The organism is Vibrio sp. 1-Bac 57, assembly GCF_037546855.1.
In the GTDB taxonomy this organism is placed as follows: Bacteria; Pseudomonadota; Gammaproteobacteria; order Enterobacterales; family Psychromonadaceae; genus Psychromonas.
In genome coordinates this window covers 1-51,145 of record NZ_JALAAC010000031.1, presented here as the reverse complement: position 1 = coordinate 51,145, position 51,145 = coordinate 1, and the positions used below count along the sequence as shown (strand labels likewise).

Genomic DNA, 51,145 nt, shown 5'->3' with positions numbered 1-51,145 from the left:
TTAATTAATAATTTTTGATCAACAGACTTTAATGCTGATAGGTCTATATTGCCGCGATTGAATCCTGTTTGCTGTGCGGTGTCGGCGATAATTGTGCCATCTAATGCTAATAATGTAATACGTGAAAAGTAAGGCGGACGTTTATCCTGATTTGGTTCTATACGCTCTGCAAGTAATTGTTGAACATTAAATAAACTGGCTCTTAAACCATAAGTCATTGACATTCCTGAGTTTTTGTTCGCATAAAAGGTGCTGATTGTTTTGTTTCTTGCAATAAAACTGAGACTACGGTTTGAAAGTTCAAAATAGTTGCTTAATAAATTGGCATAATGTTGTATTTTTAAATGCAGTTCATTATGTTGCGATTCTTGTAATTTTTTTTGTCCAACGTTAGTTACAGTTAAAATTAATAACAAGTAACCTGCTAACATAACACTACCAAATAATAGGCTATTTTTACTGGTTAACCATTTGCGAAGAATCATACTCATTGATGTTTTATCTTGAAAAAGTCAGGGTAAAAATTAAAGACGGAAGGGTAATATTTCTTAACTAATTGGTTATATTCACCATTTTTTTTCATTTCCTGTAGGTATTGATTAAAGGCGTCACGTAATTGTGGAGAGTCTTTGCGAAAAGCGACAGCCATTCTTTGGTCGTCTGAAACCGGGCCAATTACTTTTATTTCACCGGGCCATTTTTGTAGTGCTATTAACGTATCTGGTACATCAAGTAATGTACTTTCTGCATCATTGTTGAGAATAGCGGGTACCATTTCATTCAGTTTTAACTCTGTAATAGGCAATATAATATTTGCCTCAGTGTCGTATAAATTATATAAATCAGGATCGAGGCAAGTTTGTTTCATTGCTAAAACATCATGATTCTTTATCAGTTTTTTAACGGCAAGAATATCTTGTTGAATTATACCTGTAGGGGTGATGGGAATTAAGTCTGATTCAGCTTTAGCCACTAACCATACCGCTGATGGGAAATAATCGATAGAAAAATCAACAACCTCAGATCTCCATGGTAAAATGGTTGCCCCATTAGCAATAACGTCACCCTCTATTCCATGGTCAATTTGACCTCTTTGTAATTGATTATTAATGTAACTTGCACTTTTTCCTGTGAGTAAGGTAAATGCATTCGACCAACTTGCTTCAAGAAATTCATATTCAAGACCTAAGTGTTGAGCAAAACCTTGCATTAATTCGGCATCTAGCCCGCCTACAACAGTTTCATCACCCTCAATATATAGTGTAATAAAATTCGCATAGGGTACGCCGATATGTCTTAACACTCCCTCAGCTTTAATCTGCTCAAGATCTCTAGCGGTACTGACGCTGCTATAAAAGTAAATTAGAAGAAACGCTATTAAACTACAAAGATATTTATGTTTTGTTAGGGTCATTAAATAGGCCTTATCGTGTAAAATTTTTTTATATCTAATATTAATGTTGAAAACTTACAGATTAAGCGCACTGGTTAAAATAAAAGGCTCGGAGCTAATGTTTTTAAAAACAGCACAACGGGTTATAACAATTTGTTTTGTCATTATTTATTTTTTCAGTGCCGTATGTGCTCGGTTAAGTTTTAAATGATGTATAACCAGTATAGACAGAAGTATTCAAACTTAAAGGTGAGATGTTGGAAGTATTAATTAATAATCATGCTCTCAAGCTGAGAAATACTGCATGTCTTTTTAGTTAAAAGCACTAAATCAACTAAAACAGTACTAGCTTGTGGTAGATCCGAAGGATATGTTCGCTGATAATTTATACTCGATGTTGATTGATAACGAAAATATGTAGTATAACCAAACCTCGCTACACCTCTCCAATTCACCAGGTATAAAAATCAGCAATCATTAACTTACTAGGAATATTAACTCATGCTGTATAGCACATGCTGCATCGCATTAATTAATCCATCTACGTCATTATGGTCATGGAATAGGTGAGTTGAAATTCTTAATGCATGGGTATCGACCGTATCACTTTGTTGTATTTTAAAATCAGTGGTACGAATAATGAACCCAGTTTGTTCGCGTAACCTATCTCTAAACTCAGTTAACGTTACTAAGTCGTTAACATCCTCAAAAGGATTAAAGCTGGTGATTGCACTAGCAAGTTGATCAATATCTGGTGAGTAGATAGCGGCACTTGGAAACGCTGTTTTTAATTGTTGTTTACAATATTTACTCAAAGATAATACGCGTGTTTCAATTGTATCTCGGCCAATTTCATCCCACATTTTACATGCATCGGTTAACGCTTGTTTGGCTGGATAGTTGTCATTGCCTATGTATTGTAGTTGTAGCTGTGTGCCTAAGTAATCTGCATGGCCTAATGATGAATTGATAAACCATAACGGGTTTTCGCAATCAGACCAGTACTGATCTAATCGTGTTGCACCATCTCGTACAAATAAGATACCCGTTGCACCTGGACCACATTGCCACTTATGCCCAGAGCCTGCATAAAAATCACAATCAATGTCATGAAAATCTAGATCCAGCATACCGATGCTATGTGCACCATCAATAAGTGTTGGAATTTGATTTGGAATGGCTACTTCTTGGCAGATTCGTTTTGCGGGTAAACGGGTACCAGTTTTGTAAGTGATATGCGAAAAAGTGATTAATCGTACTCTGCCTGCATATTGATTGGCTGCCAGTGCAAATAAATCAACAAACTGTTGCTCTGTAATACTATTATCACCAGTATCAACAGGAATATCTAAATAAATAACTTCCACACCATAACGTGCAGCAAGTACATGTAGTGGCGAATGTGCAGCAACATGCTCATGATGTGTAGTTAAGATCACGTCACCAGCTTCAAAATGTAAACCATTAAGAATGCTGCACATACCGTCAGTGGTATTTCGACTAAGTATAATTTCATTGGCATTTGCACCAAAGCCTGGTGCAATACTTGTTGTCATTTCTGTCACGTAGGGCCATGCACCAAATTTATTTTGCATATCCCACGGGTTTTTCGCCACGCTCAAATTATTTTCTTGGTAATTTTCTAATACACTTTTAGGCATAGAGCCGGTTGTGCCGATATTCATATAAGTTGTTTTTTTATCTAAAACAAATTCTTTTTGTACTTTTTTCCAACGCTTTTTATGATGATGATTGGGCTCAAATTTAAATCCTTTTGCACTTGCTTGAGTAGGCAATAAGCTGGCTGTGATACCGGCAGCGGCTATGCCTGTTGTGACTTTTAAAAAATGTCTTCTAGCGGGAGAAATCTTTTTAGTTTCAATCATTTTATGTCCTTTTTAAATGAAAGAATAAGAATAGTAGAGATTTTCAAAAAGTGATTAAATTTTAAAGAACATTTTTTATGCTTTAATTTTAAAGCTGAACGATTCATCGAAGGAGAGGTAAATTGAAGTGTGGGATAAGTCGAGGAATGTTGAGCGTAAACATTTAAAAGTATGTTGAGTTGGATAATTAGTCTAGCTTTACGCTATATCAGAGATCATCACTTTAACCATATATCTTAAAAATAAAAAGTAAGATCTCCTTTTACAACTTAAGCGCGAATATCTTAATTCAACATTTTCTCATCATGCATTAAAAGGTTAAATGATCTGTAATATTTCATAATGTTGTTTTTTATCTGCAATGGTGATGGCAACTTCATCGTCTAACTGTTGATTAAATAATGCTCGGCCCATTGGAGATTGAGGAGTAATAACCAACACGGTATGTTGATCCCATTTTAATTTCATACCGCCTGCAACGGGGCATATCAATAAATATTTAGTTTGTTTTTGCTCATCGACCAGCACTATTAAAGCGCCTATTTCACCAATGGTTGACTTACTGGTGGGTAAATTAATGCAGGCATCGAGATCCGCCTGGCATTGTATAACTCGTTGTGATTGCCCCTGTGCTAAATAGGCAGCTTCTATCGCTAATGTATCATATCTACTCTCGGCAATATTTTCTTCACTGGTGGCGGCTTCATGTGCTTGCTTTGCTGCTAACTTGGCATTATTTAAAAGCTGTTGTAGATGCTTCATTAACTGTTGGTGTAATTGTACTTTATTCATATTATTTTGCTGCCAGACTGACTGTAGGTTTGCTGATAGGGCGCATTATTAGTAACTACTTGTATAGGATCAAGTTGCAATTGAAATAACTGCTTAATGACTTTGCGCAGCCCCGTATAATGTTTGATATAAACCTTCTTCAACTAATAAATCTTGATGTGTCCCAGATTGGCTGACTTGTCCTTCTTCTAATACAAAAATAGTATCGGCTTGCTTGACGGCGGATAATCTGTGCGCAACGATCAAGGTTGTTCGGTTCACCAGAAAATCACTTAAAGCACAGTGTAATGCTGCTTCTGTTTGTGTATCTAATGCCGAGGTTGCTTCATCTAAAATCACTAATTGAGGATCTGTTAATACCATTCTTGCAATAGCAACACGTTGCCGTTGTCCCCCTGATAAACGTAATCCTTGTCGTCCTAGTGGGGTATCGAGACCCTTTGTAAGCTGAGTTTTAAGGTCACTTAGTTGTGCGATATCTAAAGCCTGCCATAGTTGTTGATCACTATAAGTTAGACCTAATGATAAATTGTGACGCAGCGTATCGTTAAATAATACAGGTTGTTGTAATACCACTGATATATTATCGCGAATGATATCGAAACCAATGTCACTGCTATCTTCTCCATTGAATAGAATGTGGCCGTTATTAGGTTGATAAACACCAATTAATAGCTGAATAAGTGTAGATTTTCCGCTTCCGCTTGCACCCACTAAGGCAATTTTTTTACCTGCAGGAATAGTTAAACTTAGGTTATTTAATATTTGTTGTTCGTTGTCATATGCAAAGTCAACATTTTCAATGATCACTTCTGTTGCCTGTTTTTTAAGGAAAGGGTTTACTTTGCTGACCGGTCGTTGATCCTCTTCAATGAGCATTAAAGTATTGATTCGTTTCAAAGCTGCTGCGGCGCTGAACCAAGAAAACTGTATATTGAGCAACTCTTGAACGGGGGAGAGCATAAACCAGAGATAGCCAAATACCGCGAACATTTGTCCAATGGTTAAATCACTAAACAATACCATTAACATCGCGACAGCCCGAAATAACTCGAAACCTAATAAAAACAGTAAAAATGAGAAACGACTTGCCGCTTCACTTTGCCATGCATATTTATCTGCACTATAGCGAATATTGTTCGCTTGCTGTTTTAGTTGATGTAAAAAATCTTTTTCACGATTAGAGGCTCGTAATTGATAAATGCCATCAAGCGTTTCAATTAAACGGTTTTGAAATGCTTCAAAAGTTTGATTTTCAAGTTTTTTCAAATGTTTAACTTGTGCGCCTAATTTTCGAGAGCAATAAACTACCAGTGGATTTATCAATAAGATAAAAAGCCCTAAACGCCAATCAATCCATAATAAAATAATTGCAGTGCCAATAACGGTTAATAAGCTGACAATAAAGCGACTTAATGTGCTGCCTAGAAATTTATCAATGGTTTCAATATCTGTGATTAAATGTGAGTTAATGCCGCCACTACCACGTGTTTCATATTGGCGAATGCTAATTCTTCCTATCTTATCTAATAATTGCTGTCGAATTTCACAAGTAATAGTTTTAGAGACGAGTGTAAATTGGCGGCTTTGCAAAATATTCAATAACTGGCTAATGGTGCGCATTACAATAACTGCAAAAAAAATAGCCATGATATAGCTTGCAGGTTGTTGCCAATTTGTAGGTAAAAATTGGTTCATTAAGGCAACACCAGAGGCGGGTTGTTTTAATAATATTTCATCTACCATTAGCGGCATTAATAGGGGGATAGGCACACTAATTAAGGTCGCTAAAATAGCAATTATGTTTGCGATAATAAGACGTTTTTTATGTTGTTTAGCTTGTTTTATTAACCAAGGCCAATCTATTGTAGATGTTATATTCACATTGATAACCCTACTAGTTTATGAGCAGAAATGTTCGTTGCATTGATCGCTATATTAACCGCTTTATTCATCAATATACTGCTCAATATTCACTGTATCAATCTGTTTTGTATCTAAAAATTTATTCGCATATTGCAAATAAATACCGCTGCTTAAAAATAGTTTAAAAATATCCATATCAACATCTTGTTGCAATGCCATGTTATATAAAATATCAATGGCAACACTGAGGGGTTTGGCTTTTTTATAAGGTCTGTCGGTTGTTGTTAACGCTTCAAAAATATCGGCAATCACTAAAATACGTTCAGGAATTGATAAATCCTTGGCGCTTAGCTGACGAGGATAACCAGTTCCTTTTAGATTTTCTGAGTGTGTGGAGGCGTAACGAGGTACATTAGCAAGCTCAGGCGGAAAATGAAGGCTGTCTAATATTTTAATTGTGCTGGCTACGTTTTGATTGATTTTAAATCTATCTTCCACGGTCAACGTACCGCAGCTAATGGATAAATTATATAACTCACCTAAATTATAAAGGTGCTCAGGAACTTGCATTTTTATTGCAAACTTGGGGTCAAATTCAAGTTGATTATCTCGCTTGATAATATGTTCGCTTTTATCGCTTAATAATTTTTCTGTCACTGGTAATTTTTGTTTTTTACCGGTTAAGTTAAGCTCTTCAATCAAGGATAAACCTAATCTATCATCAAAATAGCGTAACCAGGTTTGCTTCGCAATTTTTTGTAAGCGTAAAGTATCTTGCGGCACCATAAAGGTATCGCCAATATTTGCTTTAGCGATAAACTCAAAATCTCGCATTAATTGCAGTTGCTGTTTTATTAATGCTTCTTTGAGTGGCTTATTTTGTTCAGGGTGCGCTCTGCTTTGTTGATAATAAGTGATCTCTGCATCGCGCCATAACACTTCAAAGCGCATCCGTATTTCATGAATTCGATTATAATTTGCTTCTAATTTAGTGCCTTTATTAATGATATGTTCAGGTGTGGTTATCTTACCTAAGTCATGTAACCAAGCCGCTAGATTGAATTCTTGCTGTTGATCTTCATTTTCAAATTTAAAGTCTGTAAAGGGTGCTAAGTTAGAGGCTTGTGCCGCTTTTGCGAGCATTAAACCAAGCTCAGGTACTCGATTGCAATGCCCCGCTGTATAAGGTGATTTTTCATCAATGGCTTGTGCAATGAGCTTAATAAAAGACTCCATCAATTGCTTCTGCTCAGTTTGATAAGTTTCAATAGAGAGGCTCATCTCAAGCAGTGACCGATCTAAATTTTGTATTTCACTGATGTTGCTGGTACTTGCTGTTAATTGTTTAAAGCGACGCATTTTCACTTTTTCAATATTTTGCTGTAACGCATTCAATGAATTAATAATTGATGAAGAAAATAGCCATAGAAAGGGTAACAATAATAGTAAGCACAGTAGGCTTAGCAACAGAATCATTATTAGTTGCTGTGTGTTCTCAGCCATTAATTGCTGTTTAGGGATAACTAATGCTAAATATTTATTCAGACCATTTATGCTGTTGATAGGAGTTATATAAACATAATAGGGTTGTTGATTCAAAGTGATCAGTATAAGTTGATTAAACTGCTGTTTTTGTTGTATTAACGGTATTAATGCAGGGTAGGGAGCTGTAGGTAATTGATGGCCATTACTAAATGCTTTATTAGCCTGATTTGATGCTATTAATTGACCCGATTGGGTAACAATATAAGTTTCATGGAATAAGCTATTGAGCTTGTTTTTACTACTTTTTTGATCTTTTTGTAAAGTTTCAGACAAGGTATTTAAAGTGATGTTTATACCTAATACTATATTAGTTTCAGGCACCTTTATCGAGTAGGTTTGGCCAAAAGTATTAGCGTATGGGAAGAAGTAAGGTTTTGATTTTTTTACCGAGTTCATGATTGCATCCTGAAACCAAGGCTGCAGTGTTAAATCATAAGTAGTTTCTTCCTGATATTGCTTACGTAAATTAAAGGAATGATCAAAGTAATAAAATGTTCGAATACGTTGCTCTTGCTGTCCATTAATTGAAATTAAAAGCCACCTGTCTGACGCCACACTTTGTGATGCAGGATCGTTGTATGTCGTATTTAAATCAACGAGCTGCTGCATATTGCCATTATCAAAACCAAAAGAGATACTATGGTAACCAGAGTTGTTGTGCATTAACTTGGTCAGTATCTGTAGTGCTTGTGGTGTGATTTTTTTATTCTCAGTTAAGTGAGTGAAATTGGCTAATAGCAAACTGTCGCTGATTGCCTTTGCATTCTGTTGTTCAATGTATTTGCTGATCCTATTCGCTTCTGTTCGATATAACAGTTCGGTCGATTTTTGTAGGGTCGATTGGCTAAAGTAATATTGCAAAGCAAGTGTAATAGAGATCGCCAGTACAAATATAAAGATGGATACTTTAATGACGAGGGTACGGATAGAGCGCATCGGTTTTTGCGAAGCTTTAGACATAATTCATCCTGATTGTTAATACATAAGTCCATATTGTTAGACTGTTGGTTTATTTTATATTTTTGCTCTGATGTGTATTAATATCTATTAGAAGTTATTTAGTCGCTTGTAATATCAAGATGTTAATTGATATTTTGAGGATTTTTAAGACGTTTTAATGTTGCAGAGATCGGTAAAATAATGACTTGAACCATTGCAATCGGATTAACTAACCTATTTTAATGGTTAGCAGTCAAATACAGTTTGTTAACAAGACTAACAGGCTTATTTTTATTTGCCCGCTAGTCTTGTTTTATAGTCACTTTATTTCATTGTGATTAACTATCGTTGATGCGTATTTTGCCATTCTTTTGCTTTGTTAATTAATGGCACAATACTCGAGCCTTGTACAAGAATTGAAAATAATACAACACCGTATGTGATCACCAAAATAATCTCACGCACATCAATTTGTTTCTCTGGTAAAACCCAAACGCCAGCTGGAATAGCCATCGCCATAGCTAATGCTAATCCGCCCCGTAAACCACCCCAGGTTAAAATAATCACTGAATATGGGTTGTAACTACGAAATTGATTAAAACCTACATAACATAAACGAACGCTTAAATAACGCGCTAATAATACTAACGGGATAGTAATAAGCATGATGATCCAATCTTCACCATGGAAGCTAAATTCCAACATGCTTAAGCCAATTAACAAGAATAATATGCCGTTTAAAAATTCATCGACGAGTTCCCAAAAGTGATCGAGTTGTGCTTTACTCTCTTTAGAGAAACCATTTTTTCTAGTCCAATTGCCAATCATGATGCCAGCGACAACCATGGCGAGTGGACCCGATACTCCGATCATTTGGCCAAATACATATCCAGCAGTAGGGACACCAATTGTTAACAATAATTCCATAGCATGGTCATTAGTGGCACTAATTAAATAATGAAATAGTAAGCCAAGCGCAAAACCATACACAATACCGCCAATCGCCTCATGTAAAAACATCATTGAAACACTTTCTATGGATATTGGCTGACCAGAAAATGCAATACTAAATAAAGTAACAAAAATAACTAAACCAAAGCCGTCATTAAATAAAGACTCACCTTCAATTTGAGTCGATATACGTTGCGGTGCATCGAGTTTCTTTACAATAGCTAATACGGCAATCGGGTCCGTAGGTGAAATCAGCGAACCAAACAGTAGACAGTAAATAAGGTCAAAAGGAATACCGATTAATTGGCAAATAAAGTACAGAGTAAAGCCAATAAAGAAAGTTGAAAACAACGTTGCCCCTAAAGCTAAAGCAGTAATCTCCCATTTCTGGTCTTTTAAGCTTTCCAATTTAATACCCAAGCCGCCCGCAAATAGTAAAAAACCTAATAACCCATTTAATAGAAAGTGCTCAAAATCTAATTTTGCAAGTTGTGTAATGGCGGTATCTTGTAATTGTGTAAACCCATTTTTACCTGCGACTACGATTAGTAAAGAAAAAAGTAATGAACCCGCAGTAATTGCAATGGTAGTTTGCCATTTTCCTAATTTACTATTGATAAATGCAATTAACATTGCTACGGCAGCGAGGAAGCATAAGGTGGCGTAAACAGACATAAAAATAACCTAGGGTAGAAATAAAGGCATAAATATAATGCGAATCAGTAGCAAATACTATGCTTAGTTTGTTATTTTATATTTTCAATAAATATCAGCATTAGAACTACCTATTGCTTGGTGTTTTTCATGATAGAGAGCGATTAGATTTTACCTTAAAATTTGCTATTTTTTGGTCTTCCAATAACGACTTTCTCTCTGATGAATTGATCTTTTTAACTAAAATTTAATCTGAAAAATCAATGCTTGCTAGAAAGCTAGCGCGCTAATGGAAGCGAATTTAATCTCGCTGTGAGTATGAATGTGACCGCTATCAAGATTATTGTCCCCTAGGTTTAAGGGTGATGATGCGGTTAATTTAGTTTTGTGCGAGATCGACCATTGTAGTCGTAATAGATCCTCACTTTGATTTGCTTATTTAATACATTTTCAAAATGCGTTTTCAAGTTAAGAGACTGATCTATATGTATATAATTATTTTTTATGTATATGTTTGATTAACTGTTGATGTTTAAGTTCTTTTTATCACTACGATGCGCAGTATTATCTATTCCGCAAACAAGGACGTAGATAGTTTACAGGATGTAGACTCGATACGGATAGCAGGATACAACAGGATGTTGTAACACGGTGAATAAGGATTATTTATCGTATCAGGATGATGAAAGGAAACTTCAAGGATTGGAGTGAGATAAAACGGATGTTTATCGTTATGGAAAAGCAAGGACGACATTACAGGATGTAATAGGGACACCTTCCAGGGAAAGGGAGCTGTTAATAAACAGGATGTTTATTAAATAAGGATGTATCAAGGATGAAACCAGTAGGATACTGGATTGATAAACCGGATGTTTATCGTATATGGATATAAGCAAGGAAGAAACCAAAGGATTTGGGAAGTGGACGCCTAGTATGGCAGTAGTCAAAGGGATGTATTGCATGGAGCAATTTCTATCACGGATTTGATAGTGTGACTAAAATTAGGGCAGCTTAGGCTGCCCTTTCCTGTTTTTAGATCCTGTCAAATAAACCCTGTTAATCTTTATATATCAGTAATTTACAAGCGCTAAAAAGCCTCTTTTTCTTCTTGTTAACTTTAACCTTTCATCGTGATTAACTTTATACTCATTCCTATTTTTAGATGATCCATGCATTGTTTGCCGCCTCTATTAGCTATTTCCTGAATCATTTTTTCCATTGATTAATAGCCATTCTAAACGTACTCTAAGTCATTTTTGAGAGATCTTAATATGAGCACTTTTGCCGCGGTAGAAATTCCTTTTAATTTTCGAAATACTTGTTGGTTTTGCGGCGAGCCAAGTGATAAAAAAATTAAGTTTCCTAAGCATGATTATGAAATTAATATTTTAGACCATCAGCCTCTCAGTCTGCCAAGTTGTAAAGAGTGTGCAAACATTGTTAAACGTTCGGCTTTCCCTTCCATTTACAGCTATCGCGATGCAATAAAACAAGCGCTTACTAGCAAACACCAAAAAGTATTAAGTATTGGGTCGAATTGGACAAAAAAAGAGCTTGAAGAGTCTGAATTAGAGGGAAGTGCGTTCGAAGGCTTTAAACGCAGTGCATGGCCAATGTTTGAAATGATGCAAGCTCGTATTAATTACCAAGGTTGGCCGCTGATCATTAATAACACGCCATTAGAAGTGAATAGTGATAACGATAGTTTTGAGTTTGACGGAGTTATTTATGTTTCATTAGATGATGCAGTAAATCATGCCGTTAAAACATTCTTTCTAGATGAAACATTATTCACACGAGTACTTAGTGTGTTAGGAAAAAATAAATTCAGCCAAGCCATTCGCTTGTGTCGGCTGTACCCCAACTTAACCGCTAAAACGCGAGAAGATGTATTTTTGGAAATATTAGATAGTATCGGCATTTGAATATCTTATTGTTCATTCAACTTAAAAGGTAATGCGCACATGAGTGATAAAAAGAAACCTACTGAAGAAGAGCTACAACAATGGTTAGAGGCTGTGCATTTGAGTAGTTGTTGCAGTGACCCATTAACTAACGATGATATCGATGAAAAAGACAAAACTGAATCGAAAGCCTGTTCATTAGATAAAAAGAAAAATGACTGCCCGTGATGGTAAGCAAGTAGAAGAAATATTGTTAAGTGATTGCTTAATAAGTAATGACTTAGCAAGCAATTATTCATTAATTGATTATTTTAATAAAATAGATCTTTATTTAACTCAGTTTATGCAATATTGGCAATACAATTTTGTTTGTTTTGAGTGAATACCTCACCTTCAATGGCACTACAGAGCTCACTGAGTTGTTACAAAGTCTTGATGACGGCCAATTAGCTGCTTACCAAAAATAACTACTCTACTGTACTCGCACTCCTGAGTTATTGAATTTAGAAGCTAGTTTGTTTGAATTAAACAAGCTAAGCGATCATTTTGATGACGATATTCCATGTTGGTTTAAGCAAGGCATTAAAGGTAAAAATTGGACGCAGGTAGATTGCTTTCCTAACATTATAAAATGCTCATTACCGATTTTGGAGAGGTGTGCGGGAAAAGGTCATTTAGGGCTACTAATTCACCATAAAACAGGAGCAAAAGTAAGTTTTGTGACACCAAAATTACGCCACGTAATTTACTGATCCAAGCATCACGTAAATAACCCAATGCCGTTCAATAGCTGATCATGCTCGTCTAATTTTATTCATTAATAATACTAACATTCCACCCAATAGCCCCCAAATAACCGAACTTAAACCCCACAATGAAATAGGGGATGCGGTGATTAATAACGTAAAAGTGGCGGCTTCATTAATGTATTTGTGCTCGCTATTGATACTTTGTTGCAAGCTATGTGTGATGGTGCCAAATAAAGCGATGCCAGCTAAAGCAAGGATCAGTGAGTTCGGCAATAATGCAAACCACGCCATAATATAAGCTGCAAATAAGCCTAACACTATATAAAAAATACCAGCCCAGAAGCTTGCCCAATAGCGTTTTTGTGGATCTTGATTAACTTCTTCAACCATACATAGTGAAGCACTAATTGCTGCTAAGTTAAGCGCATAGCCACCAAAAGGAGCGGCAATGATATTAATTAATCCGCTAATAGACAAAATAGATTTGAGCGGAGGTCGATATCCAAAACTATGTAACATTGCAATGCCTGGTAAATTTTGAGCCGCCGTTGTAACAATAAATAATGGCAAACTAATAGCAACCACTACTGACCATGAAAAATCAGGTTGAATAAATTGCCATTCACTCCACTGCCATTCAATGGTTTTATTTTCAATAAGCTGCAATTGCCAGGCGAGAATAATGGCAACCAAGGTGACGATTAGCAGTGTCCACTGAGGTACAAAGCGCTTAGCTAATAGATAACTAAACAACATGGCAATAATCAAGTTCGGCTGTAAGTTGATTTGCTCAAAAACTGCAAAACCAAAAGACAGTAAAATACCGGCCAACATAGCGGAAGCTAGTTGTGAGGGTAACCATTTAAACAATTTATCTAAAGGAACCAATAACGGGAAAAGACAGAGCAAAACAGCACTAACGATAAAGCCTGCAATAGCTTGATTAAGTGTAAACCCTTGTACATTAGCAATTAACAAGGCCGCTCCAGGTGTCGACCAAGCAATTAAAATAGGAGCTCGGTAATGCCATGATAGGAGCATACTCAAGCTCCCCATACTGACACCAAGTGCTAAAAACCAGCTCGCGACTAAGTTAGCATCTCCCCCTAAATTAATCACCGATTGATATATCAATGCCACTGAGCTAGAAAACCCAACAATCACGGCCATTAAACCTGCACTCATCGCTGCAATTATTGTATTGATGGGTTGCCAAACTATTTTCATAATATACCCTGTGCGTTATAACGTATTAATCTTCAAGTTAACATTGACCGTTATAACGCACAAGGAAAATATGTCGAACATAATTAATAAAACAGTAGCTGCACAATTAAAAAAAATTCGTGCAGAAAAAGCGTGGAGCTTAGAAAAAACAAGCCAAGTCTGCGGAGTCTCTAAAGCGATGTTAGGACAAATTGAGCGAGGAGAATCTAGCCCAACAGTGGCTAAACTATGGAAGATCGCAACAGGGTTTTCTTTGCCATTATCTTACTTCTTGCAACAGGAAAGCTTAGTCGCTGTTAACCATGATATTGATGCACAAGACAGTTATGAGTATATCGGAAATGCTAAGCAATTAAATAAGCCTATTAATACATTGGTTGAAAACTTTACCCAAGATAAAAGTATTAGTATTAATACTGTATTTACTTATGATATGGATACTGGAATAGAAGTTTTTGAATTAACTTTTGCTGTCGGTCACCAACAACAATCTGCCCCACATCAGCTAGGTGTTATCGAACACATTATTGTGACAACCGGTACCATGCAGTATTTTGTGGATCAGAAATGGACAACATTGAAAGTCGGTGATAAAGCGAAGTTTTGTGCGGATAAAGTACATATATATCGTAATATTGGTGATATTCCGCTGCGTTTTCTTAATATTATTCATTATCCTAAGTGACTTAGTGTTAAATTTATAATCGGTGTTGACAGGTTTTTCAATATCAAAAATGGGTTGTCTATTTTGTAAAAAATCAGGAATTAATTGGCAATGAATATAGTAAAACAATTATTGATTATTTGTATCGGGCTAAGTATGTGCATCGTTGTGCAGGCTGACCAAGCGCAACGCGTGAGCCAAAAAGAAGCAACGCTAGCGTTACAGTTTTTAAAAGACGAGAATATTCATCTTATTAAAAAGTTCTGTAAACCCTGTGGTGACCAATTACCGCAGAACGTGTTGATCGACACAGTAGCAATACAGGATGCGCATTATAAAGGTTTATGGGAATTAGTGGTTAATGGCCAAGCCATTGATCTTGCTTATTATTATTTGCCAACACAAGACCGTTGGAAAAATTTTGCAAGGGTTGTCGATATTTATGTCGATGATATGCCAAAATATTTAGAAAGCAGTGAACAGCAGCTAAAAACTGAGGGTGCTGAAGGTTGGTACATTGATAAAGAGAGAAAGATAATCAGTAATAAAGAGCTAACAGTCGGTTCGCTTATGGCGTTGTTAGGTCGAGGGCAGCATAAGAAGCTCAGTGTCTTTTTTCAAGCTACGGATAAGCTAGCTTGCGAAGATGAATCGTTAAAAGATAATAAAAGTTTTCCGATGTACCTTAATGGGACCTTGGTAAAGTTCAAACAACAGTGTAACGGTGATGTATTAACTTTTTTTGCAGAGACTGAAGCGGGTAACGATTTTGTGCTAGAACAGTTTATCCAAGAGTCTGAAATAAAGTTAAGCCCTTATGCTACACAGGATGCTTTTGTTTTTACTAATAAAGGTTTCGAAAAGTTATATAAACGCGCGCTTTTAATCGCACGATAAAGATCAACAGACCCTAATACTCTATGAATTTGCAGAAGGTACAGAATGACAAAGGTTAGTATTTATTATTTAGAAATGAAGCAGGCGAAGCAGCTTAAACCCAAACAGCCAATTCCTGGACTAACCATTACCGAAGCAGAAATTAAGAATTATCGTGTTAACCGGTTTTTATATTCATTCGTGGGTGAGCAATGGCAATGGTTCGATAAGCTTAATGATACAGAACAAACTTGGAAAGCTTATGCTGAACGTGAGGAATTACGTACTTGGGTCGCTTATTATCAAGGTAGTATTGTTGGATATTTTGAGCTTGAAATAGGCGAACAGCAAGCAGTAGAGATTAAATATTTTGGGTTGGCACCTGAATTTATCGGCCAAGGTTTTGGTGGATATTTATTAACTTATGCTATTCAGCAGGCTTGGACAGTATGCCATGCAAAGCGTGTTTGGGTTCATACCTGTAGTTTAGATCATCCAAGTGCACTGGCTAATTATAAGGCAAGAGGATTAGCTTTATATCAACAAAAACAGGAGTAGGTGCCGTGATAGAAAGTCATTAATAGACTTTAATTTTTGATCGCTTCATTATGCCTATAAAAATTACTATAGTAGCTGAAATACACTGGTGGTAGGATGCCTACTTTTTAGAGGCGAACTATGCCAGCGGGTTTATGCTTTTTAATCGCTACCTTTTTATGGGGTAGCTCATTTGTAGCTTTGAAAGCGGCAATTGATATTTATCCACCTTCCTTTGTTATATTTTTGCGGATGTTAATTACTCTCCTCATTTGCTTTTGTTTAAAGCCTTGGATTAAACGCTTTAAGTATCAACAAGGTGACTGGAAGTGGTTATTAATGATGTCTTTAGCAGAACCTTGCTTATATTTTTTATTTGAAGGTTATGCCATGCAATATACCTCTGCCTCGCAAGCCGGTATTATCGTTTCATGCTTACCTTTAATGGTCGCTTTTTTTGCTTTTTTTCTGATCCAAGAAAAGCTCAGTAAGCAAATTATCATCGGATTTGGGTTGTGTATTACGGGCAGTATTTTATTGAGCCTCGTTTCGCCTAATACAGATCATGCCCCTAATCCTTTATTAGGTAATACCTTAGAATTTATTGCGATGGTGTGTGCTGCATTTTATGTTGTTAGCATGAAACACTTATTGAATCGATATTCAGCGTTGTCTTTAATCGCTTTACAAGGTTTATCTGGTACGCTGTTCTTCGCTCCGTTTTTATTATTCATAGAGTTGCCGGTAAAACATGATGTTAATGCGTTATTAAATATTCTTTATTTAGGCTCTGCAGTGACTTTAGGCGCCTATGGCATGTATAACTATGCATTGGCACGATCTTCGGTATTAACCGCTGCTGCTTATTCTAATTTAGTTCCTATTTTTGCATTGTTATTGTCTGCACTATTATTGAATGAAATATTAACTGTTTGGCAGTGGGCGAGTATTGCTGTTGTCTTTATTGGCATTCTAATCAGCAAACGCCATGCTTACGTATAACATGTTAACCTAACGTTATATGCTAGTGAGTAAATATTCTGTTCGCATGTAAATGGTAGTTGGTGTTTACATCTTTTTAAGGGATAGATTTCTATGAATTATCTGGCTCATCTGCATATCGCAGAGGTTACGAATACCAGTTTTAGTGGTAATTTCCTAGGAGATTTTGTCAAAGGAAATCCTGAAGGCTTGTTCCCTAAAGAGATTGTTGAGGGGATTAGATTGCATCGTTATGTTGATAGTTTTACAGACAAACATACCCAAGTACTTGCTGCCAAATTGTTATTTCCTCAATCATTGCGTCGATATGCCCCCATTGCATTAGATATGTTTTGGGACCATTTCCTGGCTCGATATTGGTCGACTTTCCATGCTTTATCTTTAGCTGAATTTTGCCAATTGGCAGAGCAAAATATTATTAAAGAAACAAATATTAAAGACGTATCGCTACCGGAACGGTTTTGCCGTGTTAATAATTGGGTTTGGCAAGATAAATGGCTTGAGTCGTATCAAAAAATTTCTAATATTGACTATGCCTTACAACGTATGGCAACACGCAGTGAACGAATGGCTCCTTTAGCTGAGACGGGAAAAATTTTAAATGAACATTACAACCAACTCAGTGATATTTTCTTTGAGTTATATGCACATGTTTTGCAAGCGAGTGATGAGTTTGTGGCTGATTATCGAAATTAACAGCGTTGAGGATCTTACAATAGAGCTTGGAATAAACACAAAAGGAGACTAAATAGTCTCCTTTTGTTCATTTATTAACTAATAAAGTTATTTTATTTTTCAGTAAATAAATGCTTAATATTTTGGAAGTCGCCTTTACCTTCAGTGATCTCTTCAATTGATAAACCCGATACTTCATGTGGAAAAACTAACCATTCTTCAGACTCATGAATATAATAATCCGGCACCATGTCAACGGCTTTATTTTTAGGCTTGTAATAAGGTGTTGCAATACGTACATCACGTGGCATGTTTAAACGCATCACCTCATTTAATTTTTCTGTCAATGCAACAACACTGCGGCCAGAGTCAAAAACATCATCAACGATTAATAAACCATCGTCAGCATTGGCATTTTCAATGATGTAATGTAAACCATGTACTTTAATGGTTTTGCTTTGCTTACCAATACCATAATAAGAAGAAGTACGTACTGCGATATGATCTGTTTCTACTTTTTTGTAGTCAAAGAATTCTTGAACTGCAATACCAATTGGGGCACCACCACGCCAAATACCAACAATAAACTGCGGGCGAAAGCCGCTATCGTATACTTGTGCAGCAAGACGAAATGAGTCTTCAAGTAATTGTTGTGCAGTGATAAAGACTTTGTCAGACATATCATTTTCCTCTGGAATTAATTTAGTCGCGCAGTTTAAACTAAAAAAGGCTTCCGTGCACAATTTGCTCAATAAAAATAATGATCGAAAGTAACTTTAAAGTAGATTCTAGGATTTAACGCGATACTTACAATAAATTATGCCATTTGGTGGAAGGTTGTTTATTGATCTTAGCTCAAGTAATGCCGATTGTACTGATATTTGATGCTCTACTAAGTCCGCTAAATAGCCGGTCCATCTTATTGGTTAAAATCTATCACTTGTACATGAAACTGATTTATTTTTCCTGTCCCATATTTGATTTCATCTTTAATGGAATTACTCTTAATCAGTAAAAAGTGCAGATAAATGAACGAGATTGAATAATTAACTATTTTCAGCGTAGCGTTTATCTGCAGTTGTATTTTTTATTCGTTAACTTGGTTAACACTGGTAATATCAGAAGCAAGATCTCTTAAATTATCGAGCGTGGTTTGAGCGATACTAGTGAGTGCTTCTTTTGTTAAAAATGCTTGGTGTCCGGTAAAAATAACATTATGGCAAGCAGACAGACGTCGGAATATATCATCGGTAATGATTTCACTAGAATGATCATTAAAGAATAAATGTTCTTCTTCTTCATATACATCTAAGCCTAAACCACCAATACGACCTGATTTTAAAGCTTCAATAGCATCATGGGCATTTAACAATCCACCGCGACTGGTATTGATAATCGTCACCCCATCTTTCATCAACGCAAAAGTATCTTTATTTAATAAATGTTTATTGTCACTGGTTAATGGGCAATGCAAGCTGATCACATCGCTATTTGAAAATAGAGTCTTTAGGTCAACGTACTCTGCACCTAATGCTGTTGCATGTTCTGATGGGTAAGGGTCTGAAGCTAATATACGACAACCAAAACCTTTAAAGATCGCCATGGTCGCGACCCCTATTTTACCCGTGCCGATAATACCGATTGTTTTACCATGTAAATTAAAGCCTACTAGCCCCTCTAAAGAGAAATTAGCATCACGCGTACGTTGGTAAGCTTTGTGTGTTCGGCGGTTAAGTGTCATTAATAAAGCGATAGCATGTTCTGCAACAGCTTCTGGAGAATATGCTGGAACACGTACAATCGTGAATCCTAGGGATTTAGCACAAAATAAATCGATGTTATTAAAACCTGCGCAGCGCATGGCAATATATTTAATACCTAATGCATGCAATTGCTTTAAAACCGGCTCACTCAAATCATCATTTACAAAAGCACAAATAGCATCAAATCCAGAAGCCAACGCGACGGTTTGCAAGTTGAGCTGAGTATCGAAAAAGTTGATGCTAATCGGAGCTGAAATTAATGGCTTAAAGTGTTGAATATCATAACTGCGAGAACTGAACATGGCGACTTTCATAAAGGTGGCTCCCTATTAAATACTATTGCTGGAATGGCGTTGTTGTTTTCTGCAACCAAGATAGCAATACATAATGTTTTATTGGTGAACTGAGTTCACAAAGAAATATTTGATCATCATCTCATTTTATCACTAAGCTTAAGTAATACCAATCGACCTAACAGCCTGATCATATAAAGAAAGGCTGTATCGATATTAATTAATGATGTTGCCGAGCTTATTAATTTCAATGAATTTAATTATTTGCTAATAAGTGCAATAAATTTAGCGTTATTATGGTCAACTAGGAGCATGGTAGTGAACCTTTTATGCTTAAGTCAGCCATAAACCAATATGTAATTTTGCTCGAAATTTTAACTTAATGAATCATTAGGTTGTGTTGTGTATTTTCTCGGAGTATTCATGCCCACTGTTAAACGTTATTTTTTGTTATTATTCTCTCTTTGTATTTTTTCCATTAATGCATTAGCACTGGCACCTGAAACAGGATGGATAAGTAATCTTAATCATCTTCCTGTCAAAGTTAATTTACAGCTCACTGGTCAAGCTCAACAAAATACAGCCAATGCATTGTTAAATGTAAATCTCGATGCAGATTGGAAAACCTATTGGCGATCACCTGGTGAAGGTGGCGTTGCACCTACTTTTGAGTGGGAAGCTGAATCGACTAATATAAAAGCATTCGACTGGTCTTGGCCTACTCCAAAACGCTATCCTGTACTAGGTGTTGAGACTGTGGGGTATAAAGATAAAATTCACTTTCCTCTGCATATTACTGTTAACGATCCCGAACAACCTAGTCGTTTAAAGGGGACGCTGACATTAGCTTCATGTACCACAATTTGTGTATTAACAGATTATAATATAGATCTGCGTTTTGATTTGGCTCAATTGAGCATCAATGAAGACATTGCTTTTGCTTATGCTCAGGCTGTAAGTAGTGTGCCTATCCTCGTAGACCAAAGTGCCATTGATACACAAAAAAATAATGCGAATATTACGCATATCACTAGTTCTTGGGATCAGTTCAATCAACAAGTGGTCGTACAGCTATCTCATCAAATAGGTTGGCAGCAACCCGATCTTTTCATTGATAGTAGCGACGCTGAACTAGACAATGTGTTTTTTTCTAAGCCTACTATCTCAGTGTCTGAGAAACAGGTTACTGCGACCTTTGCCGTAAGCAGTTGGGGAGGAGAAGTTGATTTAAGTAATGCCAATGTGAATATCACGGTGGTAGACGATAGTGTTGCTGTTGAAGTTGCTACCACATTAGGGAAGCAAATTATTTCAACTAATGAAGAGTCCATTGCATCGATTTTCTTGATTGCATTATTGGGTGGGTTAATTCTCAATATCATGCCCTGCGTATTACCGGTATTAGGTATGAAGTTAAGCTCCGTGCTAGGCGTCGAAGCCAGTCAACGAGGAAAAGTGCGTAAACAATTTTTAGCCTCTAGTGCGGGTATTATTAGCTCTTTTTGGCTGCTAGCTGCTTTCTTACTCGTTCTTAAGTTGTCAGGTGAAGCATTAGGTTGGGGTATTCAATTCCAAAGTCCTTACTTTATTATTTTTATGATTATCGTGACGGCCTTGTTTACTGCCAATATGCTAGGTTTATTTGAAATCCAACTACCTTCTTCGATGCAGACTTGGTTAGCGAAAAAAGGTGGAAACTCTTATCTTGGACACTATCTACAAGGTATGTTTGCTACCTTATTAGCGACTCCTTGTTCGGCCCCTTTCTTAGGGACTGCGGTAGCGTTTGCCTTAGGCGCGAGTGCTTGGCAGCTATTTGCAGTCTTTACCGCCTTAGGGATGGGGATGGCATTACCTTGGTTATTAATTGCTTTATTTCCTAGCATCGCATTATTAATGCCTAAACCAGGTAAATGGATGGGAACAGTTAAAAATGTGTTTGGTGTGTTAATTTTAGCCACTTGTTTATGGTTAGTGAGCCTACTAAGTAGCTTTATTAGCGTGTTTTATACTGTTTTAGTTGCATTGTTAGTATTGCTTTTATTGGCTGTCTTGATTATTAAAAAGCATGGTAAACGTATCTTTTTTATTATCTTCAGCATTTTTATGATGGTCGTTTCTGTTGTATTAATTGTTGGGAGCTTAACTGCTAAACATTGGGCCAATCCTTTACAGGATGAAATTAGTTGGGTGCCATTAGATGCACAAGTTATTCAACAGCAGGTTGATCAAGGTAACGTTATTTTTGTGGATGTCACCGCAAAATGGTGTGTCACTTGTAAAGCTAATAAAGTAGGGGTTTTATTACAAGATCCTGTGTATAGCGCATTACAAGAAAGGGGAGTGATCGCAATGAGTGGAGATTGGACTGTGCGATCGGACTCTGTCACTGCGTATTTACAATCATTTGGGCGCTATGGTGTACCTTTTAATATTGTTTATGGACCTGCCGCACCAAACGGTATTGAGTTATCGACCATTTTAAATAGCGAAGATGTCATTAATGCAATGCAACAAGCAAAAGGGCAGTAGGGTGACAGAGAAGAAGCTCAAAAGGACATGGTTGTCACGACTTAAAACCGTGACAATGTATGGGCTTTTTATACTCGCTGTGGGTTGGGGAGCTGACTTCTGGCGAGCTCAGTCAATTGTTTCAGGAAAAGCACCTGAGTTAGTTGCAATGAGTATCCAAGGAAAACAAGTCGACTTAATAGCGATGAGTCAAGACAAGCCAGTATTGGTTTATTTCTGGGCAACTTGGTGTAGTGTTTGTAGCACTGTTTCACCTTCAGTTGATTTTGTGAGTGGCAATATGCAAGTTGTTACCGTTGCATTAAACTCAGGCGACGATATGCGTATTCAGCAATACATGAGTGCAAAAGATTATGACTTTACTGTGCTTAATGACGCTACAGGATTAATTGGACGCGCATGGGGGATTAGTTTGACGCCAACCTTGATGGTGATAGATAAGGGGCAAATTACTTCTGTGACAACCGGGTTTACTAGCCCCTTTGGCATGTGGGCGAGAATGTTATTAAGTTAAGCCTTTCAAATTCAGCCTTTCTTAGATTCAAATAATAAAAAACTAACATTAATCAGTTATTAATTAATGTTAGTTTTAAGTTTTAAGTTTTAAGTTTTAAGTTTTAAGTTTTAATTTAACCGTTACTTCTTAATTTAACAGTTATTTATCAAGCGTAGGGCCGGCAGATAATAATACCTTACCTTCTTCCTTGTCCGTATAACGTGCAAAGTTATCAATGAATAGATGTGCTAGTTTTTCAGCTTTCTCATTCCATTCCGATGCATCGCTATAAGTATCTCTAGGGTCTAAAATATTGCTGTCTACATTAGGTAATGCAGTCGGTACTTCTAAGTTAAATAGTGGAATCGTTTTAGTTTCAGCATGTTCAATTGATCCATCTAGAATCGCATCAATAATCCCGCGTGTATCTTTAATTGAAATACGTTTACCAGAACCATTCCAACCCGTATTTACTAAGTACGCTTCTGCACCACATGCTTCCATTCGTTTTACTAATTGTTGTGCGTATTGAGTTGGATGTAAGCTCAAGAATGCTGCGCCAAAACAAGCAGAAAATGTAGGAGTCGGCTCTGTGATACCACGTTCAGTACCAGCTAACTTGGCAGTGAAACCAGATAAGAAGTGATATTGAGTTTGTGCTTTAGTCAATTTAGAAACCGGTGGTAAAACCCCAAATGCATCTGCTGATAAAAAGATTACTTTTTGCGCGTGTCCACCTTTAGAAATTGGTTTTACTATGTTTACGATATGATCTATCGGATATGAAACACGTCCATTTTCAGTTTTACTTGCATCGTCATAATCAACTTCACCTTGCTCATTAATCATCACATTTTCTAGTAAAGCATTACGTCGAATTGCACCATAAATATCAGGTTCAGCTTCGGCACTTAATCGAATAGTTTTCGCGTAACAACCACCTTCAAAATTAAATACACCATCATCATCCCAGCCATGCTCATCATCACCGATTAATGCACGTTTAGGATCTGTTGAAAGTGTTGTTTTCCCTGTTCCTGACAAACCAAAGAAAATTGCCGTATCGCCAGCTTTGCCTATATTTGCAGAGCAATGCATTGACGCCATACCATTCAGCGGTAATAAATAGTTCATCACAGAGAACAAACCTTTTTTCATCTCTCCGCCATACCAAGTGCCACCAATTACTTGTATTTTTTCTGTTAGATTAAAGGCAACAAAGTTTTCTGAGTTGAGGCCATTTTTTTCCCAATCGGGATTAGTTGTTTTAGAGCCGTTCATTACAACAAAATCGGGTTCAAAATCAATTAGTTCTTCAGCAGTTGGGCGAATAAACATGTTCGTTACAAAGTGTGCCTGCCATGCAACTTCCATTATAAAACGTACTTTTAAACGAGAGTTGGCATTAGCACCACAATAGGCATCAACAACGAACAAGCGCTTACTAGAGAGTTGTTTTGATACAAGGCCTTTTAGGTGTGCCCAAGTATCTTGATCAATTGCTTTGTTGTCATTTTTACCCTGATCACTCCACCAAACGGTATCGCGAGTTGTATCATCTTTTACTATATATTTATCTTTCGGTGAACGACCAGTAAAGATGCCTGTATCAACTGCAACAGTGCCATTATTAGTAATCGTACCTTTTTCATAACCACTTAATGAGTCTGCAGTTTCTTCTGTAAACAAGGTTTCATAACTAGGGTTATAAAGAACTTCTGAAACATCGGTAATACCGTACTGTTGTAACTGTTTGGTCGATAGTGCTATTTGGGTCATAGTTAGCTCCATTATGACGTGTAATTTTATTGTAAAAGAAATGAAAACAAGAGTGTGTAGGGTAGGGGAATTGAAGTTATTTTTGTGGGAGCAGGCTCAAATAATCGATTAAAAAAAAGCCACAATAAAAATTATTATGGCTACTTCGTGATGTGACAACAATAGTTGATCAAATTAGTGTTTTTGATCCGTAGAAGTGAATAAAATCTGTAGATCTTTTTCCTTAAATGAATAAGTGGTTGCGCAATATTCACAACGCATATCAATACTCTCTTGTTCTTCTAAAATTTCTTTTATTTCAGATTCTTGAAGAGATGCTAAAGACGATAAACAGCGTTCTTGAGAGCAGCCACACTTAAAGCTAATGGGTTGTAGCTCAAATAAACGTACTTGTTCTTGATGATACAAACGGAATAATAGTTCTTCATTACTTAAGGTAAAAATTTCTTCTGCTTTAATGGTGCCGGCTAATGCACAAACATGCGCAAAATCTTCTTCATGCGTATCGCTGTGTGCAGGTAACGTTTGTACTAATAATCCCGCTGCTTGTGCTGGTGTTGCTTGACTATCGGCAAATAAACTAATTTTAGTCGCTAATTGCTCTGACTGTACAAAATAATCTTCTAAACACGCCGCTAAACTATCTTTTTCTAATGCCACTATACCTTGATATCGTTCACCGTTCTCTGGTGTGATAGTTATCATCAGGTTGCCTTTTCCAATTAACTGTAAAAAAGATAAACCAGTGGTATCGCCTTGATAACGCGCCGTACCACGCACTTCTAAATCTTGATTTGCATTAATGACAGCCATGCTCAGTGGACCATCACCCTGTATTTGAACGGTGATTTTTCCCTCAAATTTTAACGTTGCCGTTAATAAACTGGTGGCAATTAACAATTCACCGATGGTATTAGCTATTTCAACGGGATAGTCATGGTTATTGATGCATTGTTGAAAAGCTGTGTGTGCTTGTGCAATTTCGCCGCGAATTTCAAAATCATCAAATAGGAAGCGTTGTAGTTGGTCTGTCATAGTTTCTCTCAATATTTATTCTGCAACGATTAATCAAAATTCGCTGTGTTACGTTGTGTTTTTGCGTGTATTAATTCACGGCGTTCTTTTTTATTGGGCTTACGGTCTGGATGTGGTGCATTTTGTAAACTGAGTTTACGTAAAACTTGGTATTGTTCTCGCTTAGCGATACTTTTTTCTGTTTCTTTATAAAGCGTTTGCGCAATTGGCGCACCGCGACGCTGTTCTGAAAGGGCTTCAATGCAGACTTCAAATAAAAGCTCACCCTGTCGAATTGACAATAATGCCCCTAACTCTACATTTTTGCTCGCTTTACAGCGTTGGCCGTTATAATGGACTTTACCACCTTGCACCATTTCACGAGCTAAGCTGCGGGTTTTATAGAATCTCGCAGCCCACAACCATTTGTCTAATCGTACCGTTGTTTCTTTCATATTTTTCACTCAAAAGCGGATTTTAGTTTAGCAAAAATCAACTTTGTTATTAAGTTAAAAGAAAATAATGAATTATTAAGGTAATTAAATTGGGGCAAAATTTGATAAATCAAGGCATAGTTGTGTGATAATGCTATATTCAAAGGGCTATTCTATCGCCAACTAAAGCATAAAGTTCCAGGATAGATCTCATTATTTGAGCTTACCTAGTTATGTTGATTTATAAAGATTGGCGTTGGCATTAGTATGGTAAATAAGAATGGTTAATATTCAGTGTAAATAAATAGGATGTAAAGAGTGGCGATAATATCCCTACTACCGAAAATAATATTGGCAGTTATCTGTGCTTTAATCGCCTATCAGATAGCGTTATTTACTTGGGCTGTTTATCCCATAAAAGACAGCACATATGAGTGGACTCCTCCTTCCATTGACCCAAAGACAAAAGCGGTAGCATTAAACTCTCAAAAAATTCAGCAGCAGCATTTATTCGGAGAATTTCAAGGGCAACGTAAGCAGCCTGTCCAATCTACTCAAACAGATGCGCCTAAAACGCGCTTAAAACTGACTTTAGTAGGCATTGTTGCGGCTTCAGATCCTGAGCTTTCAAGTGTTATCATTGAATATAAAAATGTCCAGGATAGTTATTTTATTGATTCTGAGATTGAAGGGACTGATGCAAGTGTGAGCCAAATATATAGTGATCGAATTATTATTTCGGTAGGTGGTGAGGAACAAACGTTAATATTAGATGGTCTAGAACAATCTAATAAAAGAATGGCCAGAATTGAAAATGAGCAAGCATCTACAAAAGGTCAAACTAGAGCAAGTAATAGAACAGAAATTGCACTTGATAGAAAAGCATTGTTGGAAAACCCTAGCAAGCTGCTCGATTATATTAGAATCTCCCCCGTTAGAGAAGGCAATCAGATTCAAGGGTATCGTGTTAGTCCCGGTAAAGATCCTAGTTTATTTGAAGAAGCAGGATTACAAGAAGGCGATTTAGCAGTGGAACTAAACGGTATTGATTTAACCGATATCAGCCAAGCGATGGGGCTAATGAAAGAGTTCCCCACTATGACAGAAATGAGCTTAACCGTTGACCGCGATGGTGAGTTAAACGAGTTATTTTTTAGTATTCCGTAGTATAAAAATAAGTTTAAGCTGCTGAAACAAGTAAACAATGAGGTTGTTGTAATGATTTTAGGGATAAAGAAAAAATTGGTTGGATTGATCGGAGCCAGTATTTTTGTTTTGTTTTCACAGGCCACTTTGGTACAAGCTGCCGAATATTCAGCGAGCTTTAAAAATGCTGATTTGAATGAATTCATTAATATTGTCGGTAAGAACCTGCAAAAAACGATTGTTCTAGACCCAGCAGTGCGTGGAAAAATCAATGTTCGAAGCTATGACTTACTGAATGAACAACAATACTATCAATTCTTTTTAAATGTTTTGGAAGTGTATGGATTTGCTGTTGTTGAAATGGACAATGGGATCCTTAAAGTTATTAAAGCAAAAGACGCTAAAGTGGCCGCGATTCCCGTCGTAGATGATGGTAGTCGCTTTAAAGGTGATGAAATGGTCACGCGAGTCGTGCCTGTTATTAATGTCTCGGTGCGTGAACTTGCACCGCTTTTACGTCAATTAAACGATAGTGCTGGCGGTGGGAACGTCGTCCATTATGATCCTTCTAACGTTATTATGATCACTGGTCGTGCTGCGGTTGTTAATCGTTTAGTTAAAATTATTCAACGTGTTGATAAAGCTGGTGACCAAGAAGTTGATATTGTTAAGCTAGAGTATGCAAGTGCGCTAGAAATGGTCAATATGATTAATTCCATTCAGCAAACACCAAAAACCTCGAAAAGTAGTACTAGCAGTGTACTTAAACCGAGATTAGTCGCCGATGAGCGGACTAACTCTGTGATTGTTAGTGGTGAGCCTAAAACACGTGCCCGTGTCATTAAATTAGTGAGGTCACTGGATAAAGAACTAAAAAATAATGGTAATACACGTGTTTTTTACCTTAAATATGCCAATGCAAAAGAAGTTGTAGATGTGTTAACGGGTGTTAGTAAAGGTATTGAAGATGTGTCTGGCGGTCAGTCTGGGTCGTCTAAAAACGCATCTTCTTTAAATATTCAAGCGCATGAGGGGACGAATGCAATTGTGATTTCAGCGCAGCCTGCCTTGATGTCATCATTGAGTAGTATTATTCGTCAGCTAGATATTCGTCGAGCACAAGTATTAGTAGAAGCAATTGTGGTTGAAGTGTCAGAAGGGAATGGTATCAACTTAAGTGTGCAATGGGCTTCTACAGCAGGTGCTGGCACGCAGTTTAATGATAATGGCGTGACCGCGAGCGAACTTGCAACCGGCGTTTATGCGATTAACAATGATGAAGACGATTATGAAGATCTCGCTTCATCGCTGGCTTCCATTGCTGGTGGCGTGGCTGGTTATGTGGGTAATGATTGGGGAGTTATTTTACAGGCGCTAAGTACGACGACGGGCTCTAATATTCTTGCTACACCTAGTTTGACTACGCTTGATAATCAAGAAGCTAGTTTTATTGTGGGTGACGAAGTGCCTGTATTGACGGGCTCCACATCAAGTTCATCGAATGATAACCCTTTTCAAACCATTGAACGCAGAGAAATCGGTATAAAACTGAAGGTGACACCTCAAATCAATGAAGGTGATTCGGTACAGATGGTGATTGAACAAGAAGTATCAAATATCAAAGGGCAAACCTCGGTAGATGTTATCTTTGCTACTCGCGCAGTAAAAACGACTGTGTTAGCTAAGTCGGGTGAAACCATTGTTATTGGCGGATTAATTGATGAAACAGTGAATGAAACCGTTGATAAAGTGCCGTTATTAGGTGATATACCTTATTTAGGGCAGCTTTTTCGATCTACTAAAAGTAGCACAGAAAAACGTAATTTAATGATTTTCTTACGTGCAACGATTATTAGAGATGATCAAACTATGATGGAGTTGAGCCAACGTAAATATGGTTTAATTCGTCAAATACAATTAGGCCAAACTGAAGATGGCATTGAATTGATGCCAAATAGTAATGTACCAGTATTACCTGAATGGGGACAACCTGTTGAAATAGACCCTAACATGTTCCGTAAAAACCAAGAATATAATAAAGCGAAGCAAGAGGCTGCACAAAACAAAGAAGATACAGGCCAAGTGAATGAGTAATTTAAGCGATATCGAAGCAATTGAAGAAGCTGAAGTAGTAGAGTTTACTCCTTCAGGTCAGTTGCCTTTTGCTTTTTCTAAAAAGCATGAACTAGTCATGCAACATAGCGGGCAGCAGAGTGAATTGTGCTTTAAAAAAACACCTCATGTTGAACTGTTGATAGAAGTGCGCCGTGTTATTGGTCATTCTTTTACTACTAAACAAGTAGAGAGTGAGGTATTTGATAAGTTAGTGGCTCGTGCTTATCAATCATCTTCCTTAGAAACGCAACAATTGATGGAAGACTTAGGCGCGGACGATTTCTTTACTTTGGCCGAAGAACTACCTGCTAATGATGACTTATTAGAAGCTGAAGATGATGCACCGATCATTAAATTAATTAATGCGATGTTAGGTGAGGCGATTAAAGAAGAAGCGTCTGATATTCATATTGAAACCTTTGAGCAAACATTAATTATTCGTTTCCGTATTGATGGCGTATTACGTGAAATATTAAAACCACATCGCAAATTAGCCGCACTGTTAGTGTCTCGTATTAAAGTCATGGCAAAACTGGATATCGCTGAAAAGCGTATTCCACAGGATGGCCGTATTTCATTACGTATTGGTGGGCGCGCAGTAGATGTGCGTGTTTCAACTATGCCTGCGAGTCATGGAGAACGTGTTGTATTACGTTTATTAGATAAAAATGCAGTTAAGCTAGAGCTTTCTACATTAGGCATGACCAAAGAAAATCACGTATTATTACAAAATCTTATCCATAAACCACATGGCATAGTATTAGTTACTGGACCCACTGGTTCCGGTAAAAGTACTACACTTTATGCTAGCCTATTAGAGATCAATTCTAGAGATAGAAACATCCTCACAGTAGAAGACCCTATTGAGTATGCCATCGATGGTATTGGCCAAACCCAAGTTAATACCAAGGTTGATATGACTTTTGCTCGTGGTTTACGTGCTATCTTACGTCAAGATCCTGATGTTGTGATGATTGGTGAAATTCGTGACCTTGAAACCGCTGAAATCGCAGTACAAGCGAGTTTAACTGGGCACTTAGTATTATCTACATTACACACTAATACTGCAGTAGGTGCGGTGACCCGTTTACGTGATATGGGCGTTGAGCCATTCCTTTTATCTTCTAGTATTTTAGGTGTGCTAGCACAGCGCTTAGTACGCCGTTTATGCCCGCAATGTAAAGCTCCGCATTCAGCAAGCCCTTCCGAAAAAGAAATATTGGGTATTACCGAGCTTGAAGAAGCCACTATTTATCGTCCTGATGGTTGTCGTCAATGTAACCATACGGGATATCGAGGACGTACGGGGATCCATGAATTATTAGTGGTTAATGAGGTGGTAAGGGAGTTAATTCATACCGGTGCTGGCGAGCAAGCTGTAGAACGAGAAATTCGTAAAACCTCTGCGAGCATTCGAGATGATGGACTTAAAAAAGTATTACAAGGTCAAACCACGTTAGAAGAAATTTTACGTGTGACTAGAGAGGATTAGTGGCTACTTTTTCCTATAAAGCGTTAGACGCAAAAGGCAAACAAACCAGAGGAACACAAGAGGCTGACTCTGCTCGTATGTTGCGTCAACAATTGCGTAATGTAGGCTTGATGCCCTTAGAAGTTGAAGCCATTGCCTCAAAACGCAAAAGAGCTGGTAAGGCTTTTATTCAAAGTAAAATAAAAACAGCTGATTTAGCCTTGATCACTCGTCAGCTGTCTACTTTAGTCGCTTCTTCTATTCCCCTTGAAGAGTCATTGCAAGCAGTAGCTGAGCAATGTGATAAGCCTAAAATTAAAAGCATGCTAGCGTCGGTACGTGGTGGAGTGATTGAAGGTTATACACTCGCAGATAGTATGCGCAATTACCCTATGATTTTTGATAATCTATTTTGTGCGATGGTTGCTGCGGGAGAGAAATCAGGGCATTTAGAAAAAGTACTAGATAGGCTTGCTGATTACGCCGAACAACGACAAGAAATGAAAAGTAAGATGATGCAAGCGTTGATTTATCCGATTGTATTAACCTTAGTGGCTATCTCTGTTGTCGCTATTTTATTAACGTCAGTAGTGCCGCAGGTTGTTGGCCAGTTTCAACATATGGGAGCAGACTTACCGGGATCGACACTTTTTCTTATTGCTGTTAGTGACGCAGTGAGTGCCTATGGTTTGTATTTTTTAGGTTTGTGTATTATTGCCTTATTACTATTTAAATATTACTTACGCAAAGCCAGTAATCAACTACGATTTGATCGTTTTTTATTACGTATTCCTGTTGTTGGTAAGGTTGTTAATGAATTAAATACGGCGCGCTTTGCTCGAACATTAAGCATTTTAAATAGTAGTGCGGTGCCGTTGTTAGAGGCAATGGGGATCGCCGGAGATGTTTTAAGTAATCAATATATTCGTTTAAAAGTGAAGGAAGCTGCTGAACGTGTTCGCGAAGGTACAAGTTTGGGGAGAGCATTAGATAGTACTAAGTTGTTCCCTCCGATGATGTTACACATGATCTCCAGTGGAGAAAGAAGTGGTGAATTAGGTAATATGTTGGAACGATCTGCCGATAATCAAGACAAACAGTTCTCGGCACAAGTAACATTAGCATTAGGGATCTTTGAACCTGCACTCGTTATCTCAATGGCGGGGGTGGTTTTGTTTATTGTTACAGCCATTTTACAGCCAATTTTGGCTCTTAATAATATGGTTTCAGGCTAACTGAACTATACAATTTATATATTAAAAAAAGGTGAAAGCGTGAAAGATTTAAAACCAAAAATGAAACAAAAAGGTTTTACATTATTAGAAATCATGGTGGTTATCGTTATTTTAGGTGTATTAGCAGCAATGGTTGTGCCTAACTTAATCGGTAATAAAGATAAAGCAGATGTGCAAAAAGTTAAGTCAGACATTATTGCTTTAGAAAATGCATTAGATATGTATAAATTAGATAACAGTGTTTATCCGACAACGGATCAAGGTTTAGAAGCATTAGTCTCAGAGCCGAGCGCATCGCCTGCACCACGTAATTATCGTGAAGACGGTTACATTAAACGACTCCCTCAAGACCCATGGGGTAATGATTACATTCTAAATAGTCCGGGCGAGAAAAGTAAAATCGATGTACTTTCAGTGGGTCTTGATGGTGAAGAAGGGACTGATGATGATATCGGTACCTGGAACCTCAATGATAAATAATACATAAATGTATTTGTGACCATTCCAATGCGTAATGTGAAAGGTTTCACCTTATTAGAAGTCATGCTGGTATTAGTGTTAATGGGCATGATTTCTGTTGGTGTGGTCATGACATTAACCAGCTCAGGTAACACTGCGCAAAGCAGTCAATGGCATGCGCAACGTTTTAGTACTTTATTGCAGCTAGCACAGGATCAGGCATTAATTTTAAATACTGAATTTGGTATTGAGTTTAATGAGCAAGGTTACACCTTTGCTTTTTATGACTTTAGTAAAAGGCAATGGCAACCTTTAGTAAACTCGCGGATCAATGGTTATATAACATTCCCAGACAATGTTAGTGCTGAATATAATCTAGTGGGTAATGTTTGGGGGGAGTTAGAACAAGCACAAAAAAAAGCTGACTCTGATACTTTTGTAGAGCAATCATATTTAGTTAACATTGACGGTCAAACAAAACAGTCATCTATTAACCCACATGTTTTTATTATGTCTAGTGGTGAAGTGACACCTTTCAGTTATCAATTTTCTAGTACAGAGAATGTATCGCGTAAAATCACAGTTAAAGTGGGCATGAGCGGACAAATTGAATTAATTAATGAGTGATTTATGAGCAAATTATTCACTAATAACGGTATTAAAAAAGAGCAAGGTATGACCTTGCTAGAAGTAATGTTAGCGTTAGTGATTTTAGCTTCGGCTGGTATTGCGGTAATGCAAGCAGCTTCACAATCATTAAGTAATCAAAGTTATTTACAGCAAAAAACATTCGCAATGTGGGTCGCAAGTAATCGGCTTTCTGAACTTAAACTACAACAACAGTGGCCTGAATTACACTGGCGTCGAGAGGAAGTTGAGTTTGCGGATACTAAGTGGTACCTGCGCTTTCAAGGTGTTACCACAGGTAATACAGATTTTAGGGCATTAGATGTTGAAGTGAGTGACCAAAAAGATGGCCAAGCACTGGGGTATATAAGGACTTACATTGCCAAACCATAAGTACCATCAACAGGTTAAACAAAATGGTTTTACCTTAATCGAGATTTTGATTGCCATTGCTATTTTTGCAACATTAAGTCTTGCTGCTTACCAAATATTACAAGGTGTTTTACGCAGTGGAGAAATCAGTCGTGAGCATGATAAGCATTTAGTTGAAATTCAGCGTGGTATGTTATTAATTGAACGCGATTTTGTACAAATGGTGGCGCGTATTTCACGAACAGGTAATGTCGAAGATGAAAATTTACAAGTCTTGTATGCGGGAAAAAAAGTATTGGATTCAGACTCTGAAGGTATAGAGTTTAATCGCTTAGGTTGGACTAACCCACTTAACTTGTTGCCTCGTTCAACTATTTTACGAGTAGGTTATCGCGTTAAAAATAATCAATTACAACGTTTGTATTATTTACACCCAGATACTGTCGCGGGAGAGAAACCGGAGCAACAAGTAATATTAAATGATGTTGATAGTTTAAGTTTTAGATTTTGGGACGATGATTGGATAGATACTTGGAATGCAGATAAAACGATACCTAAAGGTATTGAAATGACTATTAACAGCCAACACTACGGTGAATTAAAGCGAATTTTTATATTACCTGATAGTTCGGTAGAAGATTAATGGCCAGATATCATAAGCAACGAGGTATTGCGTTAATCACTATTTTAATGATTTTAGCGATCATGGTGACCATTGCCGCCACTATGACAGGGCGAATGACCTCTAGCTTGTTGCGGACAGAAGGACTTTCGTATTCAGAAAAAGTATATTGGTATGGGCAAGCCACCGTGGATTTTAGTCGCATGGTATTAGAAGATGATTTTGCCGATAGTGAAGTGATCAGTCTAGATCAAATATGGGCTACGCCAGATATCGTTTTTCCTGTCGACGAAGGATCGATTACCGGTAATATGATCGATTACCGTCGTTGCTTTAATATTAATGCCATTGCCCAAGCTGACCAAGATGAAACTCGTGCTTTACCTATTAGCCAATTTCAAACGTTGCTGATTTCACTAGGTGTTGAAGAGTATGAAGCTGAAATAATTGCTGAGTCTACGCGGGATTGGCTGGATAATAACGATACTGTCGATGTTTCACAGGGTGCTGAAGATAGATATTACGAATCAGTGGGAGTACCACATTTAACCGCTAATCATTTGATGGTTGATGTTTCAGAGTTAAGGGCAATACAAGGGGTTACTGACCAGATTTATGAACGTATAAAACCTTTTTTATGTGCACTACCTGCATCAAATCAGTTGATTAATGTGAATACAGTTAACAAAAAACAAGCGCAAATACTATTTGCTTTATTTCCTCCTGAGTTGCTTATTACGATAGAGGATATTCAATCTATATTAGATGATAGACCAATTAGTGGTTGGGCATCTGTTGATGAATTTTTAGCATCAGAGTTAATTGCCGATAAGTTAATACCTGATGTGATCAGTTCACAGTTAAGTGTAACGAGTGATTTTTTTCAATTATTTGGTTTAGCAGAGTTTGATCAGCGAATAATGGTTTTCAAGCTATTATTTAAAATAGAGAATAAAAAAGCGACTACTATCCGTTTCCAATACGCAGGAGCTGAAGAGGTAGTTGGCATGGAGATGTTCAAGTGAGTGAACAATTAATTATCCGCTTAGCAAGTGAAGCACACCAAACTATCCATTGGTTAGTTTGGTCTGAAAGTGAAAAAGAGATCATTGCGTCGGGTGATTTAGATAATGCGCAGGCGTTGAAATTGTTAACGGAAAAAGCGCAGTCTCGGAAAGTTATTTGTTTAGTACCTGGCGTCGATGTCACATTAAAATCAGTGGTAATTAAAGGAACCTATACGCGTCAAATGCAACAAGCTCTGCCTTATATGTTGGAAGATGACTTGGCTAGTGATGTTGATAAGTTACACTTTTCAGTTTTGGCCAAAGAAACAGATTTAGTTGAAATTGCCATTTGTTTTAAGAGTAAATTAACAATGTGGTTGGGTTGGTTAGCTGATGCAGATATTTTTTGTCAGCGTTTGATTCCAGAAGCATTAACACTACCCCTGCCTCTCGATCAAAAATGGCAAGCATTACAACTTGATCATCAATGGTTAATACGTACTGGTGAATACCAAGCTTGGTGTTGTGAAAATGATATGTTGAATAACATTTTGCAATTACATTTATTAGATAAACCAGAACAGCAGATTGAAAGTTATAGTGCCATACCCAATGATTGTATAGGACAGTGGCAGCAAAAAGCAGTCGTATTACCAATGCAATTGTTAGCAGAAGGTTGCCTTAATAATCCTATCAACCTGTTAACCGGTGAGTTTAAAGTTAAAAAAGAAAGTAACTTGCAACTTGCTAAGTGGAAGCTACCTGCGATTGCCGCTGTTATCTTGTTTATTGTAGTATTAGTAAATGCTGTTATCACCACAAAACAAGCTGACCGAAAAACCTTATTAGTAAAACATCAAGTAGAGACTCTCTACCAAAAAGCTTTTCCTAATCAATCACCTTTACGGTACAGCCGAATTAAGAAAAAATTAAAAGGTTTGTTGGCTGAATCATCAATCAGTACGCAGTCAGATGGTTTTTTGCCTATTTTAAATGATTTGATTCCAGTTTTTCAGGCGGTACCTAGCTTACAAATTTCAACGTTAAAATTTAATCGTGAAAACCAACAAATAAGTTTAGCGGTTAGTGCCGATAGCTTTCAGGCCTTTGAATTACTCGCCACAAAAGTTCCTGCTAAATATACGCTTGGCCAAGGGGCATTGAGTAATAATAAAAATCGTGTCAGCGGTGTATTAACGGTGAGGGTTAACTAATGTTTGAACAAATCAAAGAATGGTGGGACAACATTTCAGAAAGAGAGCAACAACTAACCTTTATATCGCTGGTGGTTGTATTTATTGCAGTTATTTATTTTCTTATTTGGCAACCTATTGCGACTAATTTAGCTGCGAGTCAGCAAAAACTACAACGTAGCGAACAAACGTTACAGTGGGTAGAAAGCAATGCCAATAAACTCGTTGTTGCAGGTGTTGGAAATAAGAAGACAACGGCTAGAAAACAAAATTTATCACAGTTGATTAGTAGCACCGCAAAGCGCAATAAAATTGTTATTTCTCGTATTCAAAACCGTAATGGCAGTGTTGATATTTGGATTAATCAAGTTGAGTTTAACCAGTTCTTAAAATGGATCACAGCATTACAAAATCAATACCAAATACAAGTTAATAGTGCTGATTTAAATCAGGATAAAACACAAGGTATGGTTAAGATTAACCGTTTATCATTAAGTTATTAGCATTGTAAAAGGGTTCAAATGAAAGTCAAAATCGCGATACTTTTTGTATTGGTTTACTGTGGTAGTTTGTTAGTTAACCTACCTGCTGCAGCTGTTGTAGGTTGGATGCCAGCTTCAAATGTTAAAATCAATAATGTTTCTGGTAGTCTATGGAATGGGCAGGCCAAGCAAGTAGTTATCAACCCTAAGGTTACGCTTCATAATGTGAAATGGGATGTTCAACTAAAAACATTATTAAATTTAGCAATAGGAGCCGATGTTTCCTTCTACAATGGCCCTAATAAAATGTCAGGCAAAGGTTTTGTAGAATATGGTTTAACAGGTGCGAGTGCGTCAAATGTTATGGTTGATTTAACCTCAGCAGAATTACTCACATTGATACCAACTAAATTACCGGTAAAAATAGAAGGTAATTTTTCTGCGGTTATTCAGCAAATAAAGCAAGGTGACCCTTATTGTGAACAACTACAGGGCACCGTGGTATGGCATAATGCTTTTGTTTATAGCCAAATGGGTAATGTTGATTTAGCTTCTCCTTCCGTAGACTTAGGATGTGATAATGGCAATATTACTGCTTTTGTCACTCAAGAGTCTGAGCAATTAAACACTAACTTAGATATTAATCTTGGCGAAGGTGGTATATACCAATTAAATGGTGAAATTCAAGGCACAGATAAACTCCCTCCTTCGATAGCACAATCATTAACTTGGATTGGTCCTAAAAACGACAGCGGTGCCACCACTGTTAGTTTTAAAGGTGTTTTATAAGCTGTTTACTTCGTCTGTATTTACCTGTACTTACTCATGATAACTTCAACGTGCCGTCAAAAATCAGCTTGCCATTCAGTTTACTACCTTATGTAAATTGAATGGTGAGAGTCATAAATAAGCTTCATATATAGAGGCTTGTGGCTTTTTAATATTACTTTTAAGAGTACTTCAAATAATACTTCAAATAATACTTCGAACAGTACTTCCTTTAGCAACGTCTGAGTTTTTTAAATAGATTTAAAGTCATTAATCTATTCAAACTAATATTCACCGTATAAATTCCTATAAAAACCACGTGAAAGAGAAAACAGACCCTAGTAATTATCCATGTATAAATATACACTGTGTTTGTTTACAGTTTATTATTGCTTGGAGTTCATAATGAAAGAATTAACCAAACGCCAAGGCGAAGTCTTAGACGTTATTAAAGATCAGATTGCAAAAACTGGCATGCCTCCTACGCGTGTCGAATTAGCGAAAATACTTGGGTTTAAAAGCGCCAATGCAGCAGAAGAACATTTGAAAGCTTTAGCGCGTAAAGGTGCAATTGAAATATTGTCAGGCACCTCTCGTGGTATTCGTGTTGTTAGCGACCATAAAGATAATGAAATAGTGGCCGATGAAGGTTTACCTTTAATCGGAAAAGTCGCTGCTGGTGAACCTATTCTTGCTCAAGAGCATGTAGAAGCACATTACGATGTAGACCCCGCATTATTTCATCCCGCGGCAGATTTTTTACTGCGCGTTGAAGGCGAAAGCATGAAAGATATTGGTATTATGGATGGCGATTTATTAGCGGTGCATAAAACCCAAAATATAAACAATGGCCAAGTTGTTGTTGCGCGTGTTGAAGATAATGTCACCGTAAAACGTTTTTATCGCGACGGTAAGCAGATAACATTAAAAGCAGAGAATGCTTTATTTGACGCCATAAAGGTCGATTTAGAGTATCAATCTTTTGATATTGAAGGGATTGCGGTCGGTGTTATTCGTACTGCAGATTGGATGTAATTAACATTAAAAGCAGAGAATGCTTTATTTGACGCCATAAAGGTCGATTTAGAGTATCAATCTTTTGATATTGAAGGGATTGCGGTCGGTGTTATTCGTACTGCAGATTGGATGTAATTGGCAATTAGTGTTATTAATAACCATCTTCCAAACTTATAGTGTGAATTAAATGAAACGTTTAATAATAATTTTTAGTGCTCTGTTAATGATTTTATTTTTTATTATCGGTAGCACCCAATCTTTTCATTTAGTTCACAGTAAAACTACTACTAAAACTAGCACTAAAAATAGTGCCTTAGTGTTACAACAGACACGCCAGCCACTACCTGAATTTGCCTTTGAAAAAGCTGGGAAAGTCGCTTTTACAAACCAATCCTTAAAAGGTAAGTGGACCTTATTTTTTGTTGGTTATACTTATTGCCCCGACGTTTGTCCAACTACGTTAGCAGACCTAGACCGTATTTATCCAAGCTTAGCCAATGATCAAAATACAACCACACAAGTTGTATTTATTTCCGTTGACCCTAATCGAGATAAAGCAGAACAACTGGCAGATTATGTGCACTATTTTAATAAAGAATTTATTGGCGTAACCAGTACCCATAAACAACTTTGGCCATTTGTCACTCAATTAGGTTTAATTTATAGTTTGGTTGAAGAGGGCGAAACAGATGATTTTTATTTAGTTGACCATAGTGCTTCCATTGTTTTAATTAATCCCGAAGGTGAGTTTCATGCCACGTTTAAATCAACAATTAATGCACAGGGCATTAATCATGTTGATATGGATTTAATGGTTGAAGACATTAAAGCAATACAGGCTAACTACCAAAAGCGCTAATGTATTTAGTCAGCTTTTTGATCGCGACTAAATCAGTAGGGCTGTTTACCGTTTAGTTGATCAATCAGCTAAACAGTAGGTAACAGCAATTCCACTTAATAGCTGATCTATCTTGTTGATTAAACTGTATCACTTCTGCGTTAGACACTTTGCAAAGTGCTCAACCATATGATCCGTAACTAGATTGATTCATTTTTCTGTTCAATATCAGATCATATATTGAATGTAATTAACGCTATAAAAGCTATCTTTAGATGAGAGCCGTTTATAATTTTTTTGTCCAAAATAATGCACTACCAAACTCAGGATCAAGCTGATAATCAGAAAAGCCAAGACGCTGATAAGCTTTACAAGCAATGGCATTACCACTTAATACTTCTAACGTTATTTTGCAGCAATCTTGCTGTTTTGCGACTTCTTCAATTTTTTCAAATAAATGTTTAGTAAGGCCTTGGCCTCTAAAATCATTGTGTACGACAACATCATGAATATTAAATAATGGTTTACAGGCAAAAGTAGAGAAGCCTTCTATCGCTGTTAATAATGCAGCTGGATGGTTACCACTAAAAATTAAAACAATAAAAACATCATTTCTAGCAAGCAAGTTTGTGATTAAATTCTCTTTAGCAAAGTCACTCAAGTCTTCACCTCCACCCATTGGATCACAAGCATAATGCGACATTAAGCTTAAATAAGCCTGTGCATGTTGTGCATTATTTAAGTCCGCTACAACCGTTTGAATATTAAGCATTACTATTCCTTTTGTTTTTAATTATTGGTGTTTTTTTAGTCTAACTAATGTATCGAACTTATTCTACATAAAGTGAAGATAAGGTCGTGGAAGCATTAGCCGCACTAAAAATCGTGAAGGATCAACATAGAGAATAGTTAACTTTTGATAAGAAATAAGGTACTAAAAGTACAGGTGAAAAATAAATACAGGTGCTAAATTAGATTTAAGTATTTAAAAAAGTTATTTTAATGTTAGACTTCTAGATGTCTAAAAGGCCATTTTAAGGAAGTAATTATGCCAATTCGTATTCCAGATGATTTACCTGCATCAAGTATTTTAAAATCTGAAAATATTTTTACGATGTCAGAAACACGAGCTAGCCACCAGAACATTCGTCCTCTACGCGTTCTGATCCTTAATTTAATGCCTAAAAAAATTGAAACTGAAACGCAACTCATGCGTTTATTGTCTAATACACCCTTACAAGTTGATATTGAACTGTTACGAGTGGATGCCAGAGCAACACGAAATACGCCGCAAAAGCATTTAGATAAGTTCTACGGTGATTTTGAGCGGATCAAAAATCAAAAATGGGATGGCTTTATTATTACTGGTGCGCCACTAGGCACCATTCCATTTGAAAATGTATATTACTGGGAAAAGTTCACGGAAATAGTTAACTGGTCTCGCCATAACGTTACCTCAACGCTATTTTTATGTTGGGCTGCACAAGCCGCATTAAACATACTTTATGGGTTAGAGAAAGAGACCCGTGATGATAAGCTCTCTGGTATCTATTCACATCGAACGTCATATCATCATCACCCATTAGTAAGAGGGTTTGACGATGAATTTTGGGCTCCATTATCTCGTTATGCTGAATTTAATAGTCGCACCATTAAAGACAAAACAGATTTAACAGTATTTGCAGATGCACCTGATGCGGGAGTCTATCTTGCGGCAAGTCCTGATTGTCGTCAGGTTTATATCACTGGGCACCCTGAATACGATGCAAATACATTAAATAATGAATATTTACGAGACCTCGAAGAAGAGTTAGATCCGGTCATGCCGATTAACTATTATCCGAATGATGATGAGAATGAAATTCCACATGCAATTTGGCGTAGCCATGGAAATCTCTTATATAGCAATTGGTTAAATTACTGTGTTTATCAGGTAACGCCATACGATCTCAGTGACTTAATATAAATTTTGTAAATAATTTATAAAGATGAAAAGTAGTACTGGAAAAGGTAAAAAGCTCTCCTATAATTATTAGTAGCTAAGAGAGCTTAAGAGGAGTAAAGTCAAAGATAGGCAATGCTTCTGCGCAGTTAGCAGGTTGGTTATTCAGGAAGCCTAGTTGTTAAAAGCAGCTTCACAATTGCATTAAATGCACTTGACCAATTTAAGCATTTTCACGTTAACAAACATAAAACGGAGGTATAAGATTATTTTAAATTTTACTCGTACCAGTGTACTAAAACCGTATCAAAAACTGAGTTATTAATTTAAACACTCACCTACCCAACGGGGTAACTAGATACAGTTTTAGAAGTTAATACTGGTTGTATTCATTAATACAGGAGGATTAATTATTTTTACGTTTTATCATTTTATTGAAAGTGGGTGTCAGAGTTAGGAGTTTACATTAGTTAACTCATTGCCAACGGGCGTTTCTAACATTCACTTTTATCAAATTAGATAGTGGATTATTTGTAAAGTTTTACTAATATCAAGTGAGTTTTTATTATCGATATTAGTACCCCTTTTAATAGTCACAACTCAATTGTTCTTTATATTTTAAAGCGAGCTAAGCAGCTCGCTTTTTTTATATACAATTTTTACGGTTCGATTGAAATCTTCCGCTTTAAGCTAATCCGTTTTTTCTGCACAGCATAGATCACTCACCTAATATAATTGCTATTACTTTAGTGAATATATGACCTGTTTCAACCATCAAAAAATTCATAATTTATAACAGAATATTTCAAGATAGAAATGGCTTTGAAAGGTTATGAGTACAAGTTTTATGCTATTATTCACCCTCATTTTTTACTCAGAAAAAAGTAGCAGGGAACTCTATGTCGATAAGTGATCGTAGTGCATTAATTAAAGCACAGTTAGAAAAGCACATTCTTCTGATCGATGGTGGTATGGGAACCATGATCCAGGACCATAAATTTGAAGAAGCTGACTTTCGTGGCGAACGTTTTAAAGACTGGAAAAGCGACTTAAAAGGCAATAACGATCTATTAGTTTTAACGCAGCCAGAAGTAATTGCTAATATTCACCGTGAATATTTAGATGCGGGTGCAGACATTCTTGAAACCAATACATTTAACGCAACAACCATTGCTATGGCTGATTATGCGATGGAATCTATTTCTGCTGAAATCAATTATGAAGCCGCACGTATTGCGCGTCGTGTTGCCGATGAAAAAACCGATGAAACACCTGACCGTCCTCGTTTTGTCGCGGGTGTATTAGGTCCAACAAACCGCACTTGTTCAATCTCTCCTGATGTTAATGATCCTGCTTTTCGTAACGTTACTTTTGACGAACTGGTTGTTGCTTACATTGAATCGACTAAAGCCTTAATTAAAGGTGGTAGTGACTTAATTCTGATTGAAACTATCTTTGATACTTTAAACGCAAAAGCCGCTGTTTTTGCAGTTGAAACGGTATTCGAAGAGCTCGGTTATAAAATTCCTGTGATGATTTCCGGTACGATCACCGATGCATCGGGTCGTACATTATCAGGTCAAACAACAGAGGCCTTCTACAATTCATTGCGTCATGCTGAACCCCTAACATTCGGTTTAAACTGTGCTTTGGGCCCCGATGAGTTACGCCAATATGTGCAAGAAATGTCGCGTATCTCAGAAACTTATGTTTCTGCACATCCTAATGCCGGTTTGCCAAATGCCTTTGGTGAATATGACTTAGAAGCCGATGAAATGTCGGTGCATATTAAAGAGTGGGCTGAAAGTGGCTTTTTAAATTTAGTGGGCGGTTGTTGTGGTACAACGCCTGCGCATATTAAGGCGATGGCTGATGCCGTTGCGGGTATCAAACCGCGTGAATTACCAGAGATTGAAGTTGCTTGTCGTTTAAGTGGTTTAGAGGCATTAACTATTCGCTCTAGCTCACTTTTTCAAAATGTTGGTGAGCGAACAAACGTAACGGGTTCTGCCCGTTTTAAACGTTTAATTAAAGATGAATTATACGATGAAGCGCTTGAAGTCGCCTTGCATCAAGTAGAAGCAGGCGCAGATATTATCGATATTAATATGGATGAAGCGATGCTTGATTCATTATTTGCGATGAAGCGTTTCTTAAACCTATGTGCTTCTGAACCTGATATTTCACGTGTGCCAATCATGGTCGATTCTTCTAAATGGGAAATTTTAGAGGAAGGCCTTAAGTGTGTTCAAGGTAAAGGTATCGTTAACTCAATCAGTATGAAAGAGGGCGTTGATAACTTTATTCACCAAGCCAAATTGATTCGTCGTTATGGTTTTGCCGTAATTGTGATGGCCTTTGATGAAGATGGACAGGCAGATACACGCGAGCGTAAATATGAAATTTGTAAGCGTTCTTATGACATTTTAGTTAACCAAGTTGGCTTTCCACCGGAAGATATCATTTTTGACCCTAATATTTTTGCTATTGCCACGGGGATCGAAGAGCATAATAACTATGCTGTAGACTTTATTGAAGCAGTGAAAGATATTAAAGATAACTTACCTCATGCAATGATTTCTGGCGGTGTTTCAAACGTATCTTTCTCATTCCGTGGTAACAATCCTGTACGTGAAGCGATTCACGCTGTATTTCTTTATTACTGTATTCAAAACGGAATGGATATGGGGATCGTAAACGCTGCACAGCTTGCGATTTATGATGATATTCCCAAAGAATTAAAAGATGCCGTTGAAGATGTGGTGTTAAATAAACATGCTAATGGCACAGATGCTTTATTAGAACTTGCAGAAAAATATCGTGGTGATGGCGCTGAAAAAGCAGACGAGACCAAAGTATTAGAATGGCGTAGCCTGCCCGTTAATGAACGTATTGCACATGCATTAGTTAAAGGCATTACAGAATTTATTGAAGAAGATACTGAAATAGCACGTCAAAATGCCGATATGCCAATCGAAGTGATTGAAGGGCCATTGATGGATGGTATGAATATCGTTGGAGACCTGTTCGGCGAAGGTAAAATGTTCTTACCGCAAGTGGTTAAATCTGCGCGAGTAATGAAGCAAGCTGTTGCTTATTTAAATCCATTTATTGAAGAAACTAAAGCAGTGGGTGCGACCAACGGTAAAGTAGTGATGGCAACCGTAAAAGGAGATGTACACGATATTGGTAAAAATATCGTAGGTGTTATTTTACAATGTAATAACTATGAAATTATCGACTTAGGTGTAATGGTACCCACTGAGAAAATCATTAAAACTGCGTTAGCACATAATGCGGATCTGATCGGGTTATCTGGTTTAATCACTCCATCATTAGATGAAATGGTGTACGTAGCAAAAGAGATGCAACGCCAAGGATTAACGATTCCATTATTGATCGGCGGCGCAACCACGTCGAAGGCACATACGGCAGTTAAAATTGAACAAAATTACGATCAACCCGTGGTCTATGTATCGAATGCTTCTCGTGCAGTAGGTGTATGTCAAAAATTATTGAATCCAAAGCATAAACCTGAATTTGTTGAAAAATTGAATTTAGATTATGACCGCGTTCGATTACAGCATGCCAATAAACGCCCACGCAGTGCACCGATTGGTTTAACACAAGCACGTGCTAATGGTGCTAAATTAGATTGGGTAAATTACAAACCTACTGTGCCTAATCAATTGGGTGTGCAAGTAGTAAAAAATATGTCGATTAATGTATTACGTGACTATATCGATTGGACACCATTCTTCATGACGTGGGGATTGGCAGGTAAATATCCACGCATCTTAAAAGATGAAGTCGTAGGTGAAGAAGCGACACGCCTGTTTGCAGATGCACTCGCTATGTTAGACACGGTTGAAGCTGCCGGTGAAATTAGTGCATCGGGTATTGTGGGCATTTTCCCTGCAAATCGTGTTGACGATAATATTGAAATTTATAGCGATGAAACACGCACTGAAATCTTGCAAGTGAGTCATCAATTACGTCAACAAACAGAGAAAAAGCCACCCTTTGTGAATCACTCTTTAGCTGATTACATTGCACCTAAGTCATCAGGTGTCGCGGATTATATTGCAGCTTTTGCTGTAACAGGCGGGATTGGTGAGCGTGAAGTTGCTGAACGATATAAAGCAGATAATGACGATTATAATGCTATTTTAGTGCAAGCTGTTTGTGACCGTTTAGCTGAAGCTTTCGCTGAATATTTACATCAAAAAACGCGTAAAGAGTATTGGGGGTTTGCCGCAGATGAGACCTTAGACAACGACGATTTAATTCGTGAAAAATACCAAGGTATTCGTCCTGCTCCAGGTTATCCTGCATGCCCAGAACACAGTGAAAAAGCAGTGATTTGGGATTTAATGAATGTTGAGCAAGAAATTGGTATGGAATTAACATCAAGTTACGCCATGTACCCAGGTGCAGCTGTTTCGGGATGGATTTTCTCTCATCCTGAAAGTCGTTATTTTGCGATTGCTGGTATTCAACAGGATCAAGTAGAAGACTATGCACAACGCAAAGGGTGGGATTTACAAACCGCTGAGCGTTGGTTAGGGCCTAATATCGGTTAATATTTATAGATAGTGAACAATACCGGCAGTAATAGGCCGTATTGTTCATTATTGCTAAGTTAACATTAACCAAACTCCAACGCCGATCATTAAACTGCCTGATATACGGTTAATTAAACGTACATTTTCGGCACTAGCTAATAAATATTTCAACCCTTTACCACCTGCTGCATAGAGTGACATACAAATAAATTCAAAGGTCAAAATAATGGCCACAAGAATGACCATTTGTTGTGCTAAAGGCTGCTCATTATTGATAAATGGTGGCAACAGTGAAATCATAAAAGCCCAACCTTTTGGGTTGGCAATCGCAGTAATAAAACCTTGCATAAAAAGGGCTTTGTTATGCTGCTTTTTTGTGGAGTTATTTTCCGTACCAATTGCTAATTTCCCCTTTGATTGCAACATCATCACACCTAAGTACAAAAGATAGGTTGCTCCGATAAATTTAAAAATAGTAAATAGCCACGGATAGCTGCTAATTACCGAAGCCACTCCGATAATAGTCGCAGTAGCAACCAGCCCAATACCAATGATCTCACCTAACATCATCCATAAAGTACGTTTATAACCAATGCTCATCCCTAAACTTAAGGCTAATGTCATACACATTCCAGGGGTGATAGACACAAAAAAGAAGGTTGGAATAAAGACACCTAAAATCGCTAAACTCATCATTTTTCCTTTGTAATATAAATAGTAATAACAGGTATAAATGTAACGTGATAGCGATAAGAGTTTCCTAGCAAAATAACCTTGCTGGAATACGTTTAATGCAACTATAATTGCACTAAAATCCATAAAAGGCTGTAAATCATGCATGATGTACCATTAGATGGATATGATATTCGCATTCTGAACTTTTTATTAGAGGATAGCCAAATCCCTCGTTTGGAGCTGGCAGAGAAAGTGGGTTTATCTTCCTCACAGTGTTTTCGCCGCTTAAAAAGATTGGAAGAAGTTGGTATTATTGAGCGCTACGCAGCTGTTTTAAATAAAGAAAAAGCAGGCTTGGGGATCACCGCTTCTATTATGGTTCAATATAGAAAGAGTGAAGTAAACGCGCGAGAGAAAACCATTGAGTTAATTCAAGATACGTCGGAAATCTACGAATGTTATTCGATCACGGGTGAATATGACTTTATGTTGCGAGTACATTGTAAAAGAATGAATGAATTTAATGTTTTAGTGAATAAAACTTTCCAAACCAGTTTTATTTCAGGTTTGCACTCTTACATGTTGTTGTCTTGTTTTAAGAGCAAACAAAACCTAACGTTGTAAATAATTTTAACGCGGAATACGTAAGGTCATATAAAACCACCTCAAAAGGAAAAATTTGAACCACCAGTAAGGGGTTCTAAGGCATATCGTTTTATTGTAAAACTCGACAGCTTTATCCATATCGCCAATCATCAAGGCTGAACTGTAGTGATACAGTTATTTAGCGTAGCTAGTATCGGTTAGCAGTTTTGCTAGCGTCAAAATACCGGATTCTAAAGGGCTATCTTTACGATAAACAATCGACAACTGCACATATGATGGACCATGGCTGACCGGTGTCATGACAAGTGATTTTTCATAGCGACTGCCAACCACCATGTTTTTGCCAATAATGGTGTAACCTAACCCCGCTGCGACACAACCTAAAATACCGTCTGCACTGCTCATTAACATTAGCTCATCGTTATCTCGTTCTGCCTCCAATCGCCACATAATTGCGTGTTTTCTATAACCGCAGCCTGGATCACGAACAAATAGCACTGGGTCATATTCACTATCTAGTGGGGTCACCATTATTAGTTCTTCCTTCACAACAGGAATCACAACAAGCTTCTCATGTTGAGGTGCATTACCAATAGCGGCACAATCAACTTTATTATTAAGCACAGAAAAAACCAGTTTATCGCTGGTATCAGTATAAATTTTAGTTCTGATTTGAGGGTGATTTTGCTTCAGCTTTTTAAGGGCCAGCGGCATATGAACAGCTGCGAAGGTTTCTGGCATACCGACCCTTAATTCGTAATTTTCTTTATTACGTAAAATGACGGTGGTGGCTTCATATTCTAGCTGTAGAATTTGATCTGCATAGTTGTAAAGTGCTTGACCGCTTAGTGTTAAATGTAGTTTCCGACCAATGATATTAAACAGTTTTGTATCTAACTCTGTTTCAAGTTTTTTAATTCTATTAGTAATATTGGACTGAACCGTATGTAGTTTATCAGCGGCACCTTTAATTCCTTCTTCATCAACAACTGCTTTAAAGGTTCTTAGGGTCAAAATTTCCATATTAGTCCTCATACTTAAATAATAAATAGTTCTTATAATAAGAAGTATTTATTCTAAATAATTCAATTTTTAAGATTAACAGGTTGGCGTATGCTGTGTTGATAATTTTCACAATAAAGAGTCATGACAATGTTAATGGAGTTAACAAAAGTTCGTGTATATTTCGCTGGTATCTGTAGTTTAATTGTTACCGTTGGCGTGGCTCGATTTTCATATAGTCTTTTATTACCGATAATGCAGGATGGTGCAGGCTTAACTGAGATTGGTGGAAGCTGGTTAGCGACGACTAATTTTATGGGCTACATGTTCGGTGTTTTATTGGCTGCTAACCTGCATAATCTCCACTACAAATATAATTTACATCGAATTTATCTGATATTAAGTGTTGTTACTTCTGCTTTGATGGTGATCACAACCGACATCGTTATTTGGTCTGTATTACGTTTTATTGCTGGTGTCTGTGCTTCAGGCGGTTTTATTATTGCATCTGGTTTGATATTAAAATGGTTAGTTAAAAATAATCATCGTGCTGAGTTAGGTGTTCACTTTTCTGGTGCTGGAGTCAGTATTATTGTGACATCGTTATTGGTGGAAATGATGGTTGTTATGTCTGCTGACTGGCAGCAGCAATGGCTCGCATTAACTGTGATGGCGGTAATATTCTCTATTCCAGCTTGGTTATGGATACCCCATCCCTTTGTCGATGGTCAAATAGACAGTGACATTAAAGATAACCCTCCTACTAAAACCTTCAAATCACTAATGATGTTGGCTTATTTTTGTGCCGGGTACGGTTATGTTGTTAGCTCTACTTTCATTGTTGATATTGTCGAGGATATTGAAGGTTTACAAGGGCTGGGGGGATTTGCTTTTCTATTGGTTGGCGTTGCCGCCATGCCTGCCCCTTTTATATGGGATCGAATTGCACGCGGTACTGGTTATCTTAAAGCATTAATTGCGGCATATATTCTACAGGCGATAGGGATCCTGCTTCCTGTATTTAGTGATAGTGCTGCTGTTATTATATTAAGCGTTCTGTTGTTCGGAGGTACTTTTATCGCTTGTGTTAGCCTCGTGCTGACCATGGCTGGTAAGTTTTATCCAAGTAATCCTGCTAAGTTCATGGGGACAATGACCTTAGCTTATGGTGCTGCACAAATTATTGCACCTATCTCTACTGGATACCTTACCGAAGCTTTTGGTAGCTATGATATTGGACTATCTGTATCTGCTGCTGTAGTGATAGTTGGGGCACTATTTTTGTATAGGTTGTTAAATAATAAAATTAATGTCGAAGCGAGGGTGCTTGTTAATTAATATATTTATTAATTAAGGCATTTGTTAATTAGCTCGCTGTTTATTACTTCAATCCTTTTTTGATCAGATAGCGGTAAGGCAGTGTTTCAATTTGCGCTTCTACTAATTGATGCTCCATAAAGCGACAAAAACTTGGGATGTCACGGGTTGTTGCTGGATCATCGGCAATAATTTCTAATAAATCACCCGCTTCTAATTTACGGACCGTTTTCCTGATCACCATAACCGGTTCAGGGCAGCGTAAACCTAATGCATCAAGTTGTTGTATAACTGTATTTTCTGTCATCTTGTTACCGAATACTAATCAAAACGTAATATTAACATATCCACTATTACCTAAACCACTATAAAAATCGATGTCATCAGTGGGCTATAAACATAAGACGATGAAGATGAAACTAATAGGAAAGAACGTTATTTTAGAGATCGAGTAACTAAGGTTAGTATTTAATGGATATCTAATTGACGTAAAATGACATGTAATTGGCATCTAATCGGTAGTTAAAGCCAAAGTTACAGCCAATAAAAACGCAGAGCATCAAAGTTACAGTTAACCTAAATGCTCCCGTTGTCGTTTATACATAAATAAACTAAGTGAGCGTTTTCTTATTGCTGCTTACTCAATAAAGTAAATTATTGAGTAACGCTGGTTCTTAGTAAAATTTTATTATCTAAACTTAAATTTGAAGACCAAATGAATTGAGCATCATTCATCTTGCTATTAAGAGTGTCATCAAAAATATCAGTGAAATTTGTGTATGATTTTTTATTGTCTACGCCCACTGTCTCGTTACTAAATACAGTCGCTGATGGCCACTGACTATCATCATAACCTTGTTTTTCCCAACCCGTTGGCATAGCCCAATGTACGCCATAAAGTATTGAAGCATCGTCAGTGCCTTCAATAGTACAACCAGTCGATAAGCGGGAATGACCTGATTCAGATAAACAGCTTAAATCTGAAATAGGAGCCGTATAGTAAGTTTGTGCTTTCCAGTTGTTGTCAGTAATTGCTACAACCTTATCATTGTTATCTTTAAATACTGCGACAAAACCACCATCACCTGGGTGCGCCTTACGACCACGATTATCTTCGGTACCTGTTCCTAAATTTTCCTCCCAATCAACCGCTAATATTGCAATATCGAAAGGTTTATTCACTCTAAACTGAACAATATTCGAGTTAAATTGCGTAAAAGGGACTGGGTCTTTGCCGACAGCAACACCATTTATATACATTTCAAAGTAGTTATCTGCAAAGATGTAAGCGGTGATCACTTCGCCATCAGCGTCAACTTCTATAATGTCTGTGTCATTTAATGCTGCGGTAGCGGCTTTACCATTAGGGTATTGATCGCCATAGTCATTATATAAATCAGCAGCAAAGGGCATTGCATCATTTGTATAGTTTACAACGGCAGGTACTGTCCACGTTGTTGCACCATCAATGCTCTTAATCGATCCGATAGCAGCCACTCGGCCACCTTGTGTAAAAAGATTCGTGACGGTGGACTCTGCTATACCATAGGTAAGGGAGCCAGAGCCTTTGTAATCACTTGCTTTTGTGGTAACTGAGTTGCTCTCAGCGTGGCTATTACAGCCCTGTAAAAATAAAGTTAAATATACAAAAGTGCATGCTAAAGGGTATTTCATAACTTAAACCTTTCTAATATTAGTACATCTCATGAGTAAAC

The 51,145-nt window shown here is 37.2% G+C and carries 44 protein-coding genes and 1 pseudogene; 27 read left to right on the top strand and 18 right to left on the bottom strand.

All coding sequences use genetic code 11. The features are described from left to right. From MT391_RS16470 to MT391_RS16440, 7 genes and pseudogenes are all read right to left on the bottom strand, one after another. Positions 1–491: pseudogene (locus tag MT391_RS16470) on the bottom strand (hypothetical protein); the annotation flags it as partial. Next, positions 488–1,414, bottom strand: a complete 927-nt coding sequence (locus tag MT391_RS16465; protein ID WP_028867827.1) for a transporter substrate-binding domain-containing protein — start codon at positions 1,412–1,414, stop codon at positions 488–490. The pseudogene MT391_RS16470 and the gene MT391_RS16465, both read right to left, overlap by 4 nt. A gap of 473 nt (positions 1,415–1,887) precedes the next feature. Next, complete coding sequence (locus MT391_RS16460; RefSeq protein ID WP_028867826.1) at positions 1,888–3,279, bottom strand: aminotransferase class V-fold PLP-dependent enzyme; 1,392 nt, start codon at positions 3,277–3,279, stop codon at positions 1,888–1,890. 318 nt (positions 3,280–3,597) lie between these two features. Then, complete coding sequence (locus MT391_RS16455; RefSeq protein WP_028867825.1) at positions 3,598–4,071, bottom strand: GreA/GreB family elongation factor; 474 nt, start codon at positions 4,069–4,071, stop codon at positions 3,598–3,600. A 93-nt stretch (positions 4,072–4,164) separates the two neighbouring features. After that, positions 4,165–5,961, bottom strand: a complete 1,797-nt coding sequence (locus tag MT391_RS16450; protein WP_028867824.1) for an ABC transporter ATP-binding protein — start codon at positions 5,959–5,961, stop codon at positions 4,165–4,167. Positions 5,962–6,018: 57 nt separating this feature from the next. Further along, a complete protein-coding gene (locus MT391_RS16445; protein WP_028867823.1) occupies positions 6,019–8,442 on the bottom strand; it encodes an HD domain-containing phosphohydrolase in 2,424 nt (807 codons plus the stop codon). A 321-nt stretch (positions 8,443–8,763) separates the two neighbouring features. Continuing rightward, positions 8,764–10,047, bottom strand: a complete 1,284-nt coding sequence (locus MT391_RS16440) for a cation:proton antiporter (RefSeq protein WP_499499045.1) — start codon at positions 10,045–10,047, stop codon at positions 8,764–8,766. Positions 10,048–11,297: 1,250 nt separating this feature from the next. Here MT391_RS16440 and MT391_RS16435 point away from each other — a divergent pair. Both MT391_RS16435 and MT391_RS16430 read left to right on the top strand, forming a co-directional pair. Further along, a complete protein-coding gene (locus MT391_RS16435; RefSeq protein ID WP_028867821.1) occupies positions 11,298–11,951 on the top strand; it encodes a hypothetical protein in 654 nt (217 codons plus the stop codon). A 39-nt stretch (positions 11,952–11,990) separates the two neighbouring features. Beyond that, positions 11,991–12,158 (top strand): hypothetical protein, encoded by a 168-nt coding sequence (locus MT391_RS16430; RefSeq protein WP_156916075.1) that lies wholly within the window; start codon positions 11,991–11,993, stop codon positions 12,156–12,158. Between the two features lie 566 nt (positions 12,159–12,724). Here the strand turns inward: MT391_RS16430 and MT391_RS16425 are convergent. Beyond that, positions 12,725–13,906, bottom strand: a complete 1,182-nt coding sequence (locus tag MT391_RS16425) for a benzoate/H(+) symporter BenE family transporter (protein ID WP_028867820.1) — start codon at positions 13,904–13,906, stop codon at positions 12,725–12,727. 70 nt (positions 13,907–13,976) lie between these two features. On the opposite strand from MT391_RS16425, the gene MT391_RS16420 reads away from it, so the two are divergent. The 5 genes from MT391_RS16420 (at position 13,977) to MT391_RS16400 (ending at position 17,681) form a co-directional block, all read left to right on the top strand. Then, positions 13,977–14,591, top strand: a complete 615-nt coding sequence (locus MT391_RS16420; RefSeq protein ID WP_037070934.1) for a helix-turn-helix domain-containing protein — start codon at positions 13,977–13,979, stop codon at positions 14,589–14,591. Positions 14,592–14,681: 90 nt separating this feature from the next. Further along, complete coding sequence (locus tag MT391_RS16415) at positions 14,682–15,467, top strand: hypothetical protein (protein ID WP_028867818.1); 786 nt, start codon at positions 14,682–14,684, stop codon at positions 15,465–15,467. 45 nt (positions 15,468–15,512) lie between these two features. Further along, positions 15,513–16,004 carry a GNAT family N-acetyltransferase gene (locus MT391_RS16410; RefSeq protein ID WP_028867817.1) on the top strand — a complete coding sequence of 164 codons (492 nt, stop codon included), beginning with the start codon at positions 15,513–15,515 and terminating at the stop codon, positions 16,002–16,004. 120 nt (positions 16,005–16,124) lie between these two features. Further along, complete coding sequence (locus MT391_RS16405; protein WP_037070932.1) at positions 16,125–16,985, top strand: DMT family transporter; 861 nt, start codon at positions 16,125–16,127, stop codon at positions 16,983–16,985. Between the two features lie 93 nt (positions 16,986–17,078). Further along, positions 17,079–17,681, top strand: coding sequence for an acyl carrier protein phosphodiesterase (locus MT391_RS16400; protein ID WP_028867816.1), 603 nt, complete (start codon positions 17,079–17,081; stop codon positions 17,679–17,681). 92 nt (positions 17,682–17,773) lie between these two features. Here MT391_RS16400 and MT391_RS16395 read toward each other — a convergent pair whose 3' ends face one another. Together MT391_RS16395 and MT391_RS16390 are read right to left on the bottom strand one after the other, a co-directional pair. After that, a complete protein-coding gene (locus MT391_RS16395; RefSeq protein ID WP_028867815.1) occupies positions 17,774–18,340 on the bottom strand; it encodes a phosphoribosyltransferase in 567 nt (188 codons plus the stop codon). A 407-nt stretch (positions 18,341–18,747) separates the two neighbouring features. After that, positions 18,748–19,737, bottom strand: coding sequence for a 2-hydroxyacid dehydrogenase (locus tag MT391_RS16390; RefSeq protein WP_028867814.1), 990 nt, complete (start codon positions 19,735–19,737; stop codon positions 18,748–18,750). Between the two features lie 402 nt (positions 19,738–20,139). On the opposite strand from MT391_RS16390, the gene MT391_RS16385 reads away from it, so the two are divergent. Next, positions 20,140–22,248 (top strand): protein-disulfide reductase DsbD family protein, encoded by a 2,109-nt coding sequence (locus MT391_RS16385; RefSeq protein ID WP_028867813.1) that lies wholly within the window; start codon positions 20,140–20,142, stop codon positions 22,246–22,248. 31 nt (positions 22,249–22,279) lie between these two features. Continuing rightward, positions 22,280–22,762 carry a protein disulfide oxidoreductase gene (locus tag MT391_RS16380; RefSeq protein ID WP_028867812.1) on the top strand — a complete coding sequence of 161 codons (483 nt, stop codon included), beginning with the start codon at positions 22,280–22,282 and terminating at the stop codon, positions 22,760–22,762. A gap of 141 nt (positions 22,763–22,903) precedes the next feature. Here the strand turns inward: MT391_RS16380 and pckA are convergent, their stop codons facing one another. The 3 genes from pckA to hslR all read right to left on the bottom strand — a co-directional run bounded on the left by pckA (position 22,904) and on the right by hslR (position 25,992). After that, positions 22,904–24,523, bottom strand: a complete 1,620-nt coding sequence (gene pckA, locus MT391_RS16375; protein ID WP_028867811.1) for a phosphoenolpyruvate carboxykinase (ATP) — start codon at positions 24,521–24,523, stop codon at positions 22,904–22,906. A 174-nt stretch (positions 24,524–24,697) separates the two neighbouring features. Next, positions 24,698–25,558, bottom strand: coding sequence for an Hsp33 family molecular chaperone HslO (hslO, locus tag MT391_RS16370; protein WP_028867810.1), 861 nt, complete (start codon positions 25,556–25,558; stop codon positions 24,698–24,700). A gap of 29 nt (positions 25,559–25,587) precedes the next feature. Continuing rightward, positions 25,588–25,992 (bottom strand): ribosome-associated heat shock protein Hsp15, encoded by a 405-nt coding sequence (gene hslR / locus MT391_RS16365; protein ID WP_037070927.1) that lies wholly within the window; start codon positions 25,990–25,992, stop codon positions 25,588–25,590. A gap of 297 nt (positions 25,993–26,289) precedes the next feature. Here hslR and gspC point away from each other — a divergent pair, with 297 nt between their 5' ends. The 14 genes from gspC (at position 26,290) to MT391_RS16295 (ending at position 39,344) form a co-directional block, all read left to right on the top strand. Further along, on the top strand, positions 26,290–27,138 hold the full coding sequence (gene gspC / locus MT391_RS16360) for a type II secretion system protein GspC (RefSeq protein ID WP_499499040.1): 849 nt from the start codon (positions 26,290–26,292) through the stop codon (positions 27,136–27,138). 51 nt (positions 27,139–27,189) lie between these two features. Next, positions 27,190–29,211 (top strand): type II secretion system secretin GspD, encoded by a 2,022-nt coding sequence (gene gspD / locus MT391_RS16355; protein ID WP_499499038.1) that lies wholly within the window; start codon positions 27,190–27,192, stop codon positions 29,209–29,211. Next, complete coding sequence (gene gspE, locus MT391_RS16350) at positions 29,204–30,724, top strand: type II secretion system ATPase GspE (protein WP_499499037.1); 1,521 nt, start codon at positions 29,204–29,206, stop codon at positions 30,722–30,724. Before gspD ends, gspE begins: the two co-directional genes overlap by 8 nt. Then, on the top strand, positions 30,724–31,938 hold the full coding sequence (gene gspF / locus MT391_RS16345; RefSeq protein WP_499499036.1) for a type II secretion system inner membrane protein GspF: 1,215 nt from the start codon (positions 30,724–30,726) through the stop codon (positions 31,936–31,938). The genes gspE and gspF overlap by 1 nt, the downstream gene beginning before the upstream one ends. A gap of 60 nt (positions 31,939–31,998) precedes the next feature. Then, complete coding sequence (gene gspG / locus MT391_RS16340) at positions 31,999–32,418, top strand: type II secretion system major pseudopilin GspG (protein WP_166373045.1); 420 nt, start codon at positions 31,999–32,001, stop codon at positions 32,416–32,418. 27 nt (positions 32,419–32,445) lie between these two features. Further along, complete coding sequence (gene gspH / locus MT391_RS16335; RefSeq protein WP_166373014.1) at positions 32,446–33,024, top strand: type II secretion system minor pseudopilin GspH; 579 nt, start codon at positions 32,446–32,448, stop codon at positions 33,022–33,024. A gap of 3 nt (positions 33,025–33,027) precedes the next feature. After that, positions 33,028–33,417, top strand: a complete 390-nt coding sequence (gene gspI, locus MT391_RS16330) for a type II secretion system minor pseudopilin GspI (RefSeq protein WP_166373013.1) — start codon at positions 33,028–33,030, stop codon at positions 33,415–33,417. Further along, positions 33,404–34,039 (top strand): type II secretion system minor pseudopilin GspJ, encoded by a 636-nt coding sequence (gspJ, locus tag MT391_RS16325; protein WP_166373012.1) that lies wholly within the window; start codon positions 33,404–33,406, stop codon positions 34,037–34,039. Before gspI ends, gspJ begins: the two co-directional genes overlap by 14 nt. Next, on the top strand, positions 34,039–35,043 hold the full coding sequence (gspK, locus tag MT391_RS16320) for a type II secretion system minor pseudopilin GspK (RefSeq protein WP_299666352.1): 1,005 nt from the start codon (positions 34,039–34,041) through the stop codon (positions 35,041–35,043). The genes gspJ and gspK overlap by 1 nt, the downstream gene beginning before the upstream one ends. Then, positions 35,040–36,239, top strand: coding sequence for a type II secretion system protein GspL (gspL, locus tag MT391_RS16315; RefSeq protein WP_499499034.1), 1,200 nt, complete (start codon positions 35,040–35,042; stop codon positions 36,237–36,239). The genes gspK and gspL overlap by 4 nt, the downstream gene beginning before the upstream one ends. Continuing rightward, positions 36,239–36,721, top strand: a complete 483-nt coding sequence (locus MT391_RS16310; protein ID WP_499441871.1) for a type II secretion system protein M — start codon at positions 36,239–36,241, stop codon at positions 36,719–36,721. The genes gspL and MT391_RS16310 overlap by 1 nt, the downstream gene beginning before the upstream one ends. A gap of 18 nt (positions 36,722–36,739) precedes the next feature. Then, positions 36,740–37,489: a type II secretion system protein N gene (locus MT391_RS16305; protein WP_299666361.1), complete on the top strand. Its 750-nt coding sequence runs from the start codon at positions 36,740–36,742 to the stop codon at positions 37,487–37,489. Positions 37,490–37,873: 384 nt separating this feature from the next. Continuing rightward, a complete protein-coding gene (gene lexA, locus MT391_RS16300; protein WP_028867796.1) occupies positions 37,874–38,503 on the top strand; it encodes a transcriptional repressor LexA in 630 nt (209 codons plus the stop codon). A 169-nt stretch (positions 38,504–38,672) separates the two neighbouring features. Next, positions 38,673–39,344, top strand: coding sequence for an SCO family protein (locus MT391_RS16295; protein WP_240923756.1), 672 nt, complete (start codon positions 38,673–38,675; stop codon positions 39,342–39,344). 265 nt (positions 39,345–39,609) lie between these two features. Here MT391_RS16295 and MT391_RS16290 read toward each other — a convergent pair whose 3' ends face one another. Continuing rightward, positions 39,610–40,095, bottom strand: coding sequence for a GNAT family N-acetyltransferase (locus MT391_RS16290; protein WP_166373277.1), 486 nt, complete (start codon positions 40,093–40,095; stop codon positions 39,610–39,612). A gap of 276 nt (positions 40,096–40,371) precedes the next feature. Here MT391_RS16290 and metA point away from each other — a divergent pair, with 276 nt between their 5' ends. After that, positions 40,372–41,289, top strand: coding sequence for a homoserine O-acetyltransferase MetA (gene metA, locus MT391_RS16285; protein ID WP_166373279.1), 918 nt, complete (start codon positions 40,372–40,374; stop codon positions 41,287–41,289). 875 nt (positions 41,290–42,164) lie between these two features. Continuing rightward, a complete protein-coding gene (gene metH, locus MT391_RS16280) occupies positions 42,165–45,848 on the top strand; it encodes a methionine synthase (RefSeq protein ID WP_499499031.1) in 3,684 nt (1,227 codons plus the stop codon). 54 nt (positions 45,849–45,902) lie between these two features. On the opposite strand, the gene MT391_RS16275 is transcribed toward metH, so the two are convergent. Further along, positions 45,903–46,523, bottom strand: a complete 621-nt coding sequence (locus MT391_RS16275; RefSeq protein ID WP_499499048.1) for a LysE family translocator — start codon at positions 46,521–46,523, stop codon at positions 45,903–45,905. A gap of 141 nt (positions 46,524–46,664) precedes the next feature. Between MT391_RS16275 and MT391_RS16270 the strand changes: the two genes are divergently transcribed. Next, positions 46,665–47,129, top strand: a complete 465-nt coding sequence (locus MT391_RS16270; protein ID WP_499499029.1) for an Lrp/AsnC family transcriptional regulator — start codon at positions 46,665–46,667, stop codon at positions 47,127–47,129. 156 nt (positions 47,130–47,285) lie between these two features. On the opposite strand, the gene MT391_RS16265 is transcribed toward MT391_RS16270, so the two are convergent. Next, complete coding sequence (locus MT391_RS16265; RefSeq protein ID WP_299666376.1) at positions 47,286–48,134, bottom strand: LysR family transcriptional regulator; 849 nt, start codon at positions 48,132–48,134, stop codon at positions 47,286–47,288. 129 nt (positions 48,135–48,263) lie between these two features. Between MT391_RS16265 and MT391_RS16260 the strand changes: the two genes are divergently transcribed. Then, positions 48,264–49,451: a YbfB/YjiJ family MFS transporter gene (locus MT391_RS16260; protein WP_499499027.1), complete on the top strand. Its 1,188-nt coding sequence runs from the start codon at positions 48,264–48,266 to the stop codon at positions 49,449–49,451. 43 nt (positions 49,452–49,494) lie between these two features. Here MT391_RS16260 and tusA read toward each other — a convergent pair whose 3' ends face one another. Further along, positions 49,495–49,737: a sulfurtransferase TusA gene (tusA, locus tag MT391_RS16255; RefSeq protein ID WP_166373291.1), complete on the bottom strand. Its 243-nt coding sequence runs from the start codon at positions 49,735–49,737 to the stop codon at positions 49,495–49,497. A 347-nt stretch (positions 49,738–50,084) separates the two neighbouring features. Next, positions 50,085–51,104: a hypothetical protein gene (locus MT391_RS16250; RefSeq protein ID WP_499441880.1), complete on the bottom strand. Its 1,020-nt coding sequence runs from the start codon at positions 51,102–51,104 to the stop codon at positions 50,085–50,087. Between the last annotated feature and the right edge of the window lie 41 nt (positions 51,105–51,145).

Coding starts and splice junctions, on each gene's coding strand:
- MT391_RS16395 (WP_028867815.1), bottom strand. CDS start 18,340: ATGTCTGACAAAGTCTTTATCACTGCACAACAATTACTTGAAGACTCA.
- MT391_RS16260 (WP_499499027.1), top strand. CDS start 48,264: ATGTTAATGGAGTTAACAAAAGTTCGTGTATATTTCGCTGGTATCTGT.
- MT391_RS16445 (WP_028867823.1), bottom strand. CDS start 8,442: ATGTCTAAAGCTTCGCAAAAACCGATGCGCTCTATCCGTACCCTCGTC.
- tusA (WP_166373291.1), bottom strand. CDS start 49,737: ATGACAGAAAATACAGTTATACAACAACTTGATGCATTAGGTTTACGC.
- hslR (WP_037070927.1), bottom strand. CDS start 25,992: ATGAAAGAAACAACGGTACGATTAGACAAATGGTTGTGGGCTGCGAGA.
- hslO (WP_028867810.1), bottom strand. CDS start 25,558: ATGACAGACCAACTACAACGCTTCCTATTTGATGATTTTGAAATTCGC.
- gspE (WP_499499037.1), top strand. CDS start 29,204: ATGAGTAATTTAAGCGATATCGAAGCAATTGAAGAAGCTGAAGTAGTA.
- gspH (WP_166373014.1), top strand. CDS start 32,446: ATGCGTAATGTGAAAGGTTTCACCTTATTAGAAGTCATGCTGGTATTA.
- pckA (WP_028867811.1), bottom strand. CDS start 24,523: ATGACCCAAATAGCACTATCGACCAAACAGTTACAACAGTACGGTATT.
- MT391_RS16400 (WP_028867816.1), top strand. CDS start 17,079: ATGAATTATCTGGCTCATCTGCATATCGCAGAGGTTACGAATACCAGT.
- MT391_RS16455 (WP_028867825.1), bottom strand. CDS start 4,071: ATGAATAAAGTACAATTACACCAACAGTTAATGAAGCATCTACAACAG.
- MT391_RS16390 (WP_028867814.1), bottom strand. CDS start 19,737: ATGAAAGTCGCCATGTTCAGTTCTCGCAGTTATGATATTCAACACTTT.
- MT391_RS16440 (WP_499499045.1), bottom strand. CDS start 10,047: ATGTCTGTTTACGCCACCTTATGCTTCCTCGCTGCCGTAGCAATGTTA.
- MT391_RS16385 (WP_028867813.1), top strand. CDS start 20,140: ATGCCCACTGTTAAACGTTATTTTTTGTTATTATTCTCTCTTTGTATT.
- gspK (WP_299666352.1), top strand. CDS start 34,039: ATGGCCAGATATCATAAGCAACGAGGTATTGCGTTAATCACTATTTTA.
- MT391_RS16305 (WP_299666361.1), top strand. CDS start 36,740: ATGAAAGTCAAAATCGCGATACTTTTTGTATTGGTTTACTGTGGTAGT.
- MT391_RS16460 (WP_028867826.1), bottom strand. CDS start 3,279: ATGATTGAAACTAAAAAGATTTCTCCCGCTAGAAGACATTTTTTAAAA.
- metA (WP_166373279.1), top strand. CDS start 40,372: ATGCCAATTCGTATTCCAGATGATTTACCTGCATCAAGTATTTTAAAA.
- MT391_RS16410 (WP_028867817.1), top strand. CDS start 15,513: ATGACAAAGGTTAGTATTTATTATTTAGAAATGAAGCAGGCGAAGCAG.
- gspI (WP_166373013.1), top strand. CDS start 33,028: ATGAGCAAATTATTCACTAATAACGGTATTAAAAAAGAGCAAGGTATG.
- MT391_RS16415 (WP_028867818.1), top strand. CDS start 14,682: ATGAATATAGTAAAACAATTATTGATTATTTGTATCGGGCTAAGTATG.
- MT391_RS16250 (WP_499441880.1), bottom strand. CDS start 51,104: ATGAAATACCCTTTAGCATGCACTTTTGTATATTTAACTTTATTTTTA.
- metH (WP_499499031.1), top strand. CDS start 42,165: ATGTCGATAAGTGATCGTAGTGCATTAATTAAAGCACAGTTAGAAAAG.
- MT391_RS16265 (WP_299666376.1), bottom strand. CDS start 48,134: ATGGAAATTTTGACCCTAAGAACCTTTAAAGCAGTTGTTGATGAAGAA.
- MT391_RS16295 (WP_240923756.1), top strand. CDS start 38,673: ATGAAACGTTTAATAATAATTTTTAGTGCTCTGTTAATGATTTTATTT.
- lexA (WP_028867796.1), top strand. CDS start 37,874: ATGAAAGAATTAACCAAACGCCAAGGCGAAGTCTTAGACGTTATTAAA.
- MT391_RS16290 (WP_166373277.1), bottom strand. CDS start 40,095: ATGCTTAATATTCAAACGGTTGTAGCGGACTTAAATAATGCACAACAT.
- MT391_RS16420 (WP_037070934.1), top strand. CDS start 13,977: ATGTCGAACATAATTAATAAAACAGTAGCTGCACAATTAAAAAAAATT.
- MT391_RS16405 (WP_037070932.1), top strand. CDS start 16,125: ATGCCAGCGGGTTTATGCTTTTTAATCGCTACCTTTTTATGGGGTAGC.
- gspD (WP_499499038.1), top strand. CDS start 27,190: ATGATTTTAGGGATAAAGAAAAAATTGGTTGGATTGATCGGAGCCAGT.
- MT391_RS16310 (WP_499441871.1), top strand. CDS start 36,239: ATGTTTGAACAAATCAAAGAATGGTGGGACAACATTTCAGAAAGAGAG.
- MT391_RS16435 (WP_028867821.1), top strand. CDS start 11,298: ATGAGCACTTTTGCCGCGGTAGAAATTCCTTTTAATTTTCGAAATACT.
- MT391_RS16425 (WP_028867820.1), bottom strand. CDS start 13,906: ATGAAAATAGTTTGGCAACCCATCAATACAATAATTGCAGCGATGAGT.
- MT391_RS16430 (WP_156916075.1), top strand. CDS start 11,991: ATGAGTGATAAAAAGAAACCTACTGAAGAAGAGCTACAACAATGGTTA.
- MT391_RS16275 (WP_499499048.1), bottom strand. CDS start 46,523: ATGAGTTTAGCGATTTTAGGTGTCTTTATTCCAACCTTCTTTTTTGTG.
- MT391_RS16465 (WP_028867827.1), bottom strand. CDS start 1,414: ATGACCCTAACAAAACATAAATATCTTTGTAGTTTAATAGCGTTTCTT.
- MT391_RS16270 (WP_499499029.1), top strand. CDS start 46,665: ATGCATGATGTACCATTAGATGGATATGATATTCGCATTCTGAACTTT.
- gspG (WP_166373045.1), top strand. CDS start 31,999: ATGAAACAAAAAGGTTTTACATTATTAGAAATCATGGTGGTTATCGTT.